This is a genomic window from Pseudomonas sp. 15C (genome assembly GCF_055484735.1).
This window is the reverse complement of record NZ_JBUDGD010000024.1, coordinates 1-57,671: the sequence shown is the minus strand read 5'-3', so window position 1 is coordinate 57,671 and position 57,671 is coordinate 1. Positions and strand designations below refer to the sequence as shown.

Here is a 57,671-nt window from a genome sequence, read left to right as displayed (position 1 = left end):
GAGTCAGCTGTCGGCGCTGTGGAATGCCGACGGCGGCCTGACACTCGCGACGCCCGGGCAAGGCTCCATCGATATTCCCTTGCCGGCGGATGATGCCGAGCTGCGCGGCGTGACCATCTGGCGCGATACCTTGCGCGTGCCGGATGCCGGCGACGCGGCGGCGCGCTGGGTCAGCGAGTTCCTTGGCAAGCCGACACGCCTGGTGCAGATGCCGCTGGATCGAGCACGCACGACACAATCGGGTTTCGGCCACGATGACGATCAAGTCGCCTTCGCCGACGGCTATCCGTTGCTATTGATTGGCGACGCTTCGCTGCAGGACCTTTCCGGCAAGGTCGGGCGTTCGTTGGAGATGCTGCGTTTCCGGCCGAATCTGGTGATCGAAGGCAGCGCGGCTTATGCCGAGGATGGCTGGAAGCGTATTCGTATCGGCGATATCGAGTTTCGCGTGGTCAAGCCGTGCTCACGCTGCATCATGACGACCGTCGACCCGCAAACCGGCGAGCGCAGTGCCGACCGCGAACCGTTCGCCACCCTGCAAAAACATCGGGCCACAGCCGATGGCGCAATGTTCGGGCAGAACCTGGTCAATGACAGAAACGGTCGACTCGAAGTCGGGATGCCGGTGGAAATTCTCGAATAAATAAGTTTGCAGGCATAAAAAAAGCCCGCGTCGTTGCACGCGGGCTTTTTTTTGTGCTGGATAGAACCGCCGTATCAGCCGCGGTATTCACACAGGTAGGCAGTGTCGACCGCGACCTTCAGCTGGAACTTGCTGTTGGCCGGTACATTGAACTGGCTGCCGGCGGCGAAGGTTTCCCAGTCGCTGCTGTCGGGCAGCTTGACGGTCAGGGCGCCCGACACAACGTGCATGATTTCACGCTGGCTGGTGCCGAATTCGTATTCGCCCGGGGCCATGACGCCGATGGTCGCCGGACCTTCAGCGGTGCCGAAGGCGATCGACTTGACGGTGCCGTCGAAGTACTCGTTGACTTTAAACATGGGCGGTTCCTCGAAAAGGGCTGAAAAGGGGCCGGCCAGTATGCCCAAGGCTTTCCGCCTCGTCACGTCTCTAAAGCGGCAACACCAGTGGCAATAACCGCGCCGTGTTGCGCGCATCCTCCAGCGCCCGATGCTGCTGGCCGCTGAATTGCAGGCCGGCCAGTTGCAACGCACCGTTGAGGCCCAATGGCCGCTCGAGACGGCGGGCCTTGGCGAAGCGTTGTTTGAGGTTCATGTGCGGCACCCGGCTGAGGCCACTGTCGAGGTGCAGACGCTGCCATTCCTGCAGCAACTGCTTGCGATCGTAATCGCCCCAGCTGACCCACCCCTCGAGGCGCGATTGGTGCTGTGCCAGCCAGCGCTCGAAGGCCGGCCAGACCTCATGCAGCGGTTGCGCGGCATCGATATTGGCCTGGGTGATGTGCGTCAGTTCGCGGCAAAACGGGGTGAGCAAGGGCCGCCGCGTCGGTTTGACGAAGCGCTGAAAATGATCCTGCTCGCGCCCGGCGCGATCGACCAGGGTCGCGCCGATCTCGATAATTTCCATTTCGGTGACCGGCCAGCCACCCTCGTCGGTAGTGGCTTCCAGATCTATGACCAGCCAGTGGGGCATCGCAGGGTTCCTGATTTTCGCGTTCTGATATTTCAGAGCGTAGTCAAAACCCGCATCGACGTGTGGGCGACTACTCGACCTGCAACAGAACCTGACGATTTTTTACCTGATCGCCAACCTTGACCTGCACCCGCTTGAGCACGCCGTCGATGCCGGACTTGAGCGGGTGCTCCATTTTCATTGCCTCCAGCACCACCAGCAACTGACCTTTGCTGACCGTGCTGCCTTCGCTGACCAGGACGTCGACGATGGCGCCGTCCATCGGCGCTTTCAAGGTGCCGGAGCTGACGCTGGTCTGACTGTCGATCGCCGCATGAGTTCGATCCTCCAGCCGCAGACTGCCCGGATGGCTGAACAGCCAGAGCTGTGCGCCCGCCAGTCGACAGGCGTGGCGCTGGCGCACGCCGTTGACGGCCAGTGTCAGCGAATGCGCTTCGAGGTCAATGAGTCGCAGGTCGATCGTGCGTTCACCGAGGCTAACCTGAAACACGTCTGGCCCTTGAGCGCACAGTTGCAGCGTCCAGTTCTGCTCATCCAAGCCGAGGCGATAAGTCAGCGGCACGCTGGCGTTGTTGCGCCAGCCGCTCAGTGGCGCTCGGTGGTGGCGTGCGCTGGTTTGATAGAACAGCAGCGCGGCGATCGCCAATTCCTCGGCGCTGGGCACGTAGCGATGCAGGCTTGGATGATCGCTGAAATGCTGGGCAATGAACGCGGTACTGAACTGACCGCTGATAAATTGCTCATGCTGCAGCAGGCTGGCGAGCAGACGCTGATTGCTTTGTATGCCCATCAACACAGTGTCCTGCACCGCGCGCAATAGCTTGCGCCGCGCCTCTTCCCGGGTGGTTCCATGGGCGATCAGTTTGCCCAGCAGCGGGTCATAGAACGGGCTGACCGCTTGCCCTTCGAGCAAGCCGTGATCGATCCGCACACCATGGCTCAGCGCCGGCTCCCAGGCTTCGATACGCCCGGTCTGCGGAAGAAAACCCTGCGTCGGATCTTCGGCGTACAACCGCACCTCCATGGCATGCCCATTGAGTTGCACCTGATCCTGAGTCAGCGGCAGCGGCTGGCCCTCGGCAATCTGTAATTGCCACGCCACAAGATCGACACCGGTGATCAATTCGGTGACCGGGTGTTCGACCTGCAGGCGCGTGTTCATTTCCAGAAAGTAGAACTGCCCTCGTGCATCGAGCAGAAATTCAACGGTGCCGGCGCCGACATAATTCACCGCGCGGCCGGCCTTCAACGCCGCTTCACCCATGGCTTGGCGCAACTCGGTGGTCATGATCGTGCAGGGCGCTTCTTCGATGACTTTCTGATGGCGTCGCTGGATCGAACAGTCGCGCTCGCCAAGGTAGATCAGGTTGCCGTGATGGTCGCCGAACACCTGCACTTCGACATGCCGGGGTTCGACCACGGCCTGTTCAAGTATCAATTCGTCGCTGCCAAAACCGTTCAACGCTTCCGAGCGCGCGGTGCGCAATTGCGCCGGCAGCTCAGCCGCGTTCTGCACCAGGCGCATGCCGCGCCCGCCACCGCCGGCACTGGCCTTGATCATCAACGGGTAACCGATGCGCTCGGCTTCGCGCAACAAGGTCGCGTCGTCTTGCGCAGCGCCCTGATAGCCGGCAATGCATGGCACGCCGGCGTCGAGCATGGCGAGCTTCGACAGGCGTTTGCTGCCCATCAGTTCGATGGCTTCGGCGCTGGGGCCAATGAAGGTCAGCCCGGCCTGTTCGCAGGCGCGGGCGAATTCGGCGTTTTCCGAGAGAAAACCATAGCCGGGATGGACCGCGTCGGCACCGCTGCGATGCGCGGCGTCGAGGATTGCCGGGATGTTCAGGTAGGACTGCTGCACCGGTGCCGGGCCGATGTGCACGGCCTGGTCAGCCATTTTTACGTGCAGCGCATCGGCGTCGGCATCGCTGTAGACGGCGACGGTGCGGTAGCCGAGGGCTTGGGCGGTGCGCTGGATGCGGCAGGCGATTTCACCGCGGTTGGCGATCAGGATTTTCTGGAGGGTGGGCATGGGCTGTTTCCTCGGAAGTTGCGTTGCATGAGCTGGCCTCATCGCTGGCAAGCCAGCTCCCACAGGTTTTGTTAACGACGCAAATTCCCTGTGGGAGCTGGCTTGCCAGCGATGCTTTTTAGATAGCCCACCGCGGTTTGCGCTTTTGCACGAAAGCCAGGGTGCCCTCGACGCCTTCTTCGCCCGTCACCGCTTCGCTGAACCACTGCGCGGCCTGATCAAGCAATTCACTCGACGGCTGCCCAGCGCTGGCCAACAGCAATTGCTTGGTCATGGCATTCGCCTGCGGCGCGCAACGCAGCACTTGCTGCAGCACCTCATCCAGCCGTTCGGCCAACGCTTGGGCATCGCGCTCGACAAAATGCACCAGCCCCAGTTGCCGAGCCTGATCGCCATCGAAACGCGCAGCGGTCAGCGCCAGACGGCGGGTTTCTGTGAGGCCGATGCGCTGCACCACAAACGGTGCGATCTGCGCCGGAATCACGCCGAGACTGGTTTCCGGCAGACCGAACTGCGCCTGATGGTCGGCAATCGCGACATCGCTGACACAGGCCAGCCCGAATCCACCACCCAGCACTGCGCCTTGCAGCACGCTGATCAATACCTGCGGCGTGTGTTGCGCCTCTTCAAGCAAGGCGCCGAAGGCCCGGTTCAGCTCGCGATAAGCCTCACCACCCTGAGCACGCGCGCTGGCCATGTCCTTGATGTCGCCACCGGCACAGAAATGTCCGCCGGCGCCGCTGAGCACGAGCGCGCGGATATCGCGCTCGTCAGCAACAGCAGCGAATACCGCGCGCAACTCGCTGACCATCTGCAGGCTCATCGCATTGCGGCTGTCCGGCCGGTTGAGCGTGACGTGCAGCACGCCGCCATGCAGTTCCAGCAGCAGCGTCTGGCACTCGGGCAGGTGGCTCATTTCTTTTTCCCCGGCAGGATGCCCATCAGCTTGCAGATGATCCCCAGCATGATTTCATCCGCACCGCCGCCGATCGATACCAGCCGCACATCGCGATAGGCGCGGGCCACCGGGTTGTCCCACATGAAGCCCATGCCGCCCCAATATTGCAGGCAGCTGTCGCTGACCTCACGGCCCAGTCGCCCGGCCTTGAGCTTGGCCATCGACGCCAACCGGGTGACGTCCTGACCTTTGATGTACTGCTCGGTGGCCTGATAGACCAGCGCGCGCAGGCACTCGATTTCGGTTTGCAATTCGGCGAGGCGGAAGTGAATCACCTGATTGTCGATCAGCGCATTGCCGAAGGTCTTGCGCTCCTTGCAGTATTCGATGGTGCTGTCGACGCAATACTCCAGGCCCTTGATCATGTTCGCCGCGCCGAACAGGCGTTCTTCCTGAAACTGCAGCATCTGCATCATGAAACCGGCGCCTTCGTGGCCGATGCGGTTGCGCTGTGGCACGCGTACGTTGTCGAAAAACACCTGAGCGGTTTCCGAACTGCGCATGCCAAGCTTGTCCAAATGCGAACTGAGACTGATGCCGGGCGTGTTCATCGGCACCATGATCAGCGACTTGTTGATGTGCGGCTTGTCATCGGACGTGTTGGCCAGCAGGCAGATGAAATCGGCGCTCGGCGAGTTGGTGATCCACATTTTGCTGCCGTTGATCACGTAATCGTCGCCATCCTTGCGCGCCGTGGTCTTCAACCCGGCGACGTCGGACCCGGCGCCGACTTCGGAGACGCCAATGCAGCCGACCTGCTCACCGCTGATCGCCGGGCGCAGGAATTCTTCGCGCAGTTCATCGGAGCCGAAGCGGGCCAGCGCCGGGGTGCACATGTCGGTCTGCACGCCGATCGACATCGGAATGCCGCCGCAATGAATGGTGCCGAACTCCTCGGCGGCGACGATCGAGTAACTGTAGTCGAGGCCCATGCCACCGAATTTTTCCGGTTTGGAAATCCCCAGCAAACCCAGCTCGCCGGCCTGACGGAAAATCTCGTGGATCGGAAAGCGTCCGGCCTTTTCCCATTCGTCGACGTGCGGGTTGATCTGATGGTCGACGAACTGGCGGACGGTGCGGCGCAGCGCTTCGTGTTCCGGGGTGAAGATCATTGTTATTGTTCTCCGTGAGATCCGTGGCGGTCAGAAGCGGCTGACGCCGAAGCTGTTGGGTTGCAGCGTACGAACGTCGGCTTCGTGGCAGATGTCCAGCAGATAGCCGAGCAGGGTGCGCGTGTCGCGCGGGTCGATCAGCCCGTCGTCCCACAGATTGGCGCTGCCGTAAAGCGCCGTGGACTGGCTGTCGAGTTTCTGCGCGGTGACCTGTTCGAGCATGTCGAGCATTTTCGGGTCCGGCACCAGGCCGTCTTTCAATTGCTTGGCTTCGGTGACGATACGCAACACCTTGCCGGCCTGTGCGCCACCCATCACTGCGGTGCGGCTGTTCGGCCAGGCGAAAATGAAGCGTGGATCGAGACCGCGTCCGCACATCGCATAATTGCCGGCACCGTAGGAACCACCGACGACCAGCGTCAGTTTAGGCACCCGCGCGTTGGCCACCGCTTGAATCAGTTTCGAGCCGTGTTTGATCACGCCTTGCTGTTCCGATTCGGTGCCGACCATGAAGCCTGTGGTGTTGTGGAAAAACAGCAGCGGGATCTGGCTCTGATCGCATAACTGGATGAACTGCGCGGCTTTGCTCGCACCGTTCGGGGTGATCGGGCCGTTATTGCCGATGAAACCGCAGGCGCGGCCCTGAATCTTCAAATGGCCACACAGGGTTTGCTGATCGTATTCGCCCTTGAACTCGACGAAGTTCGATTCATCGGCGATGCGCGCGATGATTTCGCGCACGTCGTAGGGCTTTTTCGGATCGTCCGGGATCAGCCCGAGCAATTCGTCGATGGGATAGAGCGGCTCTTTGTATTGCGGCTCCGGCCGCCACGGCAGTTGTTCGTTCCACGGCAGCATGCGCAGGATATCGCGCACCTGGCGCACGCCATCGGCATCGTTTTCCGCCAGGTACTCGGCGGTCCCGGCGACCTGCGCGTGCATCTCGGCGCCGCCGAGTTCTTCATCGGTGGCGACTTCACCGGTGGCCGCCTTGAGCAGCGGCGGCCCAGCAAGAAACAGCTTGGCCTTGCCGCGCACCACCACCACATAATCCGACAAACCGGGCTGATAGGCGCCGCCAGCGGTGGCCGAACCATGCACCACGGTAATCTGCGGCAAACCCAGCGCCGACAGCCGCGCCTGATTGGCAAAGCTGCGCGCGCCTTCGACGAAAATTTCCGCGGCGTAATTGAGGTTGGCGCCGCCGCTTTCGGCGAGGGTGATCATCGGCAGTTTGTTTTCCAGGGCGATCTGTTGCAGGCGCAGGGATTTTTTCAGGCCGCTGGGCGAGATCGTTCCGCCCTTGATCGCGCTGTTGTTGGCCACCACCATCGCGCGAATGCCGCAGACGTAACCGATGCCGGCGATCAAGCCGCCACCGGCTGCGCTGCCGTCCTTGTCATCGTGCAGTTTGTAACCGGCCAGACTCGCCAGTTCCAGAAACGGCGCGCCGGGATCGAGCAACAGGTTCAGGCGTTCGCGCGGCAACAGTTGTCCGCGCTGATCGAACTTCGCCTTGGCTTCGGCAGCCTTGTTCAGCAGGTTCTGTTCCAGTTGCTGCACGTGTTCGATGGCGGCGAGCATCGCCGTACGGTTACGTGCGAAGGCTTCGCTGTGCGGGTCGAGTAGCGACTGGATCTGCGCCATGGCTTATTCCTTGTCCTTGAGCACGTCAGGCAAGTACGCCCGATGAAATCCGTTGAACGACTCGCTGTGCGTCGCCTTATGCAGCGGCCATGCGCGACTGCCGAGGCTGGCCGCGCCGTCGATTTTCAAGGTGCTGCCGCTGATGAACGCCGCTGCCGGGCTGAGCAGGAACACGATCGCCGCGCTGACTTCCGATTCGGTGCCGATGCGCTTGAGCGGCACATGCTCACGCAGGGTCGGAATCACCGCTTTGAACGCGCCCTGGTAAGTGTCCATGCCGCTGGAAGCGATCCAGCCCGGCGCTATCGCATTGACCCGCACCCCGGCGTAACCCCACTCGACGGCCGCGGTTTTGGTGAAGTTGTCCATGCCCGAGCGCGCGGCGCCAGAGTGGCCCATGCCGGGCATGCCGCCCCACATGTCGGCGAGCATGTTGACGATGTTGCCGCCGTGTTTGCTCATCGACTGGTTGAACACTTCCCGGGCCATCAGAAATCCGCCGACCAGATTGGTCTGCAGCACGGTCTCGAACCCTTTCTGATTGATCGAAGCCAGCGGCGACGGATACTGGCCGCCGGCATTGTTGACCAGACCGTGGATCGGCCCGTGTGCGGCGATCAGCTCACTGACCAGCAGTTTTACCGCTTCTTCATCGCGGATATCGCAGGCCTGCCAATGCGCACGGCCACCGTCCTCGGCGATTTCGGCGGCGACGCGTTCGAGCTTTTCAGGCTTGCGCCCGACCAGCAGCACGTTGGCCCCGAGCGCCGCCAGTTCATGCGCGGTACAGCGGCCGATGCCGCTGCCGCCACCGGTGACGATAATGCTCTGGCCGCTGAACAGCCCGGCCTGGAAAATCGATGCGTACGCCATGAAGCTCAACCTCTAGTCGAGTTGTTCGGCGATGCTCTGCGGCACCGCGATGCGGATTTCCAGCAGTTGCTGGGCGAAGGCCTTGCCTTGCGGATCGATGCGCAGACTGGCGACACCGCCGCCGCCGAGGGCGTTTTCCAGCAGAAAGTTGAGGCTGTGGGTGCCGGGCAGGTACCAGCGCTCGACCCGACCGTTGTCCGGATCGAGCACATGGCTCATCCAGTCTGCGACCGCCGCTGGCGTCAGCGCTGCGGCGATCCAGGGCAGATATTCGGGTTTGCGCGGCATGACGCCGATGTTGCTGTGGTTGCCTTTGTCGCCGGAACGCGCGACCGCGAGTTTGACCAGCGGCACAGAAGCATCGGCGCGGCCCTGCGGTTCGGGCGGTTGATGGGGCAGGGCTGAGGTCGGGTTTTGCGTTATGGCGGGCGCGGGCAGGCTGCACGGATGACGTTCGCCAGCCATATCGACGTGCAGCGTGCAGACGCTTTTATCGATCAGAAACGAAAACAGGCGGATCAGCGGGTACACCGTCGGACGACCGCCGACGATGCCGGTCAACCCAGGCGCCATGCCGGTCGCGGCCTGAGCGATTTCTTTGGAAAACACGACCAGGGCTTTTTTATCGGGATGGCGCACGGCGAGTTTGATCACCACTTCGCGGCTGTCCTGACGCTGACCGTGCGGGCCGTAGGTGGCCTCGCTGCCAAGCAGTTCGACATGGGTTTCGCTGTAGGGCGCCCAGCCGCGCTGGCTGAACATTTCTGCGGTTTTGTCGATGATCGCCTGACTGACGCGCCGCGCCTTGTCGACCGCATCGATGCCGGCGATCAGGCAACTGGCGGTGCAACGAAAGCCGTCTGGGTAAGTCGCGCTGACCTTGTATTGATCGCTGGGTGGCAAGCCCTTTGCGCCATGCACATGGACGGCGTTTTTGCCCTGTTGCCGAAGTTCGACCTGAGTGAAATCACAGATCACATCGGGCAGCCGATACGCCTGCGGATCGCCGATTTCATACAGCATCTGCTCGCCGACGGTCAGCGGTGTGATCAGGCCGCCGCTGCCTTCGGGTTTGCTGACGATGAACTGGCTGTCGGCGCTGACCTCGACGATCGGAAAACCGATGTGTTCGTAATCCGGCACGTCGCGCCAATCGGTGAAGTTGCCGCCGGTGCATTGCGCGCCGCATTCGATGATGTGCCCGGCCAGTGCGGCCTGGGCCAGTTTGTCGTAGTCATGCCATGACCAGCCAAATTCATGCACCAGTGCCGCGCTGACCACGGCGCTGTCGACTACCCGGCCGGTAATGACGATATCGGCGCCGAGCTTCAGCGCTTCGACGATGCCCGGTGCGCCGAGATAGGCATTGGTCGACACGCACAGCGGCGGCAGTGGGGCGCCCGTGAACATTTCAGTGATACCGCTGAGCTGGCGCAGTTGAGGCTGCAGGTCATCGCCAAGCAGCACAGCAATTTTCAACGCGACGCCGGCGCGATCACACGCGGCTTGCAGGGCGGCGGCGCAGGCCTGTGGATTGACCCCGCCGGCGTTGCTGATGACGCGGATGTGCTGCTCGGCCAATTGCGGCAGCAGCGGTGTCAGCACTTCGATGAAATCACTGGCGTAGCCGGCCTGTGGGTCTTTCATGCGCGCGCCGGCCATGATCGACATCGTAATCTCGGCCAGATAATCGAACACCAGATAATCCAGACGCCCGCCGGCCACCAGTTGCGCGGCGGCGGTCGATGTATCACCCCAGAAGGCGCTGGCGCATCCGATACGCACGGTATTTGGCATTTTTATCTCCGACTCAGCGATCTGCGACAGAAGTGTCTGGAGGCTACCAAGCAAGCGCTTGGTTTGTAAACACTTGAAACTATCTTCTGCCCAAGCGCTTGCTTGGTTGCCGCTGGCGGCTTAAATTGCGCGCAACCCTGCGGTTTCAGGGGGCAAGACACTGATCGACTGTAGGAGAGAACGGGTGGACGAGCAAAAAGCCCTGAGGGTCATGCGCGATTTGGTCGACAGTGGCCAGCTGACGGACCCCGACAGCGCCCGCGGCAAGTTGCTGCAAGTGGCGGCTCACCTGTTCCGCAATAAAGGCTACGAACGCACTACCGTGCGTGATCTGGCCGGCGCGGTCGGCATCCAGTCGGGGAGCATTTTTCATCACTTCAAAAGCAAGGACGAAATCCTGCGCGCGGTGATGGAAGAAACCATCCGCTACAACACCGCATTGATGCGCGCGGCGCTGGCCGACGCGGCCGATGTCCGCGAGCGCGTGCTGGCGCTGATCCGCTGCGAATTGCAGTCGATCATGGGCGGCAGCGGCGAGGCCATGGCGGTGCTGGTCTACGAGTGGCGCTCGCTGTCCGAAGAAGGCCAGGCCAAAGTGCTGGCGCTGCGCGATATCTACGAAGAAATCTGGTTGCAAGTACTGGGTGAAGCCAAAGACGCCGGATTCATCCGTGGCGACGTTTTTATTACCCGACGTTTCCTGACAGGCGCACTGTCCTGGACCACCACCTGGTTCCGTGCTGGCGGCAGTTTGAGCCTCGATCAGTTGGCCGACGAGGCGTTGATTCTGGTCCTCGAAGAGCGTTGAGCCACTTTCTATCCGGCCGGGAAACTGGCTAACTGGGCGAAACCGCCTAGCTTGAATGCATTGATCGGTATTTTTTCGGGGAGTGGGGTGTTTTGAAGTCTTTGCCAATTCGGACCGTCGCGGGGTTGATGCTCGCAGCGCTGGCTGCATTATGGGTATTGCCCGCTCAGGCCGCGCAATTGGTCCGGGTCGGCGCGGCGCATTTTCCGCCGTACACCATCCGCCCGGAAAACGGCGCCGATACCGGTCTGTTGCCGCAATTGGTCGAAGCGCTGAACCGTTTGCAAAGCGACTATCAGTTCGTCCTGGTGCCCACGTCGATTCCCCGGCGTTTCGGTGATTTCAAGCAGGGCCGGATCGACATGGCGATCTTCGAGAACCCTGAATGGGGCTGGAAAGATATCCCCCACAGCGACGTCGACATGGGCCTTGAAGATGCCGAGATTTTCGTCGCGCAGCGTGCAGATGGCCGTCAGCAAAACTATTTCGCCGACCTCAAAGGCAAGCGTCTGGCGCTGTTCAGCGGCTATCACTACGAATTTGCGGCCTTCAACGCCGACCCCAAATTCCTCGCGCAGCAATTCAACGCGACGCTGACCTATTCCCACGACAGCAACCTGCTGATGGTGCTGCGCTCACGCGCCGACATCGCCCTGGTGACCCGCTCGTACCTCAGTGATTACCTGCTGCGTAACGAGAAGGTCCGTGATGAGTTGCTCGTCTCGCAGCGCGTCGATCAGATCTACCACCACTATGCGATTCTGCGCCCGACGGCACCGATCAGCGGCGCGGCGTTCGGCAAGCTGTTGCAGGGGCTGCGCGACAACGGCGACATGCTGAAGATTTTCGATCCTTACAAAATCGCCGTGGTGCCAGTGCTCAATCGCTGAGCGCCATTTGCGCTGAAAGCCTAAATTTCCGCCTGCCGCTCACGTCACATCGTCTAACTGTCGATGATTATCGTGAGCCCGCCCCATGTCCAATCTGAATGACCTGACTGCCCTGGCCTTGCCTTCGGGCAGTCAACTGATCGCTGATGCCAGCGAAAGCCGTTTGAGCCTGAGCCTCGACGGCCAGCCGCTGATTCGTCTGCGCCTTGATCGCGACGCGAAAGGCCCGATCCAGATCGATGAGCGCTTCGCGTTGCCGCCGGGGCAAGCGCTGTGGGCTGCCTGTTACTGGCTGTTCGCGCGCGATCCGGCGTGCCAGCAACTGACCTGGCAACTGGATCAACCACCGACCGAGGCCTTGCTCAGTGGTTTGCTGATCGGCACCGAGGTGAGCGGCGAATATCGCTGCGAACGCACGCTGTTCTGGCAATTGCCGCAACCCTGGCTGGGGACTTCGTTGACCGGCAGTTATCCGCGACAAATGATCATCAGTGAAGGCAAACGCCATCCCCGGCGCCCGGTCAAACCGCGCGGTGAAGTCTATCGGCGTTTCGACGCGCGGCTCGGCGCCTGGATTTCCTTGCGAACCGTCGAAATCGAAGATGATTTGCCGCGTTTCAACCGCTGGCAGAACAGCCCACGGGTGGCCAGTTTCTGGCAGGAGGAGGGCAGCCTCGACAAGCACCGCGAGTACCTGAGCAAACTCGACGCCGACCCGCATACGCTGACCTTGATCGGCTGTTTCGACGATCAGCCGTTCGCCTATTTCGAAGCCTATTGGGCCAAGGAAGATCGCATCGCGCCGTTCTATGACGCCGATGATTACGATCGCGGCATCCACATGCTGGTCGGCGAGGAAGACCACCGCGGCCCGCACAAAGTGGCGAGCTGGCTATCGGCGCTGGTGCATTACCTGTTTCTTGATGATCCGCGCACGCAACGGGTGGTCGCCGAGCCCCGCGCCGACAACGCGAAGATGATCGGCCACATGCACAACCAGTGTTTTCACTGCGAGAAGGAATTCGACTTTCCGCACAAGCGCGCGGCACTGATGATGCTGGGGCGTGAGCGGTTTTTTGATCGCTGCAGCCTGGCTTGAAATGATCGGGCTTTAGATCTGTTGTGCTCTCCAGTCCTCTTCGCGAGCAGGCTCGCTCCCACATGGGATTTGTGTTGTTCACAAAACTCTGTGGGAGCGAGCCTGCTCGCAAATGGCGTGACGCAAAATCCAGATCCTAACGACGACCCGCAACCACCGTATCGCGCCGACTGCCCGAAACCTTGCGGCAGTGCACCAGTGCATCACGAATCATGAAGTTGACCAGGGTCGGCGAGACGCCGAGTTCCTTGGCGATGTCCTTTTGCGGCACGCCGTGCAGGCGATACATCTCGAACGCATAGCGTGTGCGGCTGGGCAGCTCGGTCAGGGCGTCGGCGATGTTTTCCAGGGTCGAGAAATTGATGTGCGAGGTTTCCGGCGAAGCACCCTGGATGACCACATTCAGCCCTTCCTCTTCAGGGCCAGAGTATTTCTGCTCGAGCGCCTGTTTGCGGTAGTGATCGATGGCGAGGTTGCGCACGATCTGGAACAGATAACTCAGTTGCGCCTTGATCGACGAGGTGATCGGTGGCGCCGATTGCAGGCGGAAAAACGCATCCTGCACCACGTCCTCGGCGCGCGAGCGACAACCGGTAATGCGCGCGGCGATCTTGACCAGAATCAGCCGATTATCGACGAATGCCTGAAGTAGCGGTGAATCGCACCTGCTTGTGGATACTCGTTCCGTCATGGAAATCACCTTGCTGCCAAATTGGTTAGTGGGACGCCTCTGGGGGCAGGGCTGTCCTACACATCGAGCGACAAATTATGTTGAATGATAATGATTGTCAATTGAGAAAGAGAACTAATGCTGCAAGCAAGTGTGTTTTGCGAACTGCGACACGCCGCCGCACCCCGGCCCCGTTGAGGGGCGCGCCCGTCGACTAATTATTTGCAGACGTCATCCGTTCTCATCTGTGAATGGCCGCGGGTATAGCGCCCGGCCAGACGGCATTCGATGCCTTGCGCGGTCGGCACAGACCGCGCCCCTGCATGCCTTTTCGCAAGGCGTGACGCCGCAACCCGATTCCATCAGCAAGCCGAATTCAGGCAGGAAACCTCATGACCGACGCGTTCGAACTCCCCAGCACCCTGGTCCAAGCCCTTCAGCGCCGCGCGGCCCTGACGCCGGATCGACTGGCTTTGCGTTTTCTTGCCGAAAACCAGGAGCAGGCTGTGGTGCTCAGTTATCGCGAACTCGATCGGCGGGCGCGGACCATCGCTGCCGCGTTGCAGGCCGAGGCCGAGTCGGGCGACCGCGCGGTGTTGCTGTTTCCCAGCGGCCCGGATTACGTCGCGGCGTTTTTTGGTTGCCTGTACGCCGGCGTGATCGCAGTGCCGGCCTATCCGCCGGAATCGACACGGCGTCATCATCAGGAACGACTGCTGTCGATCATTGCCGATGCCGAACCGCGCCTGTTGCTGACCAGCGCCGATCTGCGCGACGCCTTGCAGCAGATCGAAGGCGCGCCGCCGCTGCTGTGCGTCGACAGCCTCGACGAGGCGCTGGCAGAAAACTGGCTCGAGCCGACGCTGACGGCAGATCACCTCGCCTTCCTGCAATACACCTCCGGGTCCACCGCATTGCCCAAAGGTGTGCAGGTCAGCCACGGCAATCTGGTCGCCAACGAACAGTTGATCCGCCACGGTTTCGGCATCGACGTCAATCCGGACGATGTGATCGTCAGCTGGCTGCCGCTGTACCACGACATGGGGCTGATCGGCGGTTTACTGCAGCCGATCTTCAGCGGCGTGCCGTGCATACTCATGTCGCCAGCGTATTTCCTCGGTCGACCGTTGCGCTGGCTGGAAGCGATCAGCGAATACGGCGGCACCATCAGCGGCGGGCCGGATTTTGCCTATCGCTTGTGCAGCGAACGGGTCAGCGAATCCGCCCTGGCGCGTCTGGATTTGAGCCGCTGGCGTGTGGCGTATTCCGGCTCTGAACCGATCCGCCTCGACAGCCTCGAACGCTTCGCCGAGAAGTTCGCCGCCAGCGGTTTCAGCGCTGACAGTTTCATGGCTTCGTATGGGCTGGCCGAAGCGACGCTGTTCGTTGCCGGCACGCCGCGCGGCACCGGTATTCCAGTCTTGCGTGTCGACGATCAAGCCTTGGCGCAGAACCGCGCCGAACCGGGTGATGGCAGTGCGATCATGAGCTGCGGCATCAGCCAACCGGGCCACGCGGTACTGATCGTCGAACCGAATTCGCTGAAAGAACTGGCGGATAACGCCGTCGGTGAAGTCTGGGCCGCCGGGCCGAGCATCGCTCACGGCTACTGGCGCAACCCCGAGGCCAGCACCAAGACCTTCGTCCAGCACGCTGGCCGCACCTGGCTGCGTACCGGTGATCTGGGTTTTCTGCGCAACGGCGAGCTGTTCATCACCGGGCGCCTGAAAGACATGCTGATCGTGCGCGGCCATAACCTCTATCCGCAGGACATCGAGAAGACCGTCGAGAACGAAGTGGAAGTGGTGCGCAAGGGCCGCGTCGCTGCGTTCGCCGTCAATCACGAGGGCGAGGAGGGCATCGGTATCGCTGCGGAAATCAGCCGCAGCGTGCAGAAAATCCTTGCGCCGCAAGCCTTGATCAAAGCCATTCGCCAAGCCGTGGCCGAGGCGTATCAACAGGCGCCAAGCGTGGTGATCCTGCTCAATCCGGGCGCCTTGCCGAAAACTTCCAGCGGCAAGTTGCAGCGCTCGGCATGCCGCACAGGTCTGGCCGATGGCAGCCTCGACAGTTACGCGCTGTTCCCATCGACGACGACCGAAGCCCAGGCTGCGCCCACCAGTGGCTCGGATCTGCAAGCGCGGATCGGGCAGATCTGGGCCGAGCAACTGAACGTCAAACAGGTCGCCGGCGACGATCATTTTTTCCTGCTCGGCGGCAACTCGATCGCGGCCACGCAAGTGATCGCCCGGGTGCGCGAAGAGCTCGCGCTGGAGCTGAACCTGCGTCTGCTGTTCGAGGCGTCAACCCTGTCGGCGTTCGCTGCTGCCGTGGCGCAACAGCAGCAGGCCGGCGGCAGCGCCCAAGGTGTAATCGCCACGTTGCCGCGCAACGAGCCGATGCCGCAATCGCTGGCACAGAACCGCTTGTGGATTACCTGGCAACTCGACCCGCACAGCAGCGCCTACAACATTCCGGGTGCCTTGCGCTTGCGCGGTGAACTCGACGAGGTCGCCCTGCGCAGCAGTTTCCAGCAACTGATCGAGCGCCACGAATCCCTGCGCACACGCTTCTTCGAGCGCGACGGCGTCGCCTTGCAGCAAGTGCTGGCGGCCGGTGAATTCAACCTGCAATTGATCGACCTCAGCGACGTGCCGGCCGCCGAGCGCGAAGCCCGCGCGCGGCAGATCCGTGAAGACCAGGCGTATAAGCAATTCGATCTGGAAAAAGGTCCGCTGCTGCAGGTGACTCTGGTGCGCCTCGACGACGAAGATCATCAATTGCTGGTGACGATGCACCACATCATCGCCGACGGTTGGTCGCTGAATATTCTGCTCGACGAATTCTCGCGCCTGTACGCCGCCGCCAGCCAAGGCGCGACGGCCGAGCTGCCAGCGCTGGCCACGCAATACGCCGACTACGGCAACTGGCAGCGCCAATGGCTGGCACAAGGCGAAGGCGAGCGGCAACTGGCGTACTGGCAAGCACAACTGGGCGATGAGCACCCGGCGCTGGAACTGGCCACCGATCACCCACGCTCCGCCAGGCAAAAACACAGCGCAGCGCGGCATAGTCTGCGTCTGGAGGCGAGCCTCGGCGAAGCCATCCGCAACACGGCGCAGGCGCATGAATCGACCACCTTCATGCTGTTGCTCGCCGCTTTGCAAAGCCTGTTGTATCGCTACAGCGGTCAGCGTGACATTCGCATTGGCGTGCCCAACGCCAACCGTCCGCGCCTGGAAACCCAAGGATTGATCGGTTTCTTCATCAACACCCAGGTGCTGCGTGCGCAGATCGATTCTCGCCAGTCGTTTGCCCAACTGCTGGCCCAGACACGGCTGGCGGCACTTGGCGCACAAGCGCATCAGGATCTGCCGTTCGAACAACTGCTCGAAGTGTTTCCGCAGGCGCGCGAACACGGGCTGTTCCAGGTCATGTTCAACCACCAGCAGCGTGACTTGAGTGCGCTCAAGCGCTTGCCGGGGCTGCTCGCCGAAGAGCTGCCGTGGCACAGCCGCGAAGCCAAGTTCGACCTGCAACTGCACAGCGAAGAAGACCGCAACGGGCGTCTGACCCTGTCCTTCGATTACGCCAGCGAACTGTTCGACGCGGCCACCATCGAGCGACTGGCCGAGCACTTCTGCAACCTGTTGCGCGATGCCTGCGAGCACCCGCAGCAGGCGATCGGCGATCTGCAATTGCTGGCACCCGATGAACAGCAGCACCAGCAACAGTGGAGCGCAGAACCCTGCTCCCGTGCGCAACAATGGCTGCCGGAACTGCTCGATCAACAGGCAGGCCTGACCCCGCAGCGCACGGCGCTGGTGTGGGACGGCGGCAGCCTCGATTTCGCCGAACTGCATACGCAAGCCAACCGCCTCGCACATTATTTGCGCGACAAAGGCGTTGGTCCGGATGTTTGCGTTGGGATCGCCGCCGAGCGTTCGCCGCAACTGTTGATCGGTCTGTTGGCCATCATCAAGGCTGGCGGCGCCTACGTGCCGCTGGACCCGGAGTACCCGGCTGAGCGGCTGGCCTACATGCTGCGCGACAGCGGCGTCGAATTGCTCCTGACCCAGACCCGACTGCTCGAGCGCCTGCCGGCCAGCGACGGCGTCAGCGTGATCGCCATGGATGCGTTGCATCTGGAAAGCTGGCCGAGCCAGGCACCGGGTCTGCACCTGCATGGCGACAACCTCGCTTACGTGATTTACACCTCGGGCTCCACCGGCCAGCCAAAAGGCGTCGGCAATACCCACGCGGCACTGGCCGAACGTCTGCAATGGATGCAGAACACCTACCGTCTCGATGAAACCGATGTGCTGATGCAAAAAGCGCCGATCAGTTTCGACGTCTCGGTGTGGGAGTGTTTCTGGCCATTGATCACCGGCGCACGGTTGTTGCTCGCCGGTCCCGGTGAACATCGCGATCCGCATCGCATCGCCCAGCTCGTGCAGCAGTTTGGCGTGACCACGCTGCACTTCGTGCCACCGCTGCTGGCGCTGTTCATCGATGAACCGCTGAGCATTGAATGCACCAGCCTGCGCCGGGTCTTTTCTGGCGGTGAAGCGCTGCCCGCCGAACTGCGCAACCGCGTGCTGGCGCAACTGCCAGCGGTGCAACTGCATAACCGTTATGGCCCGACCGAAACCGCGATCAACGTCACCCACTGGCATTGCACTGCTGCCGATGGTGAACGCTCGCCGATTGGCCGTCCATTGGGCAATGTGATCTGCCGGGTGCTGGATGCTGATCTGAATCCGCTGCCGGCCGGTGTGCCGGGCGAGTTATGCATCAGCGGCATCGGTCTGGCTCGCGGTTACCTGGCGCGTCCGTCATTGACCGCCGAACGCTTTGTCGTCGATCCACTGGGCGAGCAGGGCGCACGTTTGTACCGCACGGGCGACCGCGCACGCTGGACCCATGACGGCGTGATCGAATACCTCGGCCGTCTCGATCAACAGGTCAAGCTGCGCGGCTTCCGCGTTGAACCGGAAGAAATCCAGGCACGATTGCTCGCCCAGGAGGGGGTCGCTCAAGCCGTGTTGCTGGTGCGCGAAACGGCTGCCGGCGCGCAACTGATCGGCTACTTCACCGCCAGCGATGCCAGCGAAAACCACGATGAGCAGATCACTCGCCTGAAAGCCGCACTGGCCGCCGAGCTGCCGGAATACATGGTCCCGGCGCAACTGCTGCGCCTCGACGTCATGCCATTGAGCCCCAGCGGCAAACTCGACCGCCGTGCCTTGCCCGAGCCGCAATGGCAGATGCGCGAGCACGTCGAACCGGTGACTGAACTGCAACAGCAGATCACCGCGATCTGGCGTGAAGTGCTGGGCCTGACCCGGGTCGGCCTGCGCGACGATTTCTTCGCCCTGGGCGGCCATTCGCTGCTGGCCACGCAAATCATCTCGCGCACCCGTCAGGCCTGCGACGTCGAGCTGCCGCTGCGTGCCTTGTTCGAACACAGCGAACTCGGCGATTTCACCGAGCAGGTTCGCCAGATCCAGCTCAGCGGGCGCACCAACGAACAGCCACCGATTGCCAAAGTCGATCGCAGCCAAGCGGTGCCGCTGTCCTATTCGCAACAGCGCATGTGGTTCCTTTGGCAGATGGAACCGGACAGCCCGGCGTACAACGTCGGCGGCATGGCGCGGCTGCGCGGCGTATTGCACGTCGAGCATTTTGAAGCGGCCCTGCAAGCGCTGATCCTGCGCCACGAAACCCTGCGCACCACATTCCCCAGCATCGACGGCGTCGCCCGTCAGCAGGTGCATGGCGAAACAGGTGTGCGCATGGGCTGGAAGGATTTCTCCGGATCTGCTGCTGAAGTGCGTGAGCAACAGGTCCAGCAACTGGCTGACGAAGAAGCGCATCGGCCGTTCGATCTGGAAACCGGCCCGCTGCTGCGCGCCTGTCTGGTAAAGACCGCAGAGCACGAGCATTACTTCGTCCTGACCCTGCACCACATCGTCACCGAAGGCTGGGCGATGGACATCTTCGCCCGCGAACTCAGTGCGTTGTATGAAGCCTTTGTCGATGAGCGCGAATCGCCGCTGGAGCCGCTGCCGGTGCAGTACCTGGACTACAGCGTCTGGCAGCGCCACTGGCTGGAATCCGGCGAGCGTCAGCGTCAGCTCGACTACTGGACCGCGCAACTGGGACGCGAACATCCATTGCTGGAGCTGCCGGGTGATCGTCCACGACCACCGGTGCAAAGTCATCAGGGCGAACTGTTCCGTTTCGACCTGAGCGACGACCTCGCCGCGCGCGTGCGGGCATTCAATGCGCAACACGGTCTGACCCTGTTCATGACCATGACGGCTGCGCTCGCCACCTTGCTGTACCGCTACAGCGGCCAGACCGATCTGCGCATCGGCGCGCCGGTTGCCAACCGCATCCGGCCGGAAAGCGAAGGGCTTATCGGTGCCTTCCTTAATACGCAGGTATTGCGTTGCCAGCTCGACGGCATGATGTCGGTCGGCGAATTGTTCGAGCAGGTACGCCACACGGTGATCGAAGGCCAGTCGCATCAGGATCTGCCGTTCGATCATCTGGTCGAAGCGTTGCAGCCGCCGCGCAGCGCTGCGTACAACCCGCTGTTCCAGGTGATGTGCAACGTGCAGCGCTGGGAGTTCCAGCAGAGCCGCAGCCTGGCCGGCATGACCGTCGAGTACCTGGCCAACGATGCCCGCGCGACCAAATTCGATCTCAACCTGGAGGTCACCGACCTCGATCAGCGCCTCGGTTGCTGCCTGACCTACAGCACCGATCTGTTCGACGAGCCGACCATCGCGCGCATGGCCGGGCATTGGCGCAACCTGCTTGAGGCACTGATCGCCGACCCGCAGCAACGCCTCGGCGAACTGCCGCTGCTCGACCCAGCCGAGCAACAACACTTGCTCGACAGCCTGGGTGTCGAGGCGGGCGTGCACCGTCTCGACCAGTGCATCCATCACCTGTTCGCCGAACAGGCACTGGCGCGCCAGGATGCGCCGGCGCTGACCTTTGCCGGGCAAACCCTGAGCTACGCCGAACTCGACGCCCGCGCCAATCGTCTGGCCTGGGCCCTGCGCGAACGCGGCGTTGGTCCGCAAGTGCGAGTCGGTCTGGCGTTGGAGCGTTCGCTGGAAATGGTCATCGGCCTGCTGGCGATTCTCAAGGCCGGCGGCGCGTATGTGCCGCTCGACCCGGAATACCCGCTCGACCGTCTGCACTACATGATCGAAGACAGCCGCATCGGTCTGCTGCTCAGCGATCGGGCAATGTTCGCCGCCCTCGGCGAACTGCCGCAGGGCGTCGTGCGCTGGTGCCTGGAAGACGACAGCGCGGCACTCGCCGATTACCCAGTGACCGAGTTGCCATTGATCAGCCTGGCGCAGCATCAGGCGTACCTGATCTACACCTCGGGTTCGACCGGCAAACCGAAAGGCGTGGTGGTTTCCCACGGCGAAATCGCCATGCACTGCCAAGCGGTGATCGAACGTTTCGGCATGCGCCACGACGACTGCGAGCTGCACTTCTATTCGATCAACTTCGACGCCGCCACCGAGCGGCTGCTGGTGCCGTTGCTCAGCGGCGCGCAGGTGGTGCTGCGTGCGCAAGGTCAGTGGGACGCCGAGGAAATCTGCGGTTTGATTCGTGATCATCGGATCAATGTCCTCGGTTTCACCCCAAGCTATGGCAGCCAGTTGGCGCAGTTCCTCGCCACGCAAGATCAAATCCTGCCAGTGCGGATGATCATTACCGGCGGCGAAGCACTGACCGGCGAACACCTGCAACGGATTCGTGCAGCCTTCAAACCGGCGCTGTTCTTCAATGCCTATGGCCCAACGGAAACCGTGGTCATGCCGTTGGCCAGTCTGGCGCCAGAGGTGCTGGAGGAGGGCGCCGGCAGTGTGCCGATCGGCAGCGTGATCGGCGCGCGCGTGGCGTACATTCTCGATGCCGATCTGGCGCTGGTGCCGCAAGGTGCGACCGGTGAACTGTTTGTCGGTGGCGCCGGGCTGGCGCAGGCCTATCACGATCGTCCGGGCATCAGCGCGGAGCGGTTTGTCGCCGATCCGTTTGCCGCTGATGGCGGGCGCATGTACCGCACCGGCGATCTGGTGCGCCAGCGAGCCGATGGGCTGGTGGAATATCTGGGGCGTATCGATCATCAGGTGAAGATTCGCGGTTTCCGCATCGAACTCGGTGAAATCGAAACCCGCCTGCTCGATCACGATTCGATTCGCGAAGCGGTGGTACTCGCACTGGATGCGCCAAGCGGCAAGCAACTGGTTGGCTATCTGGTGACTGAAGTCGCCGGGCAAAGCGAAGCCAGCCAGATCGAACTGCGCGAAGCGCTGAAGGCGCACCTCAAGGCACAACTGCCGGATTACATGGTGCCGACCCACCTGATTCTGTTGGCGAGCATGCCGCTGACCGCCAACGGCAAACTCGACCGCCGCGCCTTGCCCGCGCCAGACCCTGAGCTAAACCGTCAGGACTATGTGGCGCCGAGCAATGAACTGGAGCAGAGCCTCGCGCAGATCTGGTGTGAAGTGCTCAACGTCAAACGAGTTGGCCTTAACGACAACTTCTTCGAACTCGGCGGCGACTCGATTCTGTCGATTCAAGTGGTCAGCCGCGCGCGTCAACAGGGCATTCATTTCAGCCCGCGGGATCTATTCCAGCATCAGACCGTGCACAGCCTCGCCGCCGTCGCCAGCCGCACCGAGCGGGTGACGGCCGAGCAGGGTCTGGTGGCCGGCGAGTCGCGCCTGACGCCGATTCAGCATTGGTTCTTCGACACCGACATTCCCCAGCGACAGCACTGGAACCAGGCGTTGCTGCTGGAGCCGAGCGCGGCGCTGCAAGCGCAGATTCTGGGGCAAGCGCTACTGGCGGTAATCGAGCACCACGATGCATTGCGTCTGCGTTTCGCCGAGGTCAATGGTCAGTGGCAAGCGACCCATGAACCGCTGTCCGCTGCGAATTTCTTATGGCATCGCCGCGTCGAATCGATGGAGGCTTGCCAAGCCCTGTTCGCCGAGGCCCAGCGCAGCCTCGATCTGGCGCAAGGCCCGCTGCTACGGGCGGTGCTGGTCGACGGCCCGCAAGGCCAGCAACGTCTGTTCATGGCGATTCATCACTTGGTGGTCGACGGTGTTTCGTGGCGTGTGTTGCTCGACGATGTGCAAACGGTCTATCGCCAGCTCGACGCCGAGCAGCCGCTGCAGCTGCCGGCGAAAACCAGCGCGTTCAAGGATTGGGCCGCGCGTTTGCAGGCCTACGCCGGCAGCGAATCCCTGCGCGAAGAACTCGGTTGGTGGCAGGCCCAACTGGCCGGGCCGAGCGCCGATCTGCCTTGTGCGAATCCACAGGGCGGGCGACAGCATCGTCACGCGCAAACCGTCAGCGTACGCCTTGATGCCGAGTGTACCCGGCAACTGCTGCAACAGGCGCCGAGCGCTTACCGCACGCAGGTCAACGACTTGCTGCTGACCGCGCTGGCCCGTGTGCTGTGCCGTTGGACGGGCGAGGCGTCGGCGCTGATTCAACTGGAAGGCCACGGCCGCGAGACCTTATTCGACGAGATCGATCTGACCCGCACGGTCGGCTGGTTCACCAGCGCTTACCCGCTGCGCCTGACGCCGTGCGCCAGTGAAGAAAGCGCCGGGCAGGGCGCGTCGATCAAAGCGATCAAAGAACAATTTCGTGCAGTGCCGCACAAAGGCCTGGGTTACGGCGTGCTGCGTTATCTGGCTGACGACGCCAGCCGCGCGAGCATGACCGCGTTGCCGAGCGCGCCGATCACCTTCAACTACCTCGGTCAGTTCGACCAGAGCTTCGCCAGCGATGCGCTGTTCCGTCCGCTCGACGAGCCGGTCGGTGCCGCCCACGATCCGCAGGCGCCGTTGCCAAATGAATTGAGTGTCGACAGCCAAGTCTACGGCGGCGAACTGCAGCTGCGCTGGACCTTCAGCGCCGAGCGTTTCGACGCCCGGACCATTACCGATCTGGCCAATGCCTACCTGGCTGAGCTGCAAAACCTGATCGCCCATTGTCTGCAAGACGAGGCCGGTGGCCTGACGCCCTCGGACTTCCCGCTGGCGCAACTGACCCAGACGCAACTCGATGCGCTGCCGGTGCCGGCCGCGCACATCGAAGACGTCTATCCGCTGACGCCGATGCAGGAGGGCATGCTGCTGCACACCTTGCTCGAACCGGGCACCGGTCTGTACTACATGCAGGATCGCTACCGCATCAACAGCGAACTCGACACCCAGCGCTTCGCCCAGGCCTGGCAAGCGGTGGTCGCCCGGCATGAAGCGTTGCGGGCATCGTTCTGCTGGAACGTCGGCGAGGACATGCTGCAAGTGATCCACACGCCGGGTCGCACGCCGATCGAATACCTGGACTGGAGCACCATCGCCGAGGCCGAGCAGGAACCGCAGTTGCAAGCGCTGCTGAAAAGCGAGCGCGAGGCGGGTTTCGATCTGCTCGTTCAGGCGCCGTTTCATCTGCGCCTGATCAAGGTCGGCGCGGCGCGTTACTGGTTCATGATGAGCAATCACCACATCCTTATCGATGCCTGGTGCCGCTCGTTGCTGATGAACGATTTCTTCGAGATCTACAGCGCCCTCGGCGAAGGCCGCGAAGCGCAGTTGAGCACGCCGCCGCGTTATCGCGATTACATCGGCTGGCTGCAACGTCAGAGCCTGGCCGAGGCGCGGCAGTGGTGGCAGCAGAATCTGCAAGGCTTCGAGCGCACCACACCGATCCCGAGCGACCGTCCGTTCCTGCGTGAACATGCCGGCGAAAGCGGTGGGATGATCGTCGGCGACTGCTACACCCGCCTCAATGTCGAGGACGGTGCGCGGTTGCGTGAACTGGCGCAGGCGCATCAGCTGACCATCAACACGTTTGCGCAAGCCGCGTGGGCGTTGGTCCTGCGCCGCCTCAGCGGTGATCGCGACGTGCTGTTCGGCGTCACCGTGGCCGGGCGCCCGGTGGACATGCCGGAAATGCAACGCACCGTCGGTCTGTTCATCAACAGCATTGCGCTGCGGGTGCAGATGCCGGCGGACGATGAACGCTGCAGCGTGCGGCACTGGCTGAGCGCGCTGCTCGACCGCAACATGCAGTTGCGCGAGTACGAATATTTGCCTTTGGTGAACATCCAGGAACAAAGCGAATTACCCAAGGGCCAGCCGCTGTTCGACAGCCTGTTCGTCTTTGAAAACGCCCCGGTGGAAGTCTCGGTACTGGACCGTGCGCAGAGCCTCAATGCGACCTCGGATTCCGGCCGGACCCACACCAACTTCCCGCTGACGGCGGTGTGTTACCCGGGCGATGACCTCGGCCTGCACCTGTCGTATGACCAGCGCTATTTCGACGAATCGACGGTCCAGCGCCTGCTCGCTGAGTTCAAGCGCTTGCTGCTGGCGCTGGTCGAGGGTTTCCATGGCGACATGGCCGAGCTGCCGCTGCTCGGTGCGCAGGAGCAGGAGTTCCTGCTGCACGGGTGCAACGAGAGTGCGCAGGATTATCCGCTGGAGCAGAGTTACGTGGCGCTTTTCGAAGCGCAGGTCGCCGCGCATCCGCAACGCATCGCGGCCAGTTATCTCGATCAGCAACTGAGCTATGCCGAACTGAATCAGCGCGCCAACCGTCTCGGTCATGCATTGATCGCCGCCGGGGTGCAGTTCGATCAACCGGTGGCGCTGCTGGGCGAACGCAACCTCGACCTGCTCGGCATGATTGTCGGCAGCTTCAAGGCCGGCGCCGGCTATCTGCCGCTGGACCCGGGCCTGCCGAGCCAGCGCCTGCAACGTATCGTCGAGCTGAGCCGCACGCCGGTGCTGGTCTGCAGCCAAGCCTGCCGCGAACAGGCGCAAGCGTTGCTGGATGAGTGCGGTTGCGCCCATCGCCCACGGTTGTTGGTCTGGGAAGAACTCCAGGCGGCGGCGACATCGGCTGACAATCCCGGCCTTTACAGCGGCCCGGACAATCTCGCTTACGTGATCTATACCTCGGGCTCCACCGGGCTGCCGAAAGGGGTGATGGTCGAGCAGCGCGGCATGCTCAACAACCAGTTGAGCAAGGTGCCGTATCTGCAACTGAGCGAAACCGATGTGATCGCGCAGACCGCTTCGCAAAGTTTCGACATTTCGGTCTGGCAGTTCCTCGCCGCGCCGTTGTTCGGCGCGCGGGTCGACATCGTGCCGAACGCCATCGCCCATGACCCGCAGGGTTTGCTGGTGCATGTGCAAGCGCAGGGCATCACCGTGCTGGAAAGTGTGCCGTCGCTGATTCAGGGTATGCTCGCCTCCGAACGCCTGAGCTTGGATGGCTTGCGCTGGATGCTGCCAACCGGTGAAGCGATGCCGCCTGAGCTGGCGCACCAATGGCTGCTGCGTTACCCGGACATTGGTCTGGTCAACGCCTATGGCCCGGCCGAGTGCTCGGACGATGTGGCGTTCTTCCGTGTCGACCTCGCATCGACGCGTGGCAGCTATCTGCCGATCGGTACGCCGACCGATAACAACTCACTGTATCTCCTCGACGGTGCGCTGGAGCTGGTGCCGTTGGGCGCGGTGGGTGAACTCTGCGTGGCCGGCACCGGTGTCGGTCGCGGTTATGTCAGCGATCCGCTACGGACTGCGCCGGTGTTTGTGCCGAATCCGTTCGGTGCGCCGGGCGAGCGTCTGTATCGCACCGGAGATCTGGCGCGGCGGCGCAACGATGGCGTGCTGGAGTATGTCGGCCGCGTTGATCATCAGGTGAAAATTCGCGGTTACCGCATCGAACTGGGCGAGATCGAAGCACGCCTGCATGAACAGCCGGAAGTGCGCGACGGCGCAGTCGGTGTGCAGGAGGGGGCTAACGGCAAACATCTGGTGGGTTACCTGGTCGCAGCGGATTCCACACTGAACCCGAACGAACGCCTGGAGCGAATCAAACAGCGCCTGCGCGCCGAACTGCCGGAATACATGGTGCCGCTGCACTGGCTGTGGCTCGATCAACTGCCGCTCAACGCCAACGGCAAGCTCGACCGCAAAGCCCTGCCAACGCTGGAAATCGGTCAGTTGCACAGCCACGACTATCTGGCGCCACGCAATGAGCTGGAGCAAACCCTGGCGGGTATCTGGGCCGAGGTGCTGAAGGTCGACAAGGTCGGTGTGCGTGACAACTTCTTCGAGCTGGGCGGGCATTCATTGCTGGCCACGCAGATTGCCTCGCGGGTGCAGAAAACCCTGCAACGCGACGTGCCGCTGCGGGCGATGTTCGAATGCAGCACGGTGGAGGAGTTGGCCGAGTACATCGATGGACTGGCGGCGAGTGAGATCACCGAAGAGAAGGTTGATCGGTTGAATGATCTGATGGCAGCGCTGGAAGGGCTGTAGTTCTTCGCCGCTTGGGCCGGCCTCTTCGCTGGCAAGCCAGCTCCCACAGTTTTTACGGTGTGCACAAATATTGTGAACGGCGTTGAACCCTGTGGGAGCTGGCTTGCCAGCGATGGCGTCGGTCAATTCAACCCAAATCAACCGGTAAGTGACTGTACATTTCGATCCTTGACGATCAGCAACCGGCAGCTCAGTCTGCCGGTTCTGTTTTTTCTCGCGGGGGATGGTTGATGCCTTTTTTCACGGTTGACGGACAAGCGCTGCATTACACCGATCAAGGCGCTGGGCCGGCGGTGCTGCTGGCCGGCAGTTACTTGTGGGATCACGCCATGTGGGCGCCGCAGATCGCCGCGCTGGCGCCGCACTATCGGGTGATTGCGCTGGACCTTTGGGGCCATGGCGAGTCGGGGCGGTTGCCGGAAGGCACCTCGTCACTGGATGACATCGCCCGTCAGGCGCAAGCCTTGCTCGACCATCTGCAGATCGACCGCGTCACGCTGGTAGGCCTGTCGGTGGGCGGCATGTGGGGCGTGCGCCTGGCGCTCTCGGCGCCGCAACGACTCAACGGTCTGGTGCTGATGGACACGTACGTCGGCGTCGAACCCGAGCCGACCCGCCAGTACTATTTCTCGCTGTTCAAGCAGATCGAAGACAGCGGCGAAATTTCCGAACAACTGCTCGATATCGTCGTGCCGATCTTCTTCCGTCCGGGCATCGATCCGCAGTCGGCGCTGTATCAGGATTTCCGCGCAAAACTGGCGGCGTACTCCTCGGATCGACTGCGCGACAGCATCGTGCCGATGGGGCGCATCACTTTTGGACGTGATGACTTGTTGCCACGCCTGGGCGAGCTGAATGCAGCAACAACGTTGGTGTTGTGCGGCGATCAGGACAAGCCACGGCCACCGGCAGAAGCCCGGGAAATGGCTGAACTGATCGGCTGCCCGTGCGTGCTGGTGCCGGAGGCGGGGCACATCTCCAATCTGGAGAATCCGCAGTTTGTGACTGAGGCGTTGTTGAGCTTCCTGAGCGAGCGCAACCTTTAGACCGAGTCATCGTTCATCGCGGGCAAGCCCGCTCCCACAGAAATTTGGTGTCGTACACGAAATTTGTGATTACCTCGGTCACTGTGGGAGCGGGCTTGCCCGCGAAGAGGCCGTTTCAGACGACAAAGAATCTGAAGTTATTCAGGCCCCAGAATCTTCACCAGTTTCTCCGCCGTCGGCGCCCCTTGCTGTTGTTGCAACTCACCCTTGTCGTCCATATAGAAGATCGCCGGTGTCGCCTGCAACTCAAGGTCTTCCATCAACTGCATGTTCGCCGCCAGCTTGGTCTGCACCGCCACCGGAATATCCTTCAAGGCTTTGAGCGAGCTGCCCTTGCCAGCCTTTTCGTGATCTTCCAGCGCCTTGGCCGGGTCTTTCGCCGCCAGCAGCGCCGCCGATTTGCCCGGGCTGTCTTCGCGAATGATGCCGACCATGATGTGGCGCAATTGCACCTTGCCGGCTTTCACCCACGGCCGCGCCTGCTCCCAGAACATGTTGCAGTACGGGCAGTTCGGATCGCTGAACAAATACACCGTGCGCGGTGCGTCCTTGTTGCCGTCCTGAATCCAGTTGCTTGCCTCGAACTTGGCCCAGACTTCCTTGGCCATCGGCGCGTAGACCAGTTTTTGCAGAGGCTCGCTGCTCAAGTCCTTGCCGTCAGCGTCGTACAGATTACCCAGCAGCACGTGCTTGCCATCCGGCGTCAGGTACAGCGCCATGCCGCGATTCTGGTATTGCGCCGCATAACCACGCAGGCCGTCGGGGGCGTCAAATTGGCCGACGATCTTCGCGCCCTTGGCTTCGATCTGCTTGATCGCGGCGGGCAGTTCTTCAGCAGCCTGCACCGACGGCAAGTGCAGCAGGGCGCCGCTCAGGGTCAAGGTCAGCAGGTGGCGGAGGCGGGGCATGGCAGTTTCCTTGCAGAGGTGGCCGGTGGGGTGGCCGGGTTCGAATGGGGGATCGGCGTGTCGAAACTTTCCAGCGCACGGGCCAGGCTGGCGTTCGACAGTTCACCGAGGTGGCTGCTCAGCAGGCGACCGTCGGGGCTATAGAACAGCGTAGTCGGCAATGCCATCGAACCCACGGCCTGACCGAGGCGACCGCTGCGGTCGAACAGTACGTTGTTCAGGCTCAGGCCCTGGGTTTCGAGGAAAGTCGCCACGCTTTGCATGCTTTCGGCCTGGTTGACGAACAGGAAGGTCAGGTCCGGGCGTTGTTGTTGGGCATGTTCCAGTACCGGCATTTCGCGCCGACACGGTGGGCACCAGGTCGCCCACAGATTGATCACCAGCGGCCCGCCCTGATAATCGCTGAGCTGGATGGTTTGCCCGGCCGCGTTGCGCAGGGTGATGTCCGGCAGACGGGTACCTTGTTCGTAAATATTCAGCGACAGCGTCGCCAGCAGCCAGAACGCCACACCGCTGGCCACGCCAAAGCCCAGCGGCCGGCGCAGCCCGGTACGGCGCCAGCCGCGATACAGCGCCGCCAGCAACAGCACGATCACCCCCGGCCAGGCGAGGAAACCGCCGTCACGCAGGTCGATGATCTGCCACGGGTCAGCGCGATAGTGCGACCAGTACAACGCGACAAAGGTCACCCGCGCAGCGAGCATGCCCAGCAAAAACAGGCTGAACAGTGCCGATTCGGGGTTATCGCCACCGCGCTTGGCCACCCGCCAGCCGACAAAAGTCGCCAGCGCCAGGGCGCTGATCAGCAGCAGATGGTTGAGCGCGATGGCAAAGGTGCCGAGGGTCAGAGTGAGCATTAATGGGCGTCTCGGGTAGCGTTCCAGCGTTGCAGGAATGTATCGGCATCGACTTCGCCGGTAATTCGCTGGCTGCGGCGTTCTTCACCGTCGGTGCCGATCCAGACGAAACTCGGTGGCCCCGGCACTTTGTAGCGGCTGAGCAGCTCACGGCTGGCGGCATTGTCAGCGGTGACATCGAGCCGCAGCAGGCGCACATCATTCAACGCCTGCATCACATTGGCCTTGCCGAATACCTGCTTCTCCATGACCTTGCACGACACGCACCAGTCGGCGTAGTAATCGAGCAGCACCCACTGGCCCTGCGCTTTGGCCGCGTCGAGTTCGCGCTGCAACGCCGCCGGCTCCTTGATCGTGGTGAACGCGTCATGCCCGGCTGACGTTACCGAACCGGCACGGCCAGCGCTGTAGACCTGCAACGGTTGATACGGGTCGTCGCTGCCGCCGGCCGCGCCAATCACCAGCAGGCTGCCCCACAACCCGAGCAGCAGCGAAGTGGCACCGAAGAACTGCGCGACGCGGCCAAAACCTTCGGACTGTTTCCAGGCGCAGAACGCGGCGATCAACAGCAATGCACCGCACAGGCCCAGCCACAACGACGCATGGAGTACCGGGCGCAGCATCAACAGCGCAGTGGCAAGAAAGAGGAAACCGAACACGCCTTTGAGCAGGTTCATCCACGCGCCGGGTTTGGGCAGGAAGCGGTTGCCCACGGTCACCAGCAACAGCAACGGCACACCGATACCGATGCCCAGCGAGAACAGAATCAAGCCACCGTGCAAGGCATTGCCGGTCTGCGCGATATACAGCAGAGCGCCGGCCAGCGGTGCGGTCATGCACGGGCCGACCAGCAGACCGGACAGCGCACCGAGCACCCCGGCGCCGATCAGGCTGCCACCGCTGCGACTGCGTGAGGCATGTTCGAGGCGATCACGCAGGGCGACCGGCAGTTGCAGTTCGAAGAAGCCGAACATCGGCAGGGCCAATATCACGAAAATCGCCGCGAACGTGCCGAGCAACCAGGGGTTCTGCAACCACGCCTGCAGGTTCGCACCGAGTAGCGCAGCAATGACGCCCATCGCGGCATAGACCAATGCCATGCAAATCACGTAGCTGCCGGCCAGAGCAAAGCCGCGCCGCGGTGTGGCGCCGCTGCCGACCACCATGCCGGCGAGAATCGGCAGCATCGGCAAGGTGCACGGGGTAAAGGCCAATAACAGACCGAGGCTGAAGAATACCAGTAGACTCCAGCCCAGGGCGCGCTGTTGCAGGCTGCTGGCCAGTGCCTCGTCCGCTGCCTGCGCGCCCGGCGCAACAGTCGCCTTGCCGCCAAGATCAATCACGCGGGTTTGCGGTGGATAACACAGACCGGCATCGGCACAGCCTTGATAGCTGACCTTGATCTGACCGCTGGCGGATGTCGGAATTTTCACTTCCAGACCCTGACGGTAGACCGGTTGCTCGCCGAAGAACTCGTCGCTGTGGGACTCGCCTTCAGGCAGCTTCGGCTGCTGATCGGCGGTGAGCCCGTCGAACTTCAAGCGTTTCTGATACAGGTAATAGCCGTCGCTGATCTGCCAGAACAGCTGGGTTTCCCCGGACTCGAGACGTTCGGATGTCAGCACGAAAGCTTTGTCGACCGGCAAGAACTCCGGTTTCGTATCGAATGGATTGTTTCCGGCCTGGGCCAGACCCGAGACCAAGAGAGCGAACAAAAGAAAAAAATGACGCATGGAGGAGCCTTGTCCCTGTGCAAGTGAGCGCAGAATGGGCGGCGGCGATTAACCGATAATTAACCCGTATCGTACAAGGCTCTCTCTTGCTCGGCCAATCAGCCGCGCAGCAGTCCGGGCCAGTTCGCTTCGTTGATCGTGTGCGGGCCGGAGACCAGTCGGTCGCTCTGGATGTTGTAAACCAGATACTGATTGTTGGTCAGAAAGATGTACCAGTGGCTGTCGGCGAACGTCCGGTCATTTTGTGCGGCGGTAATGATGCGGTCTTTGTAGGGTTTCAATACGCCCAGTTGATATTCGCCGAACGGCTTGCGCGTCAGGGTTTTTGCTCTGTAATTGAACGACAGATAATGGCCGTCATTGAGAATGAAGCGAAACAGAAACGCTTGCCCGGTCAGTTGAAACCAGGTGCCGGCAATGATCTGGTCGAAGTACGGCAGTATCGGTTTCCATATCGAATCGGCGACTTTCTGAAAACTGGCAACCGCATCTTTGTCCTGGTCGTATTTGCAGACCATGGGCGTTGCGCCCTGGTAATGGAATAACCACGCGATGTCTTCATCGCCCGGGGCGTTGAAGCCGATTGACGTGGTGGTGAAACCGAAGCGCAGGTCTTTGATGAACGGGTCGAATTTGTCCCAGCTGCCAGCCGTAGAGGCAGGGTAGTTATCGGAGACCTTATTGGCGCCCAGATCAAAGCGAGAGTAGGTCTCGCTGTCCTTGAAAAAGAAATAAATGCGATCCGGGCCGGCACGCCAGTCGATGGCGACGAAGTTTTGTAGTTGAGGCATGTGAATCAAGTCCTTTTGACTGTGGGTGAAACATCAGCGCCAAGGCTAAAACAGCGGTGTTCGGCGAAACAGGCGCGAAGTGTTTCCGTATCGGTGTACGTATTTAAGAAAGTTTCCGGCCTGGTTTGCCTTCCCTCCAGGTTCGGCTTCCCGTCAATGCTGCTGGCGGCCATAATTGCCGCTTAATCCTCGCCTGCTTCACTCGCCTTTTTATTTTCGGAGCGCCCATGCACGTACTGGTTTGCGAAGACGATGAGCTGATCGCCAGCGGCATCGTTGCCGGCCTCACGGCTCAGGGTTTGACGGTCGAGCACGTCAACACCGCATCGAAAGCGCGGGCGATGCTCAAGGTCGCCGAATTCGACGTGATGGTGCTCGACCTCGGTCTGCCCGACGAAGATGGCCTCAAGTTGCTCCAGCAATTGCGACAGGGCGGGCTGGAGATTCCGGTGCTGATACTGACCGCGCGCGACTCGGTGACCGACCGCGTCGACGGCTTGCAGGCCGGGGCGGACGATTACCTGCTCAAGCCGTTTGACCTGCGTGAGCTGTTCGCGCGTCTGCAAACCCTGTTGCGTCGGGTGGCCGGACGCAGCGTCAACCTGATCGAGCACGGCGCGCTGACCTACGATCCGAGCAGCCGCGAAACCACTCTGGCCGGGCAATCGGTCGACTTGTCACGGCGCGAGCAGGCATTGCTCCAGGCGCTATTGCACAATCGTGGCCGGGTGCTGTCCACCGAGCAGTTGAAGGACAGCGTCTACGGCTTCAACGATGAACTGGAAAGCAACGCGCTGAACGTGCACATCCATCATTTGCGCAGCAAGCTGGGCAAGGGCATCGTCGAAACCGTGCGCGGTCTGGGCTATCGTCTTGGTCCGGCCGACGGTGGAGAGCAAGGCAAGTGATGAGTCTGCGGTTGCGCCTGAGCCTGACCCTCGGCGCCGCGTTTGCCTTGATCTGGGCGCTGGCGGCGGCGTGGATGCTCAGTGATCTGCGCAATCAGATGATGTTTTCCCTCGATCAGCGACTGGTCGCATCGGCGCGGATGGTCGCCGGCCTGCTCGAGCAGTTGCCAGCGCTGCCGAGCAAAGGCGAGGGCACTCATTTCAGCGCCGAGCAACTGAATATTCCCGGCGGCATGGCCTGTCAGGTCAGTTCCTTGCGCGGGGAAATCCTTGCCCGCAGTCATAACAATCCGGACCAGGCGCTGGAAGCCGAGAAAATGGGCTTTCACGATCAGATGATCGACGGCGCACCGTGGCGCAGTTTCACCCTCGCGCGGGGTGATGTGCGGATTACCACAGCCGATCGGCAGATCGAGCGTGAGGCGCTGAACATGTCGATCCTGTTGGCGGCGTCGGTGCCGGTCGGTGTGGCGCTGCTCGGTTGTCTGTGCCTGTTGTGGCTGGGCATCGGCCAGGGGCTGGCGCCGCTCAACCGCTTGCGTGAAGCGCTGATGCGGCGCAACGCCGATTCGCTTGAGCCGTTGCAGATTCAGGCGTTTCCCAGCGAGTTGAAACCGTTGCTGGAAACCCAGAACCAGTTGTTCCAGCGCATCGGCAAGACCCTCGAACGTGAACGACGCCTGACCGGCGACGCCGCGCATGAACTGCGCAGCCCGCTCACCGCGATCAAGACCCACCTGCAAGTTGCCCGAATGACCGATGGCAACGCTCGCGATCAGTCGTTGGCGCGGGCCGAGGAGGGCGCCGATCGCCTGCATCGCACCCTCGAACAGTTATTGTTGCTGGCGCGAGTCGAGGGCAGCCTGTCGTTCGATGACGGCTCGCAATACAGCGCCGAACAAGTCGCACGCCTGGCGATTCAGGACGCCACCGGCGGCGAGCGCACGCGCATCCAGCTGCAACTGCCGACTGATCTGTCCACAGCGCCGCTGCAGATGCCCGCCGCGCTGGCGATTGCCGCGCTGCGTAATCTGCTCGACAACGCCCTGCGCCATACCGCCGAGGAATGCAGGGTCGAGTTGAGTCTGATAACCGTCGGCAACCGCGTGCGATTCGTCGTCCGCGATCATGGTCCGGGAATTGCCCCGGATGATCTGCAACACCTGACGCAACGCTTCTGGCGCAACGGCCAGAGCACCGGTTGCGGCCTCGGTCTGGCGATCGTTCAGGCGATCGTCCAGCGCTGCGACTGTGCGCTGCATTTCGACAGTCGCGCGGATGGCTTGCGGGTTGAGCTGACCATGCCGTTGCAACGCGTCTGAACCCAGCACAATCCCAAGGAGCGAGCCTGCTCGCGATAGCGTCCGGCCACTTGATGATGCGGTCGACTGACGGACCGTCATCGCGAGCAGGCTCACTCCTACAAAGGCTCGGTGATCTGACACATCAAATGTAACTTCTCGGCGTTCGCTATCCGCTCGGGGTGGGCGTAAGGTCGACGCAGCTTTGACTCAATGGATTGAGGGAACTGCGCCATGGAAGCGTCCATCTGCATCAGCCCGGCCACCCTGGCCGACGCCGGCCTTATCAGCCGTATCATCGAACGTTCGATCCGCTTTGGCTGTGCGCACGATCACCGCAACGACCCTTCACTCGTCAGCCGCTGGCTCGGCCTGCAATCGACCGATGTCATCAGCGCCCGGCTCGCCGACCCGCAGTTTTACCTGTCCATCGCGTTGCTTGATGGCAAGCCGGTCGGCGTCGGCATGGCGAACGATGTCGGTGAGATTCTGCTGTGTCATGTCCAGCCGGAATCGTTTCGCCGCGGGGCCGGGCGCGCGTTGATGGGGGATCTGGAGGGTTGGCTGCTGATTCGTGGTGTGCTGCAGGCGCAGCTCAATAGCACGCGTACGGGCCAGGCGTTTTATCGGCATCTGGGCTATCGCGCAGCCACTGCGCTTTGCCAATGCCATGGCTTGCAGGTGCAGCCCATGCACAAGCCTTTGGTGTTGCCGGTCTGACAACCCGGTCAAGGGCTAAATCCTCGACGCCCTTAAGCGTTTCCAGAACAGGAAAACCTGCCAGTGCGCCCCTTGACCGGAACGCGCAGTTGTCCGGCGTGCCGTTTGGGTCGCTATCCATAGTTCATTGAGGGGTCGAGAAATGTCAGTCGCCACCAGCCTTATCGAAGAGTCGGTCCGGGTTACCTCGGCGCCGGTCGAAACGTTGTACCAGTTCGAAGAATCGCCACTGCTCGCGCGCCAGGCGCAACAGGAGTCGAATGCGCGCAGTTATCCGCGGCGCATTCCGCTGGCGCTCAAACGCGCCAAGGGCCTGTATGTCGAAGACGTCGAGGGTCGCCGCTTCATCGACTGCCTGGCCGGCGCCGGTACGCTGGCGCTGGGGCACAATCACCCAGTGGTGATCGAGGCGATCCAGCAGGTGCTGGCTGATGAATTGCCCTTGCACACCCTCGACCTGACGACGCCGGTCAAGGATCAGTTCGTCCAGGACCTGTTCGGCCTGCTGCCACCCGCGCTCGCGGCGCAAGCAAAAATCCAGTTCTGCGGGCCGACCGGCACTGACGCGGTGGAAGCCGCGCTGAAACTGGCGCGCACGGCCACGGGGCGGAGCACGGTGTTGTCGTTTTCCGGTGGTTATCACGGCATGAGTCAGGGCGCTTTGAGTCTGATGGGCAGCCTGGGCCCGAAAAAACCGCTGGGTGCCTTGCTCAGCACCGGCGTGCAGTTCATGCCGTTTCCGTATGACTACCGTTGCCCGTTCGGCCTCGGCGGTGCGGCGGGGGTGAAAGCCAACCTGAGTTATCTGGAAAACCTGCTCAACGACCCCGAAGCCGGTGTGCAGTTGCCCGCCGCGGTCATCGTTGAAGCGGTGCAGGGCGAGGGCGGCGTTATTCCGGCGGATATCGAGTGGTTGCGCGGCCTGCGCCGGATCACCGAGCAGGCTGGCGTGGCGTTGATCGTCGACGAGATCCAGAGCGGTTTCGCCCGCACCGGCAAGATGTTTGCCTTCGAGCACGCCGGCATCATTCCGGATGTGGTGGTGCTGTCGAAAGCCATCGGCGGCAGCCTGCCGCTGGCGGTGGTGGTCTATCGCGACTGGCTCGACACCTGGCAGCCGGGCGCTCACGCCGGCACCTTCCGCGGCAATCAGATGGCCATGGCAGCCGGTTCTGCGGTGATGCGCTATCTGCTCGAACACAAGGTCTGCGAGCACGCCGCCGCCATGGGCGCAAGACTGAGCGAGCACCTGCACATCCTGCAACGCGACTTCCCGCAACTGGGCGATATCCGCGGCCGCGGCCTGATGCTTGGCGTCGAACTGGTCGACCCCAACGGCGCAGTGGATGCCCTTGGCCATCCGCCGGCATTTGCTCGTCTGGCGCCACTGGTGCAGCGCGAATGCCTCAAGCGTGGCCTGATCCTCGAGTTGGGCGGGCGGCATGGCGCGGTAGTGCGGTTCCTGCCGCCATTGGTGATCACCGCCGCCGAGATCGACCGCGTCGCCGAGATCTTCGGCCGCGCTTTGGCGGCGGCGACGGCGGCACTGTAAATTTTTCGCCGCGCCGAACGTTCTTTCTACATACCCGGCTGCACCGCGCGTGCGGCCCACCCTTACAACGATGGAGAAGCAGCATGACGTCAGTATTCGACCGCGAGGACATCCTCTTTCAAGTCGTGGTCAACCACGAAGAGCAATACTCGATCTGGCCGGATTACAAAGCCGTACCAGAGGGCTGGCGCACCGTCGGCAAGAGCGGCCTGAAAAAGGAATGCCTGGCCTACATCGAGGAAGTCTGGACCGACATGCGCCCGCTGAGCCTGCGTCAGAAAATGGAAGCGCAGGTCGCTGCCCAGTAAATCCGGGGCAAAAGAAACCCGCTGGACCTCTTAGGGGCAGCGGGTTTTTTTATGTGTTGGATTTGTATTGCTCGGGCGGACCTCATCGCCAGCAGCTAGCTCCCACAGGGGATTATCGGTGAACACAACCCCTGTGGGAGCCAGCCTGCTGGCGATGAACGATAACCCGGTCAGACTGAAATTACGCTCCGCTCAACCCTTTGATCAGCGCATCCACGTTGCCTTCCAGTTCCGCCACCGGATCCACCGCATCGGTGCTCAATACCAGCAAGCGGCTGCCCGATTCGGCAATCGCCGCCGTCACCGCTTCCGATGGCTGACGATGATGCAGCACCACCGCGACGTCGTTGTCCTTGAGGGTCGCCGTGAGTTTCTTCAGATCCTCAGCCGTCCATTCTGCGTCGGGTCGCGCATCCTGACCGATCAGCTCCAGATTGAGGCTGCCGATCAGATAGCCGAAGTGATCGCTCAAACTCATCACGCTGAGGTTATCTGCACGGGCCAGGCGCGCCTCGCTGTCGGCGCTGAGCTTGAGCAAGCGTTGTTTCAGCGTCGCCAGATTCGCCTCGATTTTCGCTTTGGCGCCCGGTGCCAGGCGCACCAGATCAGCCGCCATTACATCGGCCATGCGTCCCATGTTGTTGCTGGCCAGCCATGGCTGACTGTTCAAACCATCGACTTTGAGATCTGGCTGTACGGCAATGCCGGGCAGGGCGCCGTCGACCGGGCGCGCCGCGTCGACTTCGACGATGCGGATATTGCTGCGCCGGGCGATCGGGTACAGCTGATCATCCGGCCACAGCGAGCGCACGCCTATCACCGCGTCGGCATCGCTGGCCAGTTTGCTCAGGGCCGGCGCGCCACGCCCGGTGAAGTAGGCGCTCTGCCGGCTGCCCGGCAGGTTCGCCGGTGCCGCACGTTCAAGACTGACATCCGTGCCGTTGAGCAGAATCTCGCCCAGACCATAGGTAATCGGCAACGAGGCCAGGACCCGCAGCGGCTTGGCGTTTTCGGCTGCCATCAATGGGGTGCTGACCAAGCCGCACAGGGCCAGGGCCAGGGTCAGTTTGCGCAATGAAAAGATCATTTATCCAAGATTCCCTTTCAGGCTGGGGACAACGCCGCGGGCAACGGCGGCGAGGGCGAAGGCGATGCCGGCGACCAGAATGATCGCGGCGCCGGACGGGATCGGCAGATCGAACACGATCGGCGCGAGAATCCCGCACAGCGTGCTGACCGTGGCGATCAGCACCGAACACCAGAAAAAGCCCTTGAGCGACTGGCTGAGCAAGCGGGCAGCGGCAGCCGGAATCACCAGCAAGGCACCGACCAGAATCGCGCCGATAACTTTTACCGCCGCTACGGTGATCAAGGTCACCAGAATCACGAACAGATAATCCAGAGTCTTCACCGCTACGCCACGCACCGCCGCCAGTTGCGGGTTGAAACTGGCCAGCATGATGCGGTTGTACAGCGGCAAGGCGAGGGCCATGACCAGCGCGCCGACAATCGCCAACACCGCAATGTCGTTGCCGTTGACCGTCAGCACCGAACCGAACAGCACGTTCTCGAGAATGTGCACGTTGATCTTGCCGGCGAGAATCAGCAGCAGACTTGCCCCCAATGCCAGCGACACCGAAAGGAACACGCCGATCAACGTGTCCGGTGCCAGCCCGGTGCGGTTGCGCAGATAGTTGAGCAGGATGCCGAACAGCAGGCAGTAGCCGAACAGGGCGCCATAGGGGCCGGTGTAAGGTTCGCCGAGCAGAATGCCGATGGCCACGCCGGTCAACGCCGCGTGGCCGACGGCTTCGGAGAAAAACGCAAAGCGCTTGACCACTACCAGCGTGCCGAGGCCGCCGAGCACCGGGCCGATCAACAGGCCGGCGAGCAACGCATTGACTACGAATCCGTAGGCCAGCGCTTCCGGCAAATAACCGGAAGAAGCCCAGCCCTGCACCATCAAACGAAAGGCTTCGTAACTCATCAGGCAGCACTCCGCGGATGGGTGGAAAACAGGCTGAGCAGCCGTTCCGGGGTCAGCGCCTGTTGCGGCGTGGCGTCGAACAGCACGCGACGATTGAGCCCGGTGACCTGATCGGCCAAACGGCCAACCGCTTCCAGATCGTGCTCGATCCACAGCACCGTGATACCCGCCGCGCGCCAGTCACCGAGCAGGCGTTCGAATACCTGAATCCCGGCCTCATCGAGGGCCGACATCGGTTCATCCAGCACCAGCAGTTGCGGCGCCGGAATCAGCCCCTGCGCGAGCAAAACGCGCTGACGTTCGCCACCGGACAGTGCGCCCATGCGCCGCTTGCGCTTGTCCTGCATGCCGACGCGCTCCAGCGCCTCACCGATGGAGGCAGCGTAGCGCTTGCTCAAACCAAGGAATGCCGGGCGGCGCTGACACATCGCCGCCATGAAATCGTCGACCGTCATCGGTAAACCGCGATCGAACTCCAGCGCCTGCGGCACGTAACCGATGGTGCCGGGCGCGCCGGGCCACTGCAGACTGAGCTGGCCCTGATGGGGCATCTGCCCAAGCAAGGTCTTGATCAGCGAACTCTTGCCGCCGCCGTTCGGGCCGACCAGCGCATGCACGCTGCCGGGCTTCACCTGGAAGGTGACCTTGTCGAGAATGGTCGTGCGGCCCAGCGTCAGTGAGACTTCCGCAAAATCCAGCGTCGGCCCCGTAACCTGTAGGGGTGAGCCTGCTCGCGATAGCGGTGTGTCATTCAACAATGATGTTGGCTGGCCCGGCGCCATCGCGAGCAGGCTCACTCCTGCAGGGGATTTGGTGTTTTCTGAACAGAGGGTTTCCTTTGAAGTCATGCGCCAGACTCCTGAATCGCCCGAACCACGGTGTTGAGGTTGCCGGTCATTTCCTTTTCGTACTTGTCGGCGGTGTATTCGCCATAGGAAATGTGCGACAGCGGATATAGCTTCACCCCGGACTCACGCTGAATGGTGTCGACATAAGTGGACGGGAAATCCATCTCCGAAAAGATCACCTTCACGTCCAGCTCGCGCAGTTGATCGATGGTCTTTTTCAACTGACTCGGGCTTGGCTCGATGCCGTGGGCCGGCTCGACCACCGCGGTGACCTCCAGGCCAAATTCGCGCAGCAGGTAGTCATACGCCGCGTGCACCGTGGCGACGCGCAATTCGGCGTTGGGTGCCTGGGTCAGTTTCGCCAGAGCGTCGGCGCGCATCTGTCGCAGGCGTTTGCCATAGGCGCGAGCGTTCTGCGTGTAGGTCTTGGCGTTGTCCGGGTCGAGTTTGCCCAGTTCGCGGGCGATGTTGTTGACCTGGGCGATGGACGCGCTGATCGACAGGAACGTGTGCGGATTGACCACCTTGCCGGCGCCGCGCGCGGCCACCCCGGTGGCCGCCAGCAGCGGGACGTTTTCGTTGGCTTCGATGGTCTTGATGTTCGGTGTTTCGCTGGCGGCGATCATGCGGTCGGCGAAGTCGTCATGGCCGACGCCGTTGAGCACGATTACATCCAGTCCGCTGATGCGCTTGATGTCCTCGGCGCGCGGCTCATAGGCGTGCGGGTTGAAACCGGCGGGAATCAGCGGCACCACTTCGGCCTTGTCGCCGACGATGTTCGCCACATAGCTGTAATACGGGTGCAGGGTGATGCCGATGCGCAGGCGCTTGGCCTGATCGGCGCTGACCAGCGGGCTGAGCAGGCAGGCGCAGAGGCCGAGCAGAAACGAACGCAGCAACGGACGGCGAGGTAATGAAATGGACATGGGCAAGCAGTCTTCTCTCGAAAATGGGCGAGGCATCAATGGCGATGTTCGCGGGTTACCCCGGCATCGTATTGCGCGACAATCTGTTTCCAGCCAGCAGCGGCGAGGGCCGCGTCGGTCAATTCGGCCGGTGTTTGAAGATCCGCGCCACGGTTGAGCCAGATGTCCGGCGCCGCCTGGTCATCGCTGCTCAGGCGCATCAGGAACGAACCGGCGACGCTGGTCGACTGGCTGTGACCGAAGTAGGCGGTGTCGCCGAGCAGTTGCCAGGCATGCCCGCCACGGCTGATCGAACTGGCATCGCGGGCAAACGGCGCGAACCCTTCGTCCGCAAGAGTTTGCGGCGTTGGCAGCGCTTGCTGTTCTTCACGCAGCAGACGGATTTCATCGAGGGTCACGCGCAGATCGGCATAAATGCCTTGTTCGGATGCGGTGAGGTCGCGGCGGGCGTCCAGCTGATTGCTGGCCACCGGCTCCGGCTCGTGGGACACGCCGCGCCAGGCCACCACGGAACCGGCAATTGCCAGAATCAACAGGCACAGCAGCAACACATTCAGGGTTTCGTGACCGGCGCCGGCCGGGCGCACGATTTGCGTGGTTGGCGTACTCATGGGGCCTGGATATCCGCTTGGTCGATTTCGACCACATGGCCGGGACCCGCGTCGAACAGTACGTAGAATTCGGCGCCGGGCTTTTTGAAGGTCAGGGTCGAATCGGCGCCGAGCTTGCCCGGCACCAGGATCGTTTCGTCATAGCCGATCACATCGAGGGTTACCCCTGGGGCGCCGCTGCCGTCGGAGAAGCCGCCGGTGCATTTGATCTGTTCGGCGTCGATGGCTTTGCATTCGCACATCGGGTTATGCGCCAGCGCGCTGCTGCTGAAAGCGGCGCTCAGCACCAGCAACGCGGCGCTGAAGTGCAGGCGCGAAGCACGTTGAAAGCGAGTCATGGTCGGGCTCCTTGTTTGTTCAGCCAGTCGAGGGTGGCGGGCGAGGCCTGGCTCAGGGGAATAGAGGCCTGGTGCATGCTGCCGTCCCAGCCTTCCATGGTGATCCACAGTTCGGCATCGGCTTTGGTTTTTTCCGGCACCGGCAATTGCGCGCCCATGCGATAGGGCGTGCCGAAGAACAGCGCGCCGGCTGCGCGCAGGCTGCGCGGTTTGCCGATCCGCAGGTAGGTGGCCTTGACCTGGTCGATGCAGGCCTCGCAGAGCGCAGCGTTAAAACCTTTCATGTAGCCGGCCGGGCCTTCCAGACGCGGCGCTTCGTTGCGCAGTTCGGCCAGACGCAGACTCCAGGGTCCGACGGCGATTTCGCCGACTTCGCGCTCACCCAGACCGATATCGCCGCGAAACAGCGCGGCATCGGCGAAGTATTTGGGCATGAAGCCCAACGGAATCAGCAACAGCAGAACGTTGATGTGGAAGCGCCACTTATGCCAGAACCGGCTCAGGCGCGAGGGTTGCAGTGCCGCAATGGACTTGCTCACGGGTTGACCTCTGCAGGTTCACGATTGATGGCCGGTTGCGCCGTCACGCGGGTTTTCTTCGATTCACGCTTGAGCGCATTGGCGGTGGCCAGTGCGGTGCGTTTGGTCCAGATCAACAGGCCGCTGAGCACCATCATGCTCAGCACCAGACCGAAGAAGAACCAGATCAGCTTGATCCACAACCCGCCGAAGTCGCCGGTGTGCAGGGGGCGCATGGATTCGGTGACGAACTCCAGCGCAGTGCGATCGGACAACAGTCGCGAAGCGGCCAGATCACCATTGAACGGGTTGAGCGTGGCGGACTGGAACATCAGCGGATACCAGCCACGGCCACCGAGGTTCATATGGCTGTAGGCATTGCCCGGCAGGCTGACGAAGCTGACTTCCAGGCCAGGGATTTTCTGCTGTGCGACTTCAATCGCGCGGTCGAGGCTGATGCGCGGCGGTGGTGTGCCGTCGGCGGAGATCGGCACCGCTTCACGCGCCATCGCCGGAATGACCGGCTCGCTGGAAATGGAAATGTGATTATCGAACAGCAGCGCTTCGATCAGGAACCAGATGCCGGTGATCGAGATCACCGCGATGAACCAGATCGACCAGATGCCGCTGAGGCGGTGGAAATCGCCCCAGAAGATCCGCGCACCGTGACGAAAGCGCAGGGTCGGGCGGAAGAAGCCTTTCCAGAAGCGTTTATAGACCACCAGCCCGGTGATCAGCGAAGCCAGCAACGGCAAACCGAGGAACGACACCAGATACCAGCCCCAACTGAAGCCGTTAGTGAACGGCACCAGCCACCAGCCATGCAGCGCACGGGTGAAGGCTTTGAAGTTGAAGTCCGGCGCGCCGCCCTGAATGACCCCGGTATAGGGATTGACGTAAACGGTCTGCGAACGCCCGTCGGGGTAGCTGACGTTGACGTCGAGGGCAAAATGCGACTCGTCGGGCCGGCTGATGCGCTGCACCACGGTTTGCGGTTCGGCTTGTTTGATCGCGGCCAGAATCTGGTCGTAGCTGAGCCGTGGCGCATCGTCCGCCGGCTGGCTGGCGCGCATCTGCGGGTTGGCCAGCCAGACGATTTCCTGGCTGACTACCGCCAGCGTGCCGGTGACACAGACGATCAGCACAAAGAACCAGATGGGCAAAGCGAGCCAGCTATGCACCAGGAACCACAGTTTGGAACGGGATTTCTTCGACATGGTTGCGCGTCTTGTTTTCGGTGAAAGGGGCATGACTACGGGCTTCGCAGCGCTGTTTCCCTGGAAGGTCCGGCCGTGGCTTTTGCCTACGCGGCAGGCCTGCATCTATATAGGACGGATGAGCGCGGCAAATCCCGATAAACGATATGAAAGAAAATGTTTCGCGTTTCCACCAAGCGCAACCGCCCTGTAGGAGTGAGCCTGCTCGCGATAGCGGTCTGTCAGACAGAGCAACTCCGACAGATACACCGCTATCGCGAGCAGGCTCACTCCTACAAGGGGATTCGGTGTGTCTGGATCGAACACGCTTCATGAATGACGCCATCACCGTCTGCCAATTGATGGCCCGTGCATGCTCCCTATGATGGGCATCACCGGATTCCCTGATGAGCGCCCCGTGATGACCGCCAGAACCCTCTACGCCAAACACATCGACTCGCACACGGTTTGTCGTCTCGACGATCAGGGCCATGTGCTGTTGTATATCGATCGCCAGGTGATCAACGAATACACCAGCCCGCAGGCCTTCAACGGTTTGCGTGCTGCCGGACGCAAGGTGTGGCGGCCGGGCACGGCGCTGGCGGTGGTCGATCACGTCAACCCGACCGCGCCGCTGCGTATTGCCGCCATGCCCGACGCGGGCGGCGCCCGGCAAGTGTCGTATCTGGCAGAAAACTGTCGGGACTTCGGCATCGAATTGCTCGACATCCTCGACAAGCGTCAGGGCATCGAACATGTGATCGCCCCGGAGCAGGGCTTCATTCTGCCGGGCATGGTGATTGCCGCTGGCGACAGCCACACCACGACCTACGGCGCCCTCGGTGCGTTCGGTTTTGGCATCGGCACCTCCGAGATCGAGCACCTGCTGGCGTCACAGACACTGATCTACAAACGCCTGAAAACCCTGCGCGTGACCATCGACGGCGCGCTGGCACCGGGCCTGACCTCCAAAGACGTGATCATGGCGCTCATCGGCCGGATCGGCGCTTCCGGAGCCAGCGGTTACGCGATCGAATTCTGCGGCTCGACCATCGCTGCCCTGAGCGTCGAAGCGCGCATGACCATTTGCAACATGGCGGTCGAGGCCGGCGCGCGCGGCGCGTTCATGGCGCCGGATGACAAGGTGTTCGCCTACCTCAAGGGCAAGCCGCGTGCACCCACGGGCGCGTTGTGGGAGCAGGGCGTGGAAAAGTGGCGTGAGCTGCGCAGTGATCCGGGCGCGGTGTTTGACCGCGAGATCCACCTCGATGCCAGCGTCCTCGAGCCGATGGTCACCTGGGGCACCAGCCCGGATCAGGCGGCAGCCATTGGCGCGCATGTACCGGACCCGCAAGCGATCAGCGATCCGATCCTGCGTCGAGACATGCGCCGCGCCCTCGATTACATGGGCCTCGAAGCGGGCATGGCGCTCAGCGAGATCGCCATCAGCCACGCCTTTATCGGCTCGTGCACCAATGCGCGCATCGAAGATTTGCGTGACGCCGCCCGAATCGTCGATGGCCGACAAGTGGCCGGGCACGTGCGGGCGATGATCGTACCCGGTTCCAGCGAAGTCCGCGCCCAGGCTGAGGCGGAAGGGCTGGCGCGGATCTTTATCGACGCCGGCTTCGAATGGCGCCAGTCCGGTTGTTCGATGTGCCTGGCGATGAACGACGATGTGCTCGCGCCCGGCGACCGCTGCGCCTCCAGCACCAACCGCAATTTCGAAGGTCGCCAGGGCGCCGGCGCGCGCACCCACCTGATGAGCCCGGCGATGGTCGCCGCCGCGGCGATCAGCGGCCGACTCACCGATGTCCGCGATTTTGGAGAACGCCCATGAGCCTGCAACCCTTCACGCAAGTCAGCGGCCAGGCCGCGCCGTTGCTGGCGGCCAATATCGACACCGACGTGATCATGCCCAAACAATTCCTCAAGGGCATCGATCGCCAGGGCCTGGATCGCGGGGTGTTCTTCGATCTGCGCTTTCTGCGCGATGGCCGGCCCGATCCTGATTTCGTGCTGAATCAACCGGCGTGGCAGGAGGCGAAGTTTCTCGTGGTCGGGCCGAATTTCGGCTGCGGCTCCAGCCGTGAACATGCCGTGTGGGGTTTGCAGCAAATGGGCATCCGCGCGCTGATCGGCAGCAGCTTTGCCGGGATTTTCTACGACAATTGTCAGCGTAACGGCGTGTTGTTGATCACCCTGGACGAGGCGCAGGTGCAGCGGATTGGCCGGCTGGCCGGACAGTCGGAAACGGCTCGGATCAGCATTGACCTTGAGGCGCAGCAGATCAGCCTGGCCGATGGCTCGGTTGTGGGTTTTGAGATCGACACCTTGCGCAAAAGCGCGTTGCTGCTGGGACTCGATGCGATCGGCAGCACCTTGCAGCGGCGCGAGCAGATCGAGGCCTTTGAGCGCGAGCATCTGGCCAGCAACCCATGGCTCGCCTGACCCACCATTAATCCTCTTGTAGGAGTGAGCCTGCTCGCGATAGCGGTTGATCAGTCAGAGTTGCTTTGTCTGACACACCGCTATCGCGAGCAGGCTCACTCCTACAGGGGATGGTGGTGTTTGCAGTTACAGGGACAACTCTTTGAAATGCTCTTGCAGAAACTCCACACACGCGCGCAATTTCCCCGAATGCGCCAGGCGCGTCGGGTACACCGCCCAGACGTTGGCGCTCTGGCTGTAAGCGTCGAGCACCTGCACCAGACGCCCTTGCTCCAGCAGCGGTTTCACGTCCCACAATGAACGCAGCAGAATCCCGCGGCCGTCCAGCGCCCATTGCAGGACGATCTCGCCATTGTTCGAGGACAGCGGCCCGCTGACCCGCACGTCTTCAACGTCGTTTTCGCCCTCCAGATTCCAGATGCCGAAAGCGTTGTCGCGCTCCTTGATCACCAAGCAGTCATGCGCTTGCAGGTCTTCGAGGGTCTGCGGTGTTCCGCGGCGTTGCAGGTAAGCGGGGGCGGCGCACAGCACGCGGCGATTACTGACCAGACTGCGGCCGATGTGCTGGCCGGGAAGGTCATCGCCCACGCGAATCTCCAGATCGAAACCTTCGTCGATGATATCGACTACCCGGTCAAACAGGTCGAGACGAATCTCCAGTTGCGGATAACGTTCTGCCAGTAGCGACACCGCCGGCGCCACGTGATTGCGGCCGAAGCCGAAGCTGCTGCAGATGTGCAAACGCCCACGCGGGCTGGCGTGGGCGTCGGACAATTCGTCGTGCAATTGCTGAAAGTCATCGAGAATGCGCAGCGCCCAACGTTGCACGCACTCGCCATCTTCGGTCAGCGAGACGCGACGGCTGGTGCGGTGCAGCAGACGCGTGCCGAGGGTGCTTTCGAGAATCTGGATGCGTTTGCTGACATAAGCCGGTGACAGCCCCAACTCATCCGCCGCGGCAGCGAAACCGTTCTTGCGAATCACCGTGAGCAGTACACGCAGGTCTTCGGGCAGGGGCAAGGCGTCTTTATTCCGGGACATGGCAAAACGGGCACTGGCGGGACGAGCCGCCAGCATAGCACCGCGCTGTGCAGACGCGGCTCAGCGCAGAAACGCCAGCGCTTCGGCCAGCAGTAATTCGGGGACTTCTTCGGCGATGTAATGGCCGGCGGGCAAGGCCTGGCCGCTGACATTGGCGGCTACCTGTTGCCATTCCTTGAGCGGATCGAAGCAATTCCCGACGGTGCCTTCCGCGCCCCACAGCACGCGCAACGGCAGATTCAGTCGATGTCCGGCGGCGATATCGGCGCGATCATGCACCAGATCGATGCTGGCGCTGGCGCGGTAATCCTCGCAGAGGCCGCGCGCACTGCCCGGTTGTCGCAGGCAACGCAGGTATTCGCCAAACGCCTCATCGGTGAACGGCTTGAACCCGGCACTGCGACTGCCCATGACACTGCGCAGATAGCCTTCAGGATCGGCTTCGATCAGGGTTTCCGGCAGTGGCGCCGGGCGGATCAGGAAGAACCAGTGCCAATACGCGCGGGCGAAGGCTTCGTTGGTTTGCGCATACATTGACAGGGTCGGCGCAATGTCCAGCAGCATCATGCGTTGCACGGCCTTGGCGTGGTCGAGCGCCAGACGATGGGCGACCCGCGCGCCGCGGTCGTGAGCGAGGATCGAGAACTGCGCCAAACCCAGCGACTGCATCAGCTCGACATTGTCGCGTGCCATTTGCCGTTTCGAATAATTGCTGTGCGCGTCATCCGCAGGCGGACGGCCGCTGTCGCCATAACCGCGCAAATCGGCGGCGACCACGGTGAAATGCTCGGCCAGGGATTCGGCGATCTTGTGCCAGATTACGTGGGTCTGCGGATGGCCATGCAGCAGCAATAATCCTGGGCCGCTGCCACCGATGCGGTAAGCAATGTCGACGCCGTTGACGTGACGCTGGTCTTTGCGGAATCCGGCGAACATCGGGTGAGTCCTTCTTTCAGGGTTCTTGTTGGATGCATCCTGAAATTGTCCGGAGTGTCTAGCAAGGGCTAAAGCGTGGTGAGCAGGTTCATGAACTGTGTTCAGGGAGTTTTGAGTTGCCTTTGCCGGCGCTATCGCGAGCAGGCTCACTCCTACAGTTGAAATGCATTCCAAGTGTAGGAGTGAGCCTGCTCGCGATAGCGCCGGTGCAGACACCGAACGCTCAACTCTGCTGAAACATCTCCATCGCCCGCTGCTTGATTTGCTCTTCAGTCAAATCCTCCTTGTGCGTAGCCAGGAACCACAGATGCCCATACGGGTCCTTCAGCGTCCCGCTGCGATCGCCGTAGAACTGATCCTTGACCTCCGACACCGACGTCGCCCCGGCATCCAGTGCCTGTTGAAACGATCGATCAACATCGGTCACATACAGATGCAAACCGACCGAAACCGCTTGCTCCGGATTGCTCAACGGCCCCTGATCGCAGGGCGAGCCGAGCATGATTGCGCTGTCGCCAATGCGCAGCTCGGCGTGACCGATGGAGCCGTCGGGCATGGCCAGGCGCATGACCTCGGTGGCGCCGAAGGCTTTTTTATAAAAGTCGATGGCCTCGGCGGCTTTGTGAATGCCCAGGTACGGGGTAATGCTGTGATACCCCTCGGGAATGGGTTTGACGCTCATGACGTTCTCCCTGATTTTGTTCTACGGAATGGGCTCCACCAGACGGGTGGAAAAACCACTATAGAACGCTCGGCGCAGTGCAGACGTTTGCCCGACGAGCCGTCAATCGTTGGGAAAATGCGGCCCCGGACCCTGTTCACCGAGCACATCGCCGTGATTGCGCAGCGGGCAGGCCTCCATCGACAAACAGCCGCAACCGATACAACCGTCGAGGCGGTCACGCAGTAACAGCAATTGTTCGATGCGCTCATCCAGCTCCTTCCGCCAGCGCTCGGAGAGGATCTTCCAGTCGGCTGCCGTCGGCGCGCGATCATCCGGGAGCATTTGCAGCGCGTCGCCAATTTGCGCCAATGGAATGCCCAGGCGCTGCGCCACTTTGATCAGCGCCACCCGGCGCAGCACCTCACGCCCATAGCGGCGTTGATTGCCCGCGTTGCGCTGGCTTTTGATCAAACCTTTGGTTTCATAAAAATGCAGGGCCGTGACCGCGACGCCGCTGCGCGCCGCCACTTCACCGACGGTCAACGGTTTACGCACCTGTTCTTTACTGATCATTGGAAACAGCTCTTGACCTTGACTTAACTGGAGGTTTTACCCTGCTGGCCTTCGAGTCGCAAGATTCGCCTGACGATGAGTGGGGACACCATGCAAGCATCCGCGCAAAACCGCAGCTTCACGCAATTGATCGAATTTGAAATCGAACCGGTGCAGCAGCCCGCCCTGGTGACGGAGCTGGCGCTACAAACCGAACGCCTGGCCCAGCGTTATGCAGGGTTCGTCAGCGCGAGTGTGCAAGCCAGCGACGATGGCCGGCGCGTGCTGGGGTTTCTGCAATGGCAGACCCGCGAGGCGGGGGAGGCGGCGTTTCGCAGTTTCGAGACCGGTGAGCAGGATTTCTGGCAACTGATCCGCCGTCATCGGGCGAAAACCATCACCTTCAATTCGTTCCAGGTGCTCAGCAGCATCGCGCGTAGCCACGATGACGCGCTGCATTGCCGGTTGCTCGGTTAGGCCGATTTGGCGATTCATCGCTGGCCGTGGCGAATTACTGATAGCCACTATTGAGAGCGTTGATTTCTGCGCGAGCGTGCCGCGGCGTAGCCTTTCTACATCGACCAACACTGCTCGCCAGGACGCTCCCATGAATCGTTTACTGACTGTTTCGCTGCTGCTCGCTGTTTCCATACTCGCCGGATGTGCCGGCCATGTCGCGCCGGAATTGCGCCCTTACACCGCCGAAGAATCCCGCGAACTGGCGCTGGAAACACTGAACCGCAGCGGCCTGTCCTTCGACGAATACCACGCGAAAAAAGCCGCGCTGCTGGGACAGCCACAGAAATCCTACGGGTTCGATCAGCAAGGCGAAATGAGCGCTGAGCGTGCCGTACAGCTGCACGGTCGCCCAAGCTGAAACGCAACTGTACTGCTGCAAGTTTTCCGCAACTGTCCGTGGGCCGGGCGGGCGCAGTGGGATAGGGTCTACCTCTGAATGACCTTGATGGACTGCCCGCTATGACCCTCTCGCTTGATCTGTTGTTGGGCTTTGCCCTGTTTGCCCTTGTCACCTCGATAACGCCGGGGCCGAACAACACCATGTTGTTGGCATCGGGGGTGAACTTCGGCTTCAACCGCACCATTCCGCACATGCTCGGCATCACCTGCGGCTTCTTCGTTCTGGTGGTGGCGGTGGGCTTTGGTCTGGGCGCGGTGTTCCAGAACTATCCGATCCTTTACACGATCCTGCGCTATGTCGGCGCGGCGTATCTGTTGTATCTGGCGTGGAAAATCGCCCACTCGGGGCCGGTCGGCGACAGTGTCGAAGGCGAGGCCAGGCCGATCAGCTATCTTGGCGCTGCGGCGTTTCAATGGGTCAACCCGAAAGCGTGGATCATGGCCATTGGTGCGATCAGCACCTATACGCCGATGCAGGGCTATTTCACCAACGTCGTGGTGATCGCTGCGGTGTTCGCCATCATCAACCTGCCCAGCGTCGGCGTCTGGGCCGCCTGCGGAACGTTGCTGCGCAATGTGCTGAAGGAGCCGCGCTGGTTGCGCGTGTTCAACTGGGGCATGGCCGCGCTGCTGGTGATTTCCCTGTACCCGTTACTTCTCGAAAGCTTTAGCTGATGCATTGCTTCAACCGCAGGCCGGATGCCTGTTAAGCTCGGCTTCAGGAGCGTTCCTACGCACTTTTAAATGAAGTTGTCCTTCTTTAACGGCATCCGATCAGGTATTGATGACGCTCTCGAACCGACGCGCAGCTCACAAGGCTGCGCTGTGCCGTTTGCAGACACGAGCCTCCTGATCCCGGAACACGCTCTGCGAGTCTTTTATGAACACACGTCCGTTGTATTTCGATTACGCCGCCACCACCCCGGTGGACGAGCGGGTCATCCAGGTGATGATCGAGTGTCTGGGTTTTCACGGCAATTTCGGTAATCCGGCCTCCAGCTCCCATGCTTTCGGCCAGCAGGCCCGGCACACGGTCGAGCAGGCGCGCCGGCAGGTTGCCGGACTGGTCGGCGCCGATGCCGAGCAGATCGTCTGGACCTCCGGCGCCACCGAATCCAACAACCTTGCCCTCAAGGGCGTGGCGCAGGCGCGCGGTGTGCCCGGTGGCCACATCATCACCAGCCAGATCGAACACAAAGCCATCCTCGATACCGCCCGCCAGTTGCAGGACAGCGGCGTCGCCGTGACCTGTCTGGTGCCCGACGCCAATGGTTTGATCACCGCGCAGGCGGTCAGCGAAGCGATGCGCGATGACACTTTTCTGGTGTCGCTGATGCTGGTCAACAACGAGTTGGGCACCGTCAATGATGTTCAAGCGATTGGCGAAGTCGTGCGGGCCCGCGGGGCGTTGTTTCACGTTGACGCCGCGCAGGGTGCCGGCAAAGTCGCCATCGATCTGCGGCAATGGCCGGTGGATCTGATGTCGTTTTCCGCGCACAAACTCTACGGCCCCAAAGGCATCGGCGCGTTGTACGTCGGCCCGCGCGCGCAGCAGCGTGTGCAGGCGCAGATTCACGGCGGTGGTCACGAAGGTGGGTTGCGTTCCGGGACGTTGGCAACTCACCAGATTGCCGGCATGGGCGCCGCGTTTGCCTTCGCCGCCGAAGCCTTCGACGCAGAGAAAACAACCATTGTCGCGCTGCGCCAACGCCTGCTCGAACAATTGCTGAGCCTGCCGGGCGTACGCTTGAACGGCTGTGCCACCCAGCGCATCCCCCACACCTTGAGCCTGACCTTCAGCGAAGGTGAATTCAACAGTGCGGCGTTGAGCCAGTCGATCGCTTTTTCCGCGACGTCGGCGTGTAATTCGGCAAGTAACGCGCCGTCTCACGTGCTGCTGGCACTGGGGCATGACGCGCATCTCGCCGGCCGTACAATCCGCTTGAGTCTCGGCCGCTTCACCACCGCCGAGGATGTCGACAAGGCTGTTGAACTGATCAAGAGCGCCTGCGCCAGTGCCCCGGCCTTCTGGGCAACAGGCCTTTAAACGAGCCGGATAAACGGCTACGAACAATAACGATGAAGTGATTAGCAGGAGACATGATGAGTACCCAGACCTTGACCGAAGGATCGGTGCCCCAGCGCCTGGCGCACACCCGCGAACTGATGCACCGCGAAGGCATCCATGCGTTGCTGGTGCCGTCCGCCGACCCGCATTTGTCGGAATATCTGCCGGGCTACTGGCAGGGTCGGCAGTGGCTGTCGGGTTTCCATGGTTCGGTCGGCACGCTGATCGTCACCGCCGATTTCGCCGGGGTCTGGGCCGACAGCCGCTACTGGGAACAGGCGACCAAGGAACTCAAGGGCAGCGGCATCGAACTGGTCAAGTTGCAACCGGGGCAGCCGAGCCCGCTGGACTGGCTGGCCGAACAGACGCCGGAAGGTGGTGTGGTCGCGGTTGACGGTGCGGTAATGGCCGTGGCATCGGCGCGTACCTTGAACAGCAAGCTCGAAGCACGCGGGGCACGTCTGCGCACCGACATCGACCTGCTGCAAGACGTCTGGAGCGACCGCCCGAGCTTGCCGAATGCCCCGATCTATCAGCATTTGCCACCGCAGGCGACCGTCAGCCGTGGCGAAAAACTCGCCAGATTGCGCGAAACCTTGCAGGAGCGCGGGGCCGACTGGCATTTCATCGCCACCCTCGATGACATCGCCTGGCTGTTCAACCTGCGCGGCGGCGACGTGTCATTCAACCCGGTGTTTGTCTCGTTTGCCTTGATCAGTCAACAGCAAGCGACGCTGTTCGTCGCGCTGAGCAAAGTGGATGCGCAGTTGCGCGCAGTGCTGGAACAGGATGGCGTGACGCTGCGCGACTACAGCGACGTTGCGCATGCTTTGCGTGACGTACCGAAGGGCGCGAGCCTGCTGGTTGATCCGGCGCGAGTGACCACCGGCCTGCTGGACAACCTCGACAGCGAAGTGAAACTGGTCGAAGGCTTGAACCCGACCACGCTCGCCAAATCGCAGAAAAGCGAAGCGGATGCGCAACATATTCGCCGGGCAATGGAGCAGGACGGTGCGGCGCTGTGCGAGTTTTTCGCGTGGCTGGAATCGGCCTGGGGACGCGAACGCATTACCGAATTGACCATCGACGAGAAGCTGACGGCTGCACGTGAGCGGCGTCCGGATTATGTCTCGCTGAGCTTCAATACCATTGCCGCTTTCAACGCCAACGGCGCCATGCCGCATTACCATGCCACCGAAGAAGAGCATGCGCTGATCGAAGGTGACGGCTTGCTGCTGATCGACTCCGGCGGGCAATACCTGGGCGGCACCACTGATATCACGCGCATGGTGCCCGTCGGCACGCCGACCGAAGAACAGAAACACGATTGCACACGGGTGTTGAAAGGCGTGATTGCCCTGTCGCGGGCACGCTTCCCCAAAGGCATTCTTTCACCGTTGCTGGATGCCATCGCGCGTGCGCCGATCTGGGCAGACAACGTCGATTACGGTCACGGCACTGGTCATGGCGTGGGTTATTTCCTCAACGTCCATGAAGGTCCGCAAGTCATTGCCTACCAGGCCGCGGCTGCGCCACAGACGGCCATGCAGCCGGGAATGATCACTTCGATCGAGCCGGGCACTTATCGCCCGGGTCGTTGGGGTGTGCGTATCGAAAACCTGGCGATGAACCGCGAGGCGGGCAGCAGTGAGTTCGGTGAGTTCCTCGAGTTCGAAACTCTGACGCTGTGCCCGATCGACACGCGTTGCCTCTTGCCGACACTGCTGACGGAAGAGGAGAAACAATGGTTCAACGCTTATCACGCCGAGGTGCGTGAACGTTTAAGCCCATTGCTGGAAGGCGCTGCATTGGAATGGCTGAACACGCGGACCGCAGCCATTTAAGCGATTGACACCCGGGCGCTGTAGCCAGCGCCCGGGTGTTTGCTTTGCTTTAGAGCTGGCGCAACGCCGCTTCGACAAAATCCAATCGATCCTGTCCGAAGAACAACTGGTTGCCGACAAACATGCTCGGTGCGCCGAAAACACCGCGTTTAACGGCGGTTTCGGTATTGTCCTTGAGGGCTGCTTTGACTGTTTCGTCATTGACCAACGCCATCACTGTCTGCGGGTCGAAACCGTGTTCGCTCAATACGGCCGCTACGGTTGCTGGCTCATTCAAGCTGCGTCCTTCAACCCAAAGCGCTTTGAACAGGCAGTCGATAAAAGCCTGAAAACGTTCGGGATGATGAAGCTGAATGCCCGTCACTGCGCGCATCAGCATCAGCGTATTGATCGGAAAATGCGGATTGAATTTCAGCGGCACTGCGTAGCGTTTTGCATAGCGGTCCAGATCCTGAAACATGTAGCGACCCTTAGCCGGAATCATCGCCGGTGAGGCATTGCCGGTCGCCTTGAACACGCCACCGAGCAGCATCGGAATGTAGCGCAACTCACTGTCGGTTTCGGCGCAGATCTTCGGTAACTGGGTGTAGGCCAGATAGGTGGCCGGGCTGCCGAGGTCGAAATAGAACTCTACTGCTTTGCTCATTATCGCGTCTCTCTGCTTATTGTTATGGCGAGTGGTTATGGCGAAGGTTTACCAGCGTTCATTCCATGGGCGCAGATCCAGTTCGAAGGTCCATGCGTCCCTTGGCTGACTGTGCAGAAACCAATAGTTGTCGGCAATGTGTTCGGGGTTGAGTATGCCGTCCTGATCCTTGGTGGCGTACTTCTCGGGAAAACTGGTGCGAATGAAATCAGTGTCGATAGCCCCATCGACCACAATGTGGGCGACATGGATGTTCATCGGTCCCAATTCCCGCGCCATGCTTTGCGCCAGCGCGCGAATACCGTGTTTGGCTCCGGCGAACGCCGCGAACCCCGCAGCGCCACGTAGCCCGGCGGTCGCACCGGTGAACAGAATCGTGCCGCGCTGACGGGTTACCATGCGTTTTGCCACTTCGCGGGCATTGAGGAAGCCCGAGAAGCAGGCCATTTCCCAGATCTTGAAATATTTGCGCGCGGTTTCTTCGAGAATGCTGCACGGCACGTTTGCGCCGATATTGAAGACGAAGGCTTCGATCGGACCGAGGCGGGTTTCGATATCTTCAATCAGTGCGATGACATCCTCTTCCTTGCGCGCATCGCAGGCGAAACCGTGGGCTTCACCGCCTTCAGCGTTGATCGCGTCAACCAGCGGTTGCAATTTGTCGGCGCTACGTCGGGTAACGCAAGCGACGAATCCCTCCCGGGCAAAACGCTTGGCAATCGCTCCGCCCGTTGAGTCTCCAGCGCCAACCACCAATACGACCTTCTTGTTATTCATGGGTGAATCCCTTTATTAAACGATCGTTAAGTGAACGAACGTTATGCTAGGATCCGGGCAACGTCAAGGTCATCGAATCGAGGGCAAATCCATGCGCTATTCCGCCAGTCACAAGCTGGAAACCCGAGAGAAGTTATTGCAGAGCAGCGCGCTGTCGGCAAAACGCTCGGGGTTTTCCACGGTTGGCGTCGATGCGCTGATGAAGGCGATCGGCTTGAGCGGCGCGGCGTTCTACAGCCATTTTTCCTCGAAAGATGAACTGTTCACGGCGATTGTCGAACGCGAGCTGAGCCAAAGCCTTGAGCGTCTGGGCGGGGGTGGGGAGGGCGAGCAGGATCGTCAGCGATTGCAACGCTGTCTCAAACACTATTTGAGCATGACCCACGTCGAACAGCCGGAAGTCGGTTGCGCCTTGCCGGCGCTGGGCGCGGAAATCGCCCGCTCGGATGAGCAGGTGCGCGAGCAAGCGCAATTGTGGATTTGTCGGTTGCACGAGCGCTGGGCTCAGATGTTGGAAAGCGACAGCCTGGCGTGGTCGATTCTGGCGCAATGTGTCGGCGCGCTGGTAGTGGCGCGCATGCTGGTCACGCCGGACATTCAGCAAGCGGTGCTGAAGTCCAGTCATGACGAGATCGGCCGTCAGATGGCCGAACCACGCTGAGCTATTTACAAATGACGATCATGCTGCGGCTGGTGTAGCCAGCAGGGTTGAGACCGAACGGATAATCGCCGGGCTCTTCGACGGCGTCACCGGATTTGGCAATCACCTTGTAGCCTTTCGGCAAACAGGCGTTGGCGGCACTGGCGTAGCACTTGTCCCAGGAGGACGATAGCCCCGAGCAGTTGATATGCAGCCCTTTTTTCCCGCGCTTGACTTGAGTTTCCGAAGTCGCCGCACAACCCGCAATTGCCAGGATGGCGATCAGTAGCAAAATTCGTTTCATTACCGTCCTTATAGCGGCCACGAGTCTGTCGCTCGGGTCTGCCTGTGTTCGCTACGCGTCGAGCGTTGTCCGTCCCTGTGTGAAAAAATCCATGTCTGGCATTGGGTTACCGGGCTAAACATGGCCTAAATGCGCCGCAATTGCCAGACCTTCGTCACTTGCGCATTCAATCGGCCGCGATTGCCGGTTTCGCCGCGCTGCCCATGGTCATGGTGGCGCCGACGGAAGCCAGAATAATGCACAGAATGGCCATCCATTGTGACAGCGTGAGGAATTCCTGCAGAAACAACAGGCCGGACAGCGCGCCGAAGGCCGGCTCGATGCTCATCAACGTGCCAAAGGTACGCGCCGGCATGCGCGTAAGTGCGACCATCTCCAGCGTGTAGGGCAGGGCAGTGGACAGGACCGCTACACCGATTGCGATCGGGATCAACGAGGGGGTTAGCAACGCTGCGCCAGCATGGACGATGCCGATCGGCGCTACGAACAGCGCGGCGATCATCACCCCGAGTGCAGCTGTCGTGACGCCATTATCGGCCCCGGCCTTTTGTCCGAACAGGATGTACAGCGCCCAGCAAACCCCTGCGCCCAGTGCATAGCCGGCGCCCACCAGGTCGATACCTACGCTGGTGGCTCCGCTGGGGATCAACAGGAACAAACCAATCGCAGCGAGGGCGATCCACAGAAAATCGATTGCCCGGCGGGAAGCATAGATCGCCACGGCGAGCGGGCCGGTGAATTCGAGGGCAACGGCAATGCCCAGCGGGACCGTGCGCAATGACATATAGAAGAGGAAGTTCATGCCGCCCAGCGCCATCCCGTAGACGATTACGGTGCGCAGCGATCTGGCCGTCAGCTTGGCCCGCCAGGGGCGCAGTATCAGCAACATGATCACACTGGCAAAGATAAGGCGCAGCGTAGTGGTGCCCTGAGCACCAACGACGGGAAACATGCTTTTCGCCAGGGAGGCGCCGGACTGGATCGATGCCATGGCGATTAATAGCAGGCCAACCGGAAACAACAGAGAGGCAAGCGATCGTGGTTGGTCATTCATTGCGTGGCATCGTCCAAAGTAAGAGCAGGAGAGGTTTATTGTTGGTATTGGGCAATATACTGCGCATTGGTTTTCGTTACGTCTATATACAGATGGCGTTTTTAACTGTTTCGATAGAAATACGAAATTACTGCTTGACGGTGGATCGGATCTGTCTATAATTCGCCCCACTTCCGGCGCAGTCGAAACGGAAAACTCCTTGAGATTCAACGAGTTAAGTAGGTTTCGGCGGTAAGCGGCTTCAGTTCATCGAAGCTCGAAAGGAAGTTGAAAAAGAGGTGTTGACAGCAGCGTGTAACGCTGTAGAATTCGCCTCCCGCTGACGAGAGATCGGAA

The 57,671-nt window shown here is 61.6% G+C and carries 48 protein-coding genes (1 of these 48 running past the window's edge); 19 read left to right on the top strand and 29 right to left on the bottom strand.

Features of this window, described 5'->3' with window-relative positions; translation table 11 throughout:
* Window positions 1-643: the 3' portion of an MOSC domain-containing protein gene (locus ACYYKW_RS14440; RefSeq protein ID WP_464990418.1), read on the top strand. 164 nt of this gene lie to the left of the window's left edge; the window shows 643 of its 807 coding nt (coding positions 165-807); the start codon falls outside the window, past its left edge; it ends in the stop codon at window positions 641-643.
* A 74-nt stretch (window positions 644-717) separates the two neighbouring features.
* Here the strand turns inward: ACYYKW_RS14440 and ppnP are convergent, their stop codons facing one another.
* The 8 genes from ppnP to ACYYKW_RS14400 all read right to left on the bottom strand — a co-directional run bounded on the left by ppnP (window position 718) and on the right by ACYYKW_RS14400 (window position 10,034).
* Window positions 718-1,002, bottom strand: coding sequence for a pyrimidine/purine nucleoside phosphorylase (gene ppnP / locus ACYYKW_RS14435; RefSeq protein WP_007940055.1), 285 nt, complete (start codon window positions 1,000-1,002; stop codon window positions 718-720).
* A 70-nt stretch (window positions 1,003-1,072) separates the two neighbouring features.
* A complete protein-coding gene (locus ACYYKW_RS14430) occupies window positions 1,073-1,615 on the bottom strand; it encodes a 3'-5' exonuclease (RefSeq protein WP_090284875.1) in 543 nt (180 codons plus the stop codon).
* 70 nt (window positions 1,616-1,685) lie between these two features.
* On the bottom strand, window positions 1,686-3,647 hold the full coding sequence (locus tag ACYYKW_RS14425) for an acetyl/propionyl/methylcrotonyl-CoA carboxylase subunit alpha (protein ID WP_464990417.1): 1,962 nt from the start codon (window positions 3,645-3,647) through the stop codon (window positions 1,686-1,688).
* 118 nt (window positions 3,648-3,765) lie between these two features.
* Window positions 3,766-4,563, bottom strand: a complete 798-nt coding sequence (locus ACYYKW_RS14420) for an enoyl-CoA hydratase/isomerase family protein (protein WP_464990416.1) — start codon at window positions 4,561-4,563, stop codon at window positions 3,766-3,768.
* Window positions 4,560-5,717, bottom strand: coding sequence for a citronellyl-CoA dehydrogenase (atuD, locus tag ACYYKW_RS14415; RefSeq protein ID WP_093099764.1), 1,158 nt, complete (start codon window positions 5,715-5,717; stop codon window positions 4,560-4,562). The genes ACYYKW_RS14420 and atuD overlap by 4 nt, the downstream gene beginning before the upstream one ends.
* A 30-nt stretch (window positions 5,718-5,747) precedes the next feature.
* Entirely contained in the window at window positions 5,748-7,364 is a 1,617-nt protein-coding gene (gene atuC, locus ACYYKW_RS14410; RefSeq protein ID WP_464990415.1) for a geranyl-CoA carboxylase subunit beta, read from the bottom strand.
* Window positions 7,365-7,367: 3 nt separating this feature from the next.
* Window positions 7,368-8,237, bottom strand: coding sequence for an SDR family oxidoreductase (locus ACYYKW_RS14405; RefSeq protein ID WP_464990414.1), 870 nt, complete (start codon window positions 8,235-8,237; stop codon window positions 7,368-7,370).
* Window positions 8,238-8,249: 12 nt separating this feature from the next.
* Window positions 8,250-10,034 carry an acyclic terpene utilization AtuA family protein gene (locus ACYYKW_RS14400; RefSeq protein ID WP_464990413.1) on the bottom strand — a complete coding sequence of 595 codons (1,785 nt, stop codon included), beginning with the start codon at window positions 10,032-10,034 and terminating at the stop codon, window positions 8,250-8,252.
* A 184-nt stretch (window positions 10,035-10,218) separates the two neighbouring features.
* Between ACYYKW_RS14400 and ACYYKW_RS14395 the strand changes: the two genes are divergently transcribed.
* From ACYYKW_RS14395 to ACYYKW_RS14385, 3 genes are all read left to right on the top strand, one after another.
* The gene (locus ACYYKW_RS14395) at window positions 10,219-10,842 is read left to right on the top strand and encodes a TetR/AcrR family transcriptional regulator (protein ID WP_093099776.1); all 624 of its coding nucleotides are present in this window, start codon (window positions 10,219-10,221) and stop codon (window positions 10,840-10,842) included.
* Between the two features lie 92 nt (window positions 10,843-10,934).
* Complete coding sequence (locus tag ACYYKW_RS14390) at window positions 10,935-11,732, top strand: substrate-binding periplasmic protein (protein WP_093099779.1); 798 nt, start codon at window positions 10,935-10,937, stop codon at window positions 11,730-11,732.
* Window positions 11,733-11,817: 85 nt separating this feature from the next.
* Entirely contained in the window at window positions 11,818-12,831 is a 1,014-nt protein-coding gene (locus ACYYKW_RS14385) for a GNAT family N-acetyltransferase (protein ID WP_464990412.1), read from the top strand.
* 136 nt (window positions 12,832-12,967) lie between these two features.
* On the opposite strand, the gene ACYYKW_RS14380 is transcribed toward ACYYKW_RS14385, so the two are convergent.
* Window positions 12,968-13,522 (bottom strand): RNA polymerase factor sigma-70, encoded by a 555-nt coding sequence (locus tag ACYYKW_RS14380; RefSeq protein WP_464990411.1) that lies wholly within the window; start codon window positions 13,520-13,522, stop codon window positions 12,968-12,970.
* A gap of 371 nt (window positions 13,523-13,893) precedes the next feature.
* Between ACYYKW_RS14380 and ACYYKW_RS14375 the strand changes: the two genes are divergently transcribed.
* Complete coding sequence (locus tag ACYYKW_RS14375; protein WP_464990410.1) at window positions 13,894-26,892, top strand: non-ribosomal peptide synthetase; 12,999 nt, start codon at window positions 13,894-13,896, stop codon at window positions 26,890-26,892.
* Between the two features lie 230 nt (window positions 26,893-27,122).
* A complete protein-coding gene (locus ACYYKW_RS14370; RefSeq protein ID WP_464990409.1) occupies window positions 27,123-27,938 on the top strand; it encodes an alpha/beta fold hydrolase in 816 nt (271 codons plus the stop codon).
* 137 nt (window positions 27,939-28,075) lie between these two features.
* On the opposite strand, the gene dsbG is transcribed toward ACYYKW_RS14370, so the two are convergent.
* From dsbG to ACYYKW_RS14350, 4 genes are all read right to left on the bottom strand, one after another.
* Window positions 28,076-28,846: a thiol:disulfide interchange protein DsbG gene (dsbG, locus tag ACYYKW_RS14365; protein WP_093099791.1), complete on the bottom strand. Its 771-nt coding sequence runs from the start codon at window positions 28,844-28,846 to the stop codon at window positions 28,076-28,078.
* Window positions 28,822-29,703 (bottom strand): TlpA family protein disulfide reductase, encoded by an 882-nt coding sequence (locus tag ACYYKW_RS14360; RefSeq protein ID WP_464990408.1) that lies wholly within the window; start codon window positions 29,701-29,703, stop codon window positions 28,822-28,824. The genes dsbG and ACYYKW_RS14360 overlap by 25 nt, the downstream gene beginning before the upstream one ends.
* Entirely contained in the window at window positions 29,703-31,436 is a 1,734-nt protein-coding gene (gene dsbD / locus ACYYKW_RS14355) for a protein-disulfide reductase DsbD (protein ID WP_464990407.1), read from the bottom strand. The genes ACYYKW_RS14360 and dsbD overlap by 1 nt, the downstream gene beginning before the upstream one ends.
* A 98-nt stretch (window positions 31,437-31,534) precedes the next feature.
* A complete protein-coding gene (locus ACYYKW_RS14350; RefSeq protein WP_464990406.1) occupies window positions 31,535-32,227 on the bottom strand; it encodes a hypothetical protein in 693 nt (230 codons plus the stop codon).
* Between the two features lie 227 nt (window positions 32,228-32,454).
* Here ACYYKW_RS14350 and ACYYKW_RS14345 point away from each other — a divergent pair, with 227 nt between their 5' ends.
* From ACYYKW_RS14345 to ACYYKW_RS14325, 5 genes are all read left to right on the top strand, one after another.
* Complete coding sequence (locus ACYYKW_RS14345) at window positions 32,455-33,135, top strand: response regulator (protein WP_464990405.1); 681 nt, start codon at window positions 32,455-32,457, stop codon at window positions 33,133-33,135.
* A complete protein-coding gene (locus ACYYKW_RS14340; protein ID WP_090284835.1) occupies window positions 33,135-34,457 on the top strand; it encodes an ATP-binding protein in 1,323 nt (440 codons plus the stop codon). Before ACYYKW_RS14345 ends, ACYYKW_RS14340 begins: the two co-directional genes overlap by 1 nt.
* A 213-nt stretch (window positions 34,458-34,670) precedes the next feature.
* Window positions 34,671-35,156: a GNAT family N-acetyltransferase gene (locus ACYYKW_RS14335; RefSeq protein ID WP_093099799.1), complete on the top strand. Its 486-nt coding sequence runs from the start codon at window positions 34,671-34,673 to the stop codon at window positions 35,154-35,156.
* 142 nt (window positions 35,157-35,298) lie between these two features.
* Complete coding sequence (locus tag ACYYKW_RS14330; protein ID WP_090284830.1) at window positions 35,299-36,708, top strand: aspartate aminotransferase family protein; 1,410 nt, start codon at window positions 35,299-35,301, stop codon at window positions 36,706-36,708.
* An 83-nt stretch (window positions 36,709-36,791) separates the two neighbouring features.
* Window positions 36,792-37,016 carry an MbtH family protein gene (locus ACYYKW_RS14325; protein WP_053122206.1) on the top strand — a complete coding sequence of 75 codons (225 nt, stop codon included), beginning with the start codon at window positions 36,792-36,794 and terminating at the stop codon, window positions 37,014-37,016.
* Between the two features lie 181 nt (window positions 37,017-37,197).
* Here ACYYKW_RS14325 and ACYYKW_RS14320 read toward each other — a convergent pair whose 3' ends face one another.
* From ACYYKW_RS14320 to ACYYKW_RS14285, 8 genes are read right to left on the bottom strand one after another with little or no spacing between them, the layout of a single operon-like run.
* Entirely contained in the window at window positions 37,198-38,103 is a 906-nt protein-coding gene (locus tag ACYYKW_RS14320) for a metal ABC transporter substrate-binding protein (RefSeq protein WP_464990404.1), read from the bottom strand.
* On the bottom strand, window positions 38,104-39,003 hold the full coding sequence (locus ACYYKW_RS14315) for a metal ABC transporter permease (RefSeq protein WP_093099808.1): 900 nt from the start codon (window positions 39,001-39,003) through the stop codon (window positions 38,104-38,106).
* Window positions 39,003-39,851 (bottom strand): metal ABC transporter ATP-binding protein, encoded by an 849-nt coding sequence (locus ACYYKW_RS14310; protein WP_093099811.1) that lies wholly within the window; start codon window positions 39,849-39,851, stop codon window positions 39,003-39,005. The genes ACYYKW_RS14315 and ACYYKW_RS14310 overlap by 1 nt, the downstream gene beginning before the upstream one ends.
* Complete coding sequence (locus ACYYKW_RS14305) at window positions 39,848-40,813, bottom strand: metal ABC transporter substrate-binding protein (RefSeq protein ID WP_408003537.1); 966 nt, start codon at window positions 40,811-40,813, stop codon at window positions 39,848-39,850. The genes ACYYKW_RS14310 and ACYYKW_RS14305 overlap by 4 nt, the downstream gene beginning before the upstream one ends.
* Window positions 40,813-41,388, bottom strand: coding sequence for a DUF6162 family protein (locus ACYYKW_RS14300; RefSeq protein WP_464990403.1), 576 nt, complete (start codon window positions 41,386-41,388; stop codon window positions 40,813-40,815). The genes ACYYKW_RS14305 and ACYYKW_RS14300 overlap by 1 nt, the downstream gene beginning before the upstream one ends.
* Window positions 41,385-41,726, bottom strand: coding sequence for a hypothetical protein (locus ACYYKW_RS14295; RefSeq protein ID WP_336357038.1), 342 nt, complete (start codon window positions 41,724-41,726; stop codon window positions 41,385-41,387). Before ACYYKW_RS14295 ends, ACYYKW_RS14300 begins: the two co-directional genes overlap by 4 nt.
* Complete coding sequence (locus ACYYKW_RS14290; protein ID WP_464990402.1) at window positions 41,723-42,265, bottom strand: thiamine pyrophosphate-binding protein; 543 nt, start codon at window positions 42,263-42,265, stop codon at window positions 41,723-41,725. The genes ACYYKW_RS14295 and ACYYKW_RS14290 overlap by 4 nt, the downstream gene beginning before the upstream one ends.
* Window positions 42,262-43,461: a PepSY-associated TM helix domain-containing protein gene (locus ACYYKW_RS14285; protein ID WP_090284814.1), complete on the bottom strand. Its 1,200-nt coding sequence runs from the start codon at window positions 43,459-43,461 to the stop codon at window positions 42,262-42,264. Before ACYYKW_RS14285 ends, ACYYKW_RS14290 begins: the two co-directional genes overlap by 4 nt.
* A 400-nt stretch (window positions 43,462-43,861) precedes the next feature.
* On the opposite strand from ACYYKW_RS14285, the gene leuC reads away from it, so the two are divergent.
* Both leuC and leuD read left to right on the top strand, forming a co-directional pair.
* Window positions 43,862-45,280 (top strand): 3-isopropylmalate dehydratase large subunit, encoded by a 1,419-nt coding sequence (gene leuC, locus ACYYKW_RS14280; protein WP_464990401.1) that lies wholly within the window; start codon window positions 43,862-43,864, stop codon window positions 45,278-45,280.
* Window positions 45,277-45,891: a 3-isopropylmalate dehydratase small subunit gene (leuD, locus tag ACYYKW_RS14275; protein ID WP_464990400.1), complete on the top strand. Its 615-nt coding sequence runs from the start codon at window positions 45,277-45,279 to the stop codon at window positions 45,889-45,891. The genes leuC and leuD overlap by 4 nt, the downstream gene beginning before the upstream one ends.
* A 126-nt stretch (window positions 45,892-46,017) precedes the next feature.
* On the opposite strand, the gene ACYYKW_RS14270 is transcribed toward leuD, so the two are convergent.
* The 4 genes from ACYYKW_RS14270 to soxR form a co-directional block, all read right to left on the bottom strand.
* The gene (locus ACYYKW_RS14270; protein ID WP_464990399.1) at window positions 46,018-46,968 is read right to left on the bottom strand and encodes a LysR substrate-binding domain-containing protein; all 951 of its coding nucleotides are present in this window, start codon (window positions 46,966-46,968) and stop codon (window positions 46,018-46,020) included.
* A 24-nt stretch (window positions 46,969-46,992) separates the two neighbouring features.
* The gene (locus ACYYKW_RS14265; protein ID WP_464990398.1) at window positions 46,993-47,868 is read right to left on the bottom strand and encodes an alpha/beta fold hydrolase; all 876 of its coding nucleotides are present in this window, start codon (window positions 47,866-47,868) and stop codon (window positions 46,993-46,995) included.
* 223 nt (window positions 47,869-48,091) lie between these two features.
* Window positions 48,092-48,550: a VOC family protein gene (locus ACYYKW_RS14260; protein ID WP_464990397.1), complete on the bottom strand. Its 459-nt coding sequence runs from the start codon at window positions 48,548-48,550 to the stop codon at window positions 48,092-48,094.
* 102 nt (window positions 48,551-48,652) lie between these two features.
* Complete coding sequence (gene soxR, locus ACYYKW_RS14255; RefSeq protein WP_093099831.1) at window positions 48,653-49,105, bottom strand: redox-sensitive transcriptional activator SoxR; 453 nt, start codon at window positions 49,103-49,105, stop codon at window positions 48,653-48,655.
* Between the two features lie 90 nt (window positions 49,106-49,195).
* Between soxR and ACYYKW_RS14250 the strand changes: the two genes are divergently transcribed.
* The 5 genes from ACYYKW_RS14250 (at window position 49,196) to ACYYKW_RS14230 (ending at window position 53,914) form a co-directional block, all read left to right on the top strand.
* A complete protein-coding gene (locus ACYYKW_RS14250; RefSeq protein WP_336357186.1) occupies window positions 49,196-49,561 on the top strand; it encodes an antibiotic biosynthesis monooxygenase in 366 nt (121 codons plus the stop codon).
* Between the two features lie 130 nt (window positions 49,562-49,691).
* Window positions 49,692-49,961 carry a hypothetical protein gene (locus tag ACYYKW_RS14245; protein ID WP_464990396.1) on the top strand — a complete coding sequence of 90 codons (270 nt, stop codon included), beginning with the start codon at window positions 49,692-49,694 and terminating at the stop codon, window positions 49,959-49,961.
* Window positions 49,962-50,062: 101 nt separating this feature from the next.
* Window positions 50,063-50,677, top strand: a complete 615-nt coding sequence (locus ACYYKW_RS14240) for a LysE family translocator (protein ID WP_208940372.1) — start codon at window positions 50,063-50,065, stop codon at window positions 50,675-50,677.
* Between the two features lie 205 nt (window positions 50,678-50,882).
* Window positions 50,883-52,049 carry an aminotransferase class V-fold PLP-dependent enzyme gene (locus ACYYKW_RS14235; protein ID WP_464990395.1) on the top strand — a complete coding sequence of 389 codons (1,167 nt, stop codon included), beginning with the start codon at window positions 50,883-50,885 and terminating at the stop codon, window positions 52,047-52,049.
* A 56-nt stretch (window positions 52,050-52,105) separates the two neighbouring features.
* A complete protein-coding gene (locus ACYYKW_RS14230; RefSeq protein WP_464990394.1) occupies window positions 52,106-53,914 on the top strand; it encodes an aminopeptidase P family protein in 1,809 nt (602 codons plus the stop codon).
* A gap of 49 nt (window positions 53,915-53,963) precedes the next feature.
* Here ACYYKW_RS14230 and ACYYKW_RS14225 read toward each other — a convergent pair whose 3' ends face one another.
* Window positions 53,964-54,560 carry a 2-hydroxychromene-2-carboxylate isomerase gene (locus tag ACYYKW_RS14225; RefSeq protein WP_090284791.1) on the bottom strand — a complete coding sequence of 199 codons (597 nt, stop codon included), beginning with the start codon at window positions 54,558-54,560 and terminating at the stop codon, window positions 53,964-53,966.
* 48 nt (window positions 54,561-54,608) lie between these two features.
* Window positions 54,609-55,337, bottom strand: coding sequence for an SDR family oxidoreductase (locus ACYYKW_RS14220; protein ID WP_336357181.1), 729 nt, complete (start codon window positions 55,335-55,337; stop codon window positions 54,609-54,611).
* Window positions 55,338-55,428: 91 nt separating this feature from the next.
* Between ACYYKW_RS14220 and ACYYKW_RS14215 the strand changes: the two genes are divergently transcribed.
* Window positions 55,429-55,998, top strand: coding sequence for a TetR/AcrR family transcriptional regulator (locus tag ACYYKW_RS14215; RefSeq protein ID WP_464990393.1), 570 nt, complete (start codon window positions 55,429-55,431; stop codon window positions 55,996-55,998).
* Between the two features lies 1 nt (window position 55,999).
* Here the strand turns inward: ACYYKW_RS14215 and ACYYKW_RS14210 are convergent, their stop codons facing one another.
* The gene (locus ACYYKW_RS14210) at window positions 56,000-56,281 is read right to left on the bottom strand and encodes a hypothetical protein (protein WP_090284785.1); all 282 of its coding nucleotides are present in this window, start codon (window positions 56,279-56,281) and stop codon (window positions 56,000-56,002) included.
* Window positions 56,282-56,447: 166 nt separating this feature from the next.
* Window positions 56,448-57,335 carry a threonine/homoserine exporter RhtA gene (gene rhtA / locus ACYYKW_RS14205; protein ID WP_093099847.1) on the bottom strand — a complete coding sequence of 296 codons (888 nt, stop codon included), beginning with the start codon at window positions 57,333-57,335 and terminating at the stop codon, window positions 56,448-56,450.
* Between the last annotated feature and the right edge of the window lie 336 nt (window positions 57,336-57,671).

Bases quoted from the DNA above. Each gene is read 5' to 3' on its own strand.
- ppnP (WP_007940055.1), bottom strand. From the start codon at position 1,002: ATGTTTAAAGTCAACGAGTACTTCGACGGCACCGTCAAGTCGATCGCC.
- ACYYKW_RS14430 (WP_090284875.1), bottom strand. From the start codon at position 1,615: ATGCCCCACTGGCTGGTCATAGATCTGGAAGCCACTACCGACGAGGGT.
- ACYYKW_RS14425 (WP_464990417.1), bottom strand. From the start codon at position 3,647: ATGCCCACCCTCCAGAAAATCCTGATCGCCAACCGCGGTGAAATCGCC.
- ACYYKW_RS14420 (WP_464990416.1), bottom strand. From the start codon at position 4,563: ATGAGCCACCTGCCCGAGTGCCAGACGCTGCTGCTGGAACTGCATGGC.
- atuD (WP_093099764.1), bottom strand. From the start codon at position 5,717: ATGATCTTCACCCCGGAACACGAAGCGCTGCGCCGCACCGTCCGCCAG.
- atuC (WP_464990415.1), bottom strand. From the start codon at position 7,364: ATGGCGCAGATCCAGTCGCTACTCGACCCGCACAGCGAAGCCTTCGCA.
- ACYYKW_RS14405 (WP_464990414.1), bottom strand. From the start codon at position 8,237: ATGGCGTACGCATCGATTTTCCAGGCCGGGCTGTTCAGCGGCCAGAGC.
- ACYYKW_RS14400 (WP_464990413.1), bottom strand. From the start codon at position 10,034: ATGCCAAATACCGTGCGTATCGGATGCGCCAGCGCCTTCTGGGGTGAT.
- ACYYKW_RS14385 (WP_464990412.1), top strand. From the start codon at position 11,818: ATGTCCAATCTGAATGACCTGACTGCCCTGGCCTTGCCTTCGGGCAGT.
- ACYYKW_RS14380 (WP_464990411.1), bottom strand. From the start codon at position 13,522: ATGACGGAACGAGTATCCACAAGCAGGTGCGATTCACCGCTACTTCAG.
- ACYYKW_RS14375 (WP_464990410.1), top strand. From the start codon at position 13,894: ATGACCGACGCGTTCGAACTCCCCAGCACCCTGGTCCAAGCCCTTCAG.
- ACYYKW_RS14370 (WP_464990409.1), top strand. From the start codon at position 27,123: ATGCCTTTTTTCACGGTTGACGGACAAGCGCTGCATTACACCGATCAA.
- dsbG (WP_093099791.1), bottom strand. From the start codon at position 28,846: ATGCCCCGCCTCCGCCACCTGCTGACCTTGACCCTGAGCGGCGCCCTG.
- ACYYKW_RS14360 (WP_464990408.1), bottom strand. From the start codon at position 29,703: ATGCTCACTCTGACCCTCGGCACCTTTGCCATCGCGCTCAACCATCTG.
- dsbD (WP_464990407.1), bottom strand. From the start codon at position 31,436: ATGCGTCATTTTTTTCTTTTGTTCGCTCTCTTGGTCTCGGGTCTGGCC.
- ACYYKW_RS14350 (WP_464990406.1), bottom strand. From the start codon at position 32,227: ATGCCTCAACTACAAAACTTCGTCGCCATCGACTGGCGTGCCGGCCCG.
- ACYYKW_RS14345 (WP_464990405.1), top strand. From the start codon at position 32,455: ATGCACGTACTGGTTTGCGAAGACGATGAGCTGATCGCCAGCGGCATC.
- ACYYKW_RS14340 (WP_090284835.1), top strand. From the start codon at position 33,135: ATGAGTCTGCGGTTGCGCCTGAGCCTGACCCTCGGCGCCGCGTTTGCC.
- ACYYKW_RS14335 (WP_093099799.1), top strand. From the start codon at position 34,671: ATGGAAGCGTCCATCTGCATCAGCCCGGCCACCCTGGCCGACGCCGGC.
- ACYYKW_RS14330 (WP_090284830.1), top strand. From the start codon at position 35,299: ATGTCAGTCGCCACCAGCCTTATCGAAGAGTCGGTCCGGGTTACCTCG.
- ACYYKW_RS14325 (WP_053122206.1), top strand. From the start codon at position 36,792: ATGACGTCAGTATTCGACCGCGAGGACATCCTCTTTCAAGTCGTGGTC.
- ACYYKW_RS14320 (WP_464990404.1), bottom strand. From the start codon at position 38,103: ATGATCTTTTCATTGCGCAAACTGACCCTGGCCCTGGCCCTGTGCGGC.
- ACYYKW_RS14315 (WP_093099808.1), bottom strand. From the start codon at position 39,003: ATGAGTTACGAAGCCTTTCGTTTGATGGTGCAGGGCTGGGCTTCTTCC.
- ACYYKW_RS14310 (WP_093099811.1), bottom strand. From the start codon at position 39,851: ATGACTTCAAAGGAAACCCTCTGTTCAGAAAACACCAAATCCCCTGCA.
- ACYYKW_RS14305 (WP_408003537.1), bottom strand. From the start codon at position 40,813: ATGCCTCGCCCATTTTCGAGAGAAGACTGCTTGCCCATGTCCATTTCA.
- ACYYKW_RS14300 (WP_464990403.1), bottom strand. From the start codon at position 41,388: ATGAGTACGCCAACCACGCAAATCGTGCGCCCGGCCGGCGCCGGTCAC.
- ACYYKW_RS14295 (WP_336357038.1), bottom strand. From the start codon at position 41,726: ATGACTCGCTTTCAACGTGCTTCGCGCCTGCACTTCAGCGCCGCGTTG.
- ACYYKW_RS14285 (WP_090284814.1), bottom strand. From the start codon at position 43,461: ATGTCGAAGAAATCCCGTTCCAAACTGTGGTTCCTGGTGCATAGCTGG.
- leuC (WP_464990401.1), top strand. From the start codon at position 43,862: ATGACCGCCAGAACCCTCTACGCCAAACACATCGACTCGCACACGGTT.
- leuD (WP_464990400.1), top strand. From the start codon at position 45,277: ATGAGCCTGCAACCCTTCACGCAAGTCAGCGGCCAGGCCGCGCCGTTG.
- ACYYKW_RS14270 (WP_464990399.1), bottom strand. From the start codon at position 46,968: ATGCTGGCGGCTCGTCCCGCCAGTGCCCGTTTTGCCATGTCCCGGAAT.
- ACYYKW_RS14265 (WP_464990398.1), bottom strand. From the start codon at position 47,868: ATGTTCGCCGGATTCCGCAAAGACCAGCGTCACGTCAACGGCGTCGAC.
- ACYYKW_RS14260 (WP_464990397.1), bottom strand. From the start codon at position 48,550: ATGAGCGTCAAACCCATTCCCGAGGGGTATCACAGCATTACCCCGTAC.
- soxR (WP_093099831.1), bottom strand. From the start codon at position 49,105: ATGATCAGTAAAGAACAGGTGCGTAAACCGTTGACCGTCGGTGAAGTG.
- ACYYKW_RS14250 (WP_336357186.1), top strand. From the start codon at position 49,196: ATGCAAGCATCCGCGCAAAACCGCAGCTTCACGCAATTGATCGAATTT.
- ACYYKW_RS14245 (WP_464990396.1), top strand. From the start codon at position 49,692: ATGAATCGTTTACTGACTGTTTCGCTGCTGCTCGCTGTTTCCATACTC.
- ACYYKW_RS14240 (WP_208940372.1), top strand. From the start codon at position 50,063: ATGACCCTCTCGCTTGATCTGTTGTTGGGCTTTGCCCTGTTTGCCCTT.
- ACYYKW_RS14235 (WP_464990395.1), top strand. From the start codon at position 50,883: ATGAACACACGTCCGTTGTATTTCGATTACGCCGCCACCACCCCGGTG.
- ACYYKW_RS14230 (WP_464990394.1), top strand. From the start codon at position 52,106: ATGAGTACCCAGACCTTGACCGAAGGATCGGTGCCCCAGCGCCTGGCG.
- ACYYKW_RS14225 (WP_090284791.1), bottom strand. From the start codon at position 54,560: ATGAGCAAAGCAGTAGAGTTCTATTTCGACCTCGGCAGCCCGGCCACC.
- ACYYKW_RS14220 (WP_336357181.1), bottom strand. From the start codon at position 55,337: ATGAATAACAAGAAGGTCGTATTGGTGGTTGGCGCTGGAGACTCAACG.
- ACYYKW_RS14215 (WP_464990393.1), top strand. From the start codon at position 55,429: ATGCGCTATTCCGCCAGTCACAAGCTGGAAACCCGAGAGAAGTTATTG.
- ACYYKW_RS14210 (WP_090284785.1), bottom strand. From the start codon at position 56,281: ATGAAACGAATTTTGCTACTGATCGCCATCCTGGCAATTGCGGGTTGT.
- rhtA (WP_093099847.1), bottom strand. From the start codon at position 57,335: ATGAATGACCAACCACGATCGCTTGCCTCTCTGTTGTTTCCGGTTGGC.